Raw genomic sequence first — 56262 nt, forward strand, 5'->3', positions numbered from 1 at the left:
GCCACCCACCGCGGCCCGCACCATCCAGCCCGTCCGGCGATTGAGGACGACGCCGTTCAGGCCGATGCTGGGGTCCAGGGCCCCAGCCCCCGGCGGGGGCTGGGGCAGAGCCCCAGAGGGATGGGACGGGTAGGGGCGGCGGGGGCGAGGGACTCAGGTGCGGGACACGTTGCGTTCGTAGACCAGGCGCAGACCGATCAGCGTGAGCCACGGCTCGTGCTCGTCGATGACGGAGGACTCGCCGAGAACCATCGGCGCCAGCCCACCCGTGGCGATGACGGTGACGTCGTCAGGGTCCTCCGCCAGCTCGCGCACCATCCGGTTGACGACGCCGTCGACCTGCCCCGCGAACCCGTAGATGATCCCGGACTGCATCGCCTCGACGGTGTTCTTGCCGATGACCGCCCGAGGCCGAGCCACCTCGATCTTGCGCAGCTGAGCCCCCTTGACGCCGAGCGCGTCCACGGAGATCTCGATACCGGGCGAGATGACACCGCCGACGTACTCACCGCGCGCACTCACCGCGTCGAACGTGGTCGCCGTACCGAAGTCGACGACGATCGCCGGCCCTCCGTAGAGCTCGACGGCGGCGACCGAGTTGATGATGCGGTCCGCGCCGACCTCCTTGGGGTTGTCGGTGAGGATCGGCACGCCGGTCTTGACGCCGGGCTCGACCAGCACGGCGGGCACGTCGCCGTAGTAGCGGCGGGTCACCTCGCGCAGTTCGTGCAGCACGGACGGGACGGTGGCGCAGATCGCGATGCCGTCGATGCCGTCGCCCAGTTCCTCGCCGAGCAGCGGATGCATGCCCATCAGGCCCTGGAGGAGCACGGCGAGCTCGTCGGCGGTGCGGCGGGCGTCCGTGGAGATGCGCCAGTGCTCGACGATCTCCTCGCCGTCGAAGAGACCGAGGACGGTGTGCGTGTTGCCGACATCGATGGTGAGCAGCATGGGTCCTACTCCGCCTCGTCCGTCGAGGCCTGGTCCGACGCTTCGTCCGTCGACGCCTCGCGCAGGTCGAGGCCGATGTCCAGGATCGGCGAGGAGTGGGTCAGCGCGCCCACGGCCAGGAAGTCGACGCCGGTCTTCGCGTACACCCCGGCGTTGGCCAGCGTGAGCCGCCCCGAGGCTTCGAGGAGCGCCCGGCCCTCCACGATGGCCACCGCCTCCTCGCACTCGACGGGCGTGAAGTTGTCGAGAAGGATCAGGTCGGCGCCCGCGTCCACGACCTCGCGCAGCTGGTGCAGCGTGTCGACCTCGACCTCGATCGGCACCTCCGGGAAGGCCTCGCGGACGGCCTCGAAGGCCTGGGCGACGCCGCCGGCGGCGACCACGTGGTTGTCCTTGACCAGCGCCGCGTCCGACAACGACATGCGGTGGTTGACGCCGCCGCCCATGCGCACCGCGAACTTCTCCAGGGCGCGCAGGCCCGGCGTCGTCTTGCGGGTGTCGCGCACGCGGGTGCTGGTGCCCTCCAGGGCGTCAGCCCACGCGCGTGTGGCGGTCGCGATGCCGGACAGCCGGCACAGCAGGTTCAGCGCGCTGCGCTCGGCGGTGAGGAGGTCGCGGGTGCGGGTGGTGACGCTGAGGAGCTTCTGGCCCTCCTCGACCCGGTCGCCGTCCTCGACGTGCCGCTCCACCTCGAACTCGTCGGTGCAGACCACGGAGATGACCGCCTCGGCCACCCGCAGGCCCGCGACGACGCCCGCGTCACGGGCGACGAAGTCGGCGGTGGAGACGGCGTCCTCGGGGATGGTCGCGACGGTCGTCACGTCCACCCCGTGGTCGAGGTCCTCCTGCATGGCGACGTTCGCGATGTCCTCGACCTCCAGGGGGTCGAGCCCGGCGTCGGCGAGGAGCTGGGCGAGCGCGGGGTCGAGGCCGCACTCCATGTACGTGTCGTCGTCCGCTTCGGCGCCGCAGCCGCAGCCGTCGCCGCAGCCGCCGCTCTGGGCGAGGGGAAGGTCGGGGGTGCTCACTGCTGTCACTGCTCCTGAAGGCGCTGGGGCACGGGGGTCCCCCCTGGTCGGGGGGAGCCGGAGGTTTGCGGGAGGGTCGGAGGGAAGTCTGCGGTGTCCGTGGTGTGTACGGCCAGCGAGCGGTCGGGATTCAGCCGTACGACGATGTGGCGGCGCCAGTCGGTGTCGTCGCGGTCGGCGTGGTCCTCGCGCCAGTGGCAGCCACGAGTCTCCTCGCGCAGGCGCGCGGCCGCGACCAGGACCCTGGCCACGCACAGGAGGTTGGTGGCCTCCCAGGTGTCGACGCCGGGCTCGGAGGTCTTGCCGTTCTCGTCGAGGGCGTCGCGGGCGTCGGTGTGGAGCTGCTGGAGCCGGCCGGTGGCGGTCGCGAGGGACTCGGCGGAGCGCAGCACACCGGCGCCCTCCGTCATGATCCGCTGGATCGTGAACCGTGCCTCGGGGGCGAGCAGGGGGTGGGCGGGCTTCTCGGGGTGCGGGACCGGTACGGGCACGCGTGCGTGGAGGCCGTTTTCCGAGCGGCTCCGCGCGATGTCCGCGGCGATGCGCTCGGCGTAGACGAGGCCTTCCAGGAGGGAGTTGGAGGCGAGCCGGTTGGCGCCGTGGACCCCGGTGCAGGCGACCTCGCCGCACGCGTAGAGGCCGGGCACCGTGGTGCGGCCGCGGGCGTCCGTGCGGACGCCTCCGGAGGCGTAGTGGGCGGCCGGGGCGACCGGGACGGGCTCGGTGACCGGGTCGATGCCGTGGGCGCGGCAGGCGGCGAGGATGGTCGGGAAGCGGTGCTCCCACATGTCGGCGCCGAAGTGCCGGGCGTCGAGGTACATGTGCTCGGCGTCCTGCTCCTGCATGCGCCGCATGATGCCCTTGGCGACGATGTCCCGTGGCGCCAGTTCGGCCAGCTCGTGCCGGCCGACCATGAAGCGCACGCCGTCCGCGTCGACCAGGTGGGCGCCTTCGCCGCGCACCGCCTCCGACACCAGCGGCTGCTGGCCCTCGGCGTCCGGGCCGAGGAAGAGCACGGTCGGGTGGAACTGGACGAATTCGAGGTCGGAGACCTCGGCGCCCGCGCGCAGGGCGAGCGCCACGCCGTCGCCCGTGGAGACCGACGGGTTCGTCGTCGCGGAGAAGACCTGGCCCATGCCGCCGGTGGCGAGGACCACAGTGGGGGCGTGGACGGCTCCCACGCCGTCGTGCTGGCCCTCTCCCATGACATGGAGGGTCACACCCGCGGTGCGGCCCTCGGAGTCCGTGAGGAGGTCCAGGACGAGCGCGTTCTCGACCGTGCGCAGGCCACGCGCGCGTACCGCCTCGACGAGTGCCCGGGAGATCTCGGCGCCCGTCGCGTCGCCGCCCGCGTGCGCGATGCGGCGGCGGTGGTGGCCGCCCTCACGGGTGAGTGCCAGCTCGCCTTCGGTGGACTCGTCGAAGTGGGCGCCGGTCTCGATCAGGCGGCGTACGGCGTCGGGGCCCTCGGTGACGAGGATGCGCACGGCGTCCTCGTCGCACAGGCCCGCGCCCGCGACGAGGGTGTCGTCGAGGTGCTGTTCGGGGGTGTCCCCGTCGCCGAGGGCCGCGGCGATGCCGCCCTGCGCCCAGCGCGTGGAGCCGTCGTCGAGGCGGGCCTTGGTGACGACGACGGTCCTCAGGCCCGCGGCCTCGCAGCGCAGTGCCGCGGTGAGGCCCGCGACGCCGGAGCCGACGACCACCACGTCCGCGGTGAGGGCCCAGCCGGGGGCGGGTGCGTGCAGTCGTATGCCAGTACCCGTAGGTGTACCTGTGCCTGTGGCGGTCACGAGGCGGCTCCGAAGGTGAGGGGGAGGTTGTCGATCAGGCGGGTCGTGCCGACCCGGGCGGCGACGGCGAGGACCGCCTCGCCGGTGAAGTCGTCCTCGATGTCGGTGAAGTCGGACGGGTCGACCAGCGCCAGGTAGTCCAGGACCAGCGGCGGCTGGAGGCGGGCGGCCTCGTCCAGGACGAGGCGGGCGGCGGCGCGGACGGCGGCGGGACCGCCGGGTACGGCCTTGGCGACCGCGTGCGCGTCGGCGGCGGCGCGGGATTCGCCGATCGCGCTGAGCGCCTCGGCACGCGCGCGTGTGGCGGGCACTTCGCGGGCCCGGGCGCGCAGGGCCTCCTGGGCGGCGTGCCGGTCGCGGCCCGCGAAGAGTGCCTGGGAGAGGGCGAGGGCGGTGCGCCGCTCCTCGGGCGAGAGGTAGCGGTTGCGGCTGGAGAGGGCGAGCCCGTCCTCCTCGCGCACGGTGGGCACGCCGACGATCTCCACGCCGAAGTTCAGGTCGCGCACCATGCGGCGGATCAGGGCGAGCTGCTGGGCGTCCTTCTGCCCGAACACCGCCGCGTCGGGCCGGGTGAGGTGCAGCAGCTTGGCGACGACGGTGAGCATGCCGTCGAAGTGGCCGGGGCGCACGGCACCCTCCAGGCGCTCGCCCATGGGGCCCGCGGAGAGGCGGACCTGGGGGTCGCCGCCGGGGTAGACCTCGTCCACGAAGGGGGCGAACACGGCGTCCGCGCCCGCCTCCTCGGCGATCTTGAGGTCGGCGTCGAGGGTGCGCGGGTAGCGGTCGAGGTCCTCGCCCGCGCCGAACTGGAGCGGGTTCACGAAGACCGTGACGACGACTTCGCCCTCGGGCCCGGCGATCTCGCGGGCGGCGCGGATCAGCGTGGCGTGGCCCTCGTGCAGGGCGCCCATGGTCATCACGACGGCCCGGCTGCCGCGGCGTACACGCGCGTGCAGCTCGTCGGCGGTGCGCAGCAGGGTGGTGGTCATCGGTCGCTCCCGTCGTCAGGCAGGGTCGCGCCGTCGGCGAGTACCCCGAGGAGGTCCTCGGCGAGTTCCGGCTTCAGCAGTCCGTGGGCCAGCGCCCGGTCGGCGGTCGCGCGGGCCATGGCGAGATAGCCGGCGACGGTCCCCGGGGCGTGCTTGCGCAGTTCGGCGACGTGCGCGGCGACCGTGCCGGCGTCCCCGCGCGCGACGGGCCCGGTGAGGGCGGCGTCGCCCGACCTGAGGGCGTTGTCGAGGGCGGCGCCGAGCAGCGGGCCGAGCATCCGGTCCGGGGCCTCCACGCCGGCGGTGCGCAGCAGTTCCATGGACTCGGCCACCAGGGTCACCAGGTGGTTGGCGCCGAGCGCGAGGGCCGCGTGGTAGAGCGGGCGGGACTCCTCGGCGATCCACTCGGGCTCGCCGCCCATCTCGATCACCAGGGCCTCGGCGGCCAGGCGCAGCTGTTCGGGCGCGGTGACTCCGAAGGAGCATCCGGCGAGCCGCTGCACGTCCACGGGGGTGCCGGTGAACGTCATGGCGGGGTGCAGCGCGAGCGGCAGGGCGCCCGCCCTGAGCGCCGGGTCGAGCACCCGCGCGCCGTACCGCCCGGAGGTGTGCACGAGCAGCTGTCCGGGCCGGATGGCGCCCGTCTCTGCGAGCCCCTCGACGAGCCCGGGCAGCGCGTCGTCCGGGACGGTCAGCAGGACCAGGTCGGAGCGCTCCAGGACCTGCGCCGGGGAGAGCAGCGGCACGTCGGGCAGGAGCAGCGCGGCGCGCCGCCTGGAGGCGTCGGAGACCCCGGAGACGGCCACCGGGCGGTGTCCGGCGAGCTGGAGCGCCGCGGCGAGGGCGGGGCCGACCCGGCCCGCGCCGACAACGCCGACGGTGAGCCGCGCGGGGCGGTCCTTGGGGTCTGGCTGGGGGAATGTACTCACTCGACGGCGGCCTTCCGTTCCAGTCCGCTCGGGGTACCGGACGATTTCTCGTCATGTTAACGCGATTGGTTCGAGCGCCGTTTTCGTTGTCCACAGGCTGTGGGTTTCCGCAGGTCGCGAGGGGTGCGGAAAACGAGGATGCCGAGGCGGGGCTGTGCGCGACATCATCCGGGGATGAGCGATACGGCGGAAGCGACGGCGGGACAGGACCCGGAGACGGCGGGGCAGGACCCGGAGAGTGCGGGCCAGGATCCGGAGAGTGCGGGCCAGGATCCGGAAGAGGCAGCCGAGCGGCTGCGGGAGCGGCGGCGTGCCGCACTGCGGGCGGCCCGGCGCGTGCTGTGGCGGCCCAGCCACCAGCACACGGTCCGGGAACGGCTGGCCTGGCTGCACGACGGCGCCGAGGGCGTGTACGACCTCGACCGGCCCGTCGACATGTACGGCGGCCAGATCGTCGAGACCCTGGAGGAGCGCGTCGCGGGCCTGCTCGGCAAGGAGGCGGCCGCCTTCTTCCCCACCGGCACCATGGCCCAGCAGGTCGCCCTGCGCTGCTGGGCGGGCCGTACCGGGAACCCGACCGTCGCGCTCCATGCGCTCGGCCACCCCGAGGTCCATGAACGGCAGGCGTTCAGCCAGGTCAGCGGCTTGCGCCCGGTGCGGGTGACCGACGAGCCCCGGCTGCCCACGGCACAGGAGATACGGGACTTCGAGGAGCCCTTCGGGGCGCTGCTGCTCGAACTGCCGCTCAGGGACGCCGGTTTTGTGCTGCCCTCCTGGGAGGAACTCTCCGAGGTCGTGGAGGCCGCCCGGGATCGTGACGCGGTGGTCCACTTCGACGGGGCCCGCCTGTGGGAGTGCACCTCGCACTTCGGCCGCCCGCTGGACGAGATCGCGGGCCTCGCGGACAGCGTCTACGTGTCGTTCTACAAGTCGCTCGAAGGCTTCGGCGGGGCGGCGATCGCGGGCCCGAAGACGCTGATCGACGAGGCGAAGACCTGGCGGCACCGGTACGGCGGCATGATCCTCCAGCAGTTCCCCACGGTGCTCGCCGCGCTCATCGGCCTGGACCGGGAGCTGCCCCGGCTGCCGGAGTACGTCGACCACGCGCGCGGGGTCGCCGCCGCCCTGCGCAAGGGTTTCACGGAGGCCCAGGTCCCCTGGGCGCGCGTCCACCCGGAAGAACCGCACACCCACCAGTTCCAGGTCTGGCTGCCGTACGACCCCGACGTCCTCACGGACGCGGCGCTGCGGCAGACCGAGGAGACGAAGACCTCGCTCTTCTCCCAGAGCTGGATGCGGGGCGGTCCGGGGCTCGCGCTCACCGAGGTCACGGTGGCGGCGCCCGGTCTGGAGTGGACGGCGCAGGACGTACGGGCGGCCGTCCGGGAATTCGTCGAGCGACTGCCCGGCTGACCGCACACTGAGTCCTGCGCCCGGCCGACCCCGCACGGACGCCGACGGTCGGCCACCCCGCACGGAGGTCAGCGGCCCGGGTACGGCCGCCGTCCGCGCAGCCACCGGCCCAGGGCCTGGCGTATCCGCCCGTGGGCCGGGCGGCCCGCCACGACGGCCCGGAACCGCCGGAGGTCGCGCAGCTCACGGGCGACCTGCCAGTCGTGCGCGCCGGGCGCCGGAGGGGCCGGCTCGCCGTGCCGGCGGGCCCGGTAGCTGTCGAGCTGGTACTGCTGGGTGATGCTCATGGCTCATCGCCTCTCGGGACGGAAACGCACGACGGGAGGGGGATCCGAAGGCCCGCGGTTGCCCCGGTCGTCCCAGATTGCGCCCGTCCTCGGTGGCTGTCGCCTCGATTGACGGTCGCCGTCAATCGAGGACTGCGTTGTCAGTGGCGGGGTGCACCATGAGGTCATGAGCGTGCACATCGACGTCACCGGGCTGCGGCAGGAGCGGATCTCCGTCGTGCCGTCGCCCCTGGCCGAGCTCTGCATGGCGCTGCACGCGCTGTCCGAGCCGGGTCACCACCCCGGGCTGCAGGGCTGGGCGACCGGTGTGACGGCCCGGCTCGACTCGCATCTCGCGGACCGGATGTGCGAGGCCGACTTCCTGTGGCGGACGACGTTCTCGGACCTGTTCCTGCCGTACGCGGGGATTCCCGGCAGGACCACGCTCCCGGGCGCCACGCTCGCCGAGGAGCTGGACCTGCTCGACAAGCTGACCGACGAGCAGTTCGTGGACGCCGCCCTGGAGTTCACCTGCGCGCTTCCGTACGCGGCGCCGGGCCGGGACACGCTCTCCGACCCGGAGTTGCAGCAGCGCGCGCTGGAGCTGGCCGCCGCGCGCGGACCCCAGCAGGTGCGGTTCAGCAAGCGGCTGCTGGACGATCCGCCGCAGATCCGGGCATGGCTGCGGCAGTTCCTGGAGGACTGCGACGAGGCCTTCTTCGCCGAGACCTGGTCCCGGCTGCGCCACCAGCTCGCGGCGGACGCCCGCCACAAGACGGACCTCCTGCGGCACAAGGGCCTGGCCGAGGCCATGGCCTCGGTGTCCCCGGCGGTGACGCTCGACGAGACCGGCCGGACGATCACGGTCGACAAGCTGGGCCAGGGCCAGACGGCCACCGGGGAGGGCGGGCTCCTCCTCGTGCCGACCAGTCTCGGCTGGCCGCACCTGATGGTGCTGCACCGCTACGGCTGGCAGCCGGTGCTGCACTACCCGGTCGGTTCCCCGGAGCTCACGGCACCGTTCTCGCTGGAGCAGCTGACCCTGCGGATGACCGCCCTGTCCCATCCGGTCCGGATGCGGATCTGCCGCAGCCTGGCCCGCAGCGCGTTCACCACAGGCGAGCTGGCACAGGTGAACGGGATGACGGCCCCGGAGATATCACGGCACCTGGGCGTGCTGAAGAAGGCGGGCCTGATCACCACGAGGCGCCGCGGGCGGTACGTGCTGCACCAGCTCGACGTCAGCGTCGTGGCCCGGCTGGGCAGCGACTTCCTTGAGGGCATCCTGCGCTGAGCCCTGCGGACCCACGTCGGGCTCGTCGGCTCCACGTCGAGCCCGGCAGCCCGCGTCGAGCCCAGCAGACCGCGTCGAGCCCAGCAGACCGCGTCGAGCCCGGCAGACCCATGTCAGCCGCTCCGGAGGCTCAGTCGAACCGGATGTGCTTGGCGCCGGTCCACGCCCGCCGCAGCCGCCCCCGCACCACCCCGTCCTTGTTCGGCGTCAGCGTCAGCCCCGCGAGCACGGCGATCCGGTCTGCCGTCTTGGCGACCGTCGTGTGATCGGTCCACAGGTGCTCCGCGAACTCCGGCTCGCGCAGCCGCTCCAGGCAGTCGTCGAGCTGCCGCACGGCCCAGCTCTCGTGCCGCAGCGGGGCGTCCTTCCCGGCGACGTACTGCAGGAGGTGTCCGAAGCCGCGCTCGCGCAGCCGCTTCAGTACGGTCTCGCGCTCGGCGAGGAGCGCGAAGTGCCGTACGTCGTGGCCCAGTTCGGTAAGCCGCCCGACCGTCTCCTCGAAATAGCGGGCGTTGGTGACCGTCATGGGGGCGATGACCACGCCGTCGTGTTTGCCGAGAGCGAGGTCGAGCACCTCGACCACACCCTGTCGCCAGGACGCCAAGTCCTGGAAGTCCCCGCGCAGTTCGGGCGGCAGCATGCGGCGCAGCCCGAAGCCGGCGTGTTCCGGGTCGCAGACGACGCTGCCGGGCAGCCGCCGCTGGATCTCGTGTGCGGTCTGTGTCTTGCCGCCCCCGAAGGGGCCGTTGATCCACAGGAGCATGCGCAGACCCTAGTGGGCCCCGGTCACGCCCCGGTCACGCACCCACGATCGCCCCGTCGGCCCGGATCAGCGGTGCCCGTCCCGGATCAACGCTGCCCGCCCGCCCGTACGAGCCCCGTCTCGTAGGCGAGGACCACCACCTGCACCCGGTCCCGCAGCCCCAGCTTGGTCAGGATGCGCCCCACATGCGTCTTCACGGTGGCCTCGGACAGCACGAGACGGGCCGCGATCTCGCCGTTCGACAGACCCTGCGCGACCAGCACCATCACCTCGCGCTCGCGGTCGGTGAGCCGCTCCAGCTCCTTGTGCTGGGGCTCCTTGCCGACGTGGGGCAGCATCGGCGCGAACCGGTCGAGCAGGCGCCGGGTGGTGGAGGGCGCGACCACGGCGTCACCGCTGTGCACGGAGCGGATGGCGGTGAGCAGCTCGCCGGGCGGCACGTCCTTGAGCATGAAGCCGGAGGCGCCCGCCTTCAGCCCGGAGAAGGCGTACTCGTCGAGGTCGAAGGTGGTGAGGATCAGCACCTTCGGCGGGTTGGGATCCGAGCAGATGCGACGGGTGGTCTCCACACCGTCCAGCTTCGGCATGCGTACGTCCATCAGCACCACGTCGACCGCGGTCGACCGCAGGACCTGGAGGGCCTCGACGCCGTCGCCCGCCTCGGCCACGACCTCCATGTCCGGCTGGGCATCGAGCACCATCCGGAAGCCGGTGCGCAGCAGCACCTGGTCGTCGACGAGCATCACGCGGATCGCCATCGGGGTCTCTTCCCTCTCCATCAACGGTCAAAAAGCTTTGGAACTGGCCAAAAGGTGTCGTTACAGGTGTCAGTGAGCCGACTTGAGCGGCAGCAGGGCACTGATGCGGAAGCCTCCACCGGGGCGCGGCCCCGCGTCCAGAGTGCCGCCGACCATACCGACACGCTCGCGCATCCCGATCAGGCCGTGCCCCTGGCCGTCGGCGCCGCCCTCCTCGTACAGCTCGTGGGGCGCGCCCTTGCCGTCGTCCTCGACCAGCAGTCCGAGCCCGTCGTCGAAGTAGACCAGGCGCACGCTCGCGCCCGCGTTCGGGCCACCGTGCTTGCGTGTGTTGGTGAGCGCCTCCTGGACGATCCGGTACGCCGTGAGCTCCACCCCGCTGGGCAGCGGGCGCGGGGTGCCCTCGACCTTGAAGTCGACGGGCAGGCCCGAGGTGCGGCACTGCTCGATGAGGTCGTCGAGCTGCTCGACGTCGGGCTGCGGCACGTACTCACCGCTCTCCTGGTGCTCGCCGGTGCGCAGCACGCCGAGCAGACGGCGCATCTCGGCGAGGGCCTGGCGGCCGGTCCCGGAGATGGTCTCGAGGGCCTTCCTGGCCTGCTCGGGGGCGGCGTCCATGACATACGCGGCACCGTCCGCCTGGACCACCATCACCGAGACGTTGTGCGCGACCACGTCGTGCAGTTCTCGGGCGATCCGGGCGCGCTCGGCGGCGACGGCCACCTTGGCCTGCGCCTCGCGCTCCTTCTCCAGGCGGGCGGCGCGCTCCTCCAGCTGGGCGAGGTAGGCCCGGCGGGTGCGGATGGAGTCACCGAGGACCCAGGCGAGCGCGAACGGAACCGTCTGGAAGATCACTATCAGGACGGCGCCCAGCGGGCCCTGATCCCTCAGGGGCCAGCGGAGCTGCCCGACGGTCGCCGCGCACAGGCCGCCGATCAGCCCGAGGCGCGAAGCCCAGCGGGCACCGTCCGCGGCGACGGTGTAGATGATCACCAGCATCGCGAAGTCCGCGGGCGCCGGCGGGACGTCCAGGACCACCTGTGCGACACCTACCACTGCGGCCAGGACCAGCATCTTCTCGGGCATGAGGCGGCGCAGCGCGACGACCGCACTCAGTACGACGGCGATCGGGAGCGCCGCGGCGAGCGACCCGCGCTGGTCGGAGGCGCCGTTGACATTGGTCAGGCTCACGCCGGAGATCCCGAGCAGGACGACGGCCCAGAAGCTGTCGACCCACGTCGGGTGCCTGCGGAGGAAGTCATAGAGGCGCTGCACGTAACCCAGCGTAGGGAAGCATGCAGTGTGCAGGGGTCAACCGGAGGGTCGATCCGCAAGAGGCGCTCGTACTCCCCAAGGTGGATGCTCCCCCGCCCGGGACGGCTAGGGCCCGTCTTTCAGGTGGGCCTAGCCTGGTGCAGTGAGACGTGTGGTGACAGGTACGTGGCGAGGTTGGCGCGAGGCCACGGAGGAGGCCCTGTACGGGCCCTCCGGCTTCTATCGCGGGCCCGAGGGGCCGGCCGGGCACTTCCGTACGTCGGTGCACGCGTCCCCGCTGTTCGCCGCGGCCGTCGCCCGGCTGCTGTGCCGGGTCGACGAGGCCCTCGGCCGCCCTGCCGAGCTCGCCTTCGTGGACATGGCGGCGGGCCGCGGTGAGCTGGTGACCGGTGTCCTCGCCGCGCTCCCCGCCGAAGTGGCCTCCCGCGTGCGCGGGTACGCCGTCGAGCGCGCCGACCGCCCCGCCGGTCTCGATCACCGGATCGAGTGGCTCACCCGGCCCCCAAAGAAAATCACCGGGCTGCTGTTCGCCAACGAGTGGCTGGACAACGTGCCGGTGGACGTGGCGGAGGTGGACGCGACGGGCGTACCCCGGCTGGTTCTCGTACGGGATGACGACGGGGCCGAGCGCCTGGGTGAGCCCGTGACCGGGCCGGCGGCGGAGTGGCTGCGGAGGTGGTGGCCGCTGCCCCCCGAAGAGGCGCCTTTCCCGGGGACGCCCCCCGAAGAGGCGCCTTTCCCGGGGACGCCCCCCGAAGAGGCGCCTTTCCCGGGGACGCCCTCCGAAGAGGCGCCCTTCGAGGGGGCCCGCGCCGAGATCGGCCTCCCTAGAGATGCCTCTTGGGCCAGTGCGGTCGCCTCCGTGGACCGGGGTCTCGCCGTCGCCGTCGACTACGCGCACTTCGCCGCCGCGCGACCGCCTTTCGGGACACTCACCGGCTTCCGCGAGGGCCGGGAGACGGTGCCCGTGCCGGACGGCTCGTGCGACATCACGGCGCATGTGGCGCTGGACGCGTGCGCGCTGGCCGGAGGACGCGTGGTGACCCAGCGGGCGGCCCTGCGCGCGCTCGGCGTGAGCGGCGCCCGGCCGGCGCTCTCGCTCGCCGCCACGGACCCCACCGCCTACGTACGCGCTCTGGCGGACGCAGGGGAAGCCGCCGAACTCACCGCGACCGGCGGCCTGGGTGACTTCGGCTGGCTGCTCCAGCCGGTTGGAATTCCAAACCCGATGATCGGCGGCCTGCCTGCCGACGATCCGCTGGCCGACGGCCTGCTTGTCGACGGCCTACTTGTCGATGTCCCCGACCACGAAGAACAGTGACCCCAGGATCGCCACCATGTCCGCGACCAGCGTCCCGGGCAGCAGCTCCACCAGCGCCTGGATGTTGTTGAACGAGGCCGAGCGCAGCTTCAGCCGGTACGGGGTCTTCTCGCCCTTGCTGACCAGGTAGTAACCGTTGATCCCGAGGGGGTTCTCGGTCCAGGCGTAGGTGTGTCCCTCGGGCGCCTTCAGGACCTTCGGGAGGCGCTGGTTGATCGGCCCGGGCGGAAGGTCCGCGAGCCGGTCGAGACAGGCGTCCGCGAGGTCGAGCGCGTTGTGCGTCTGCCCGAGGAGGCACTCGAAGCGGGCCAGGCAGTCACCCTCCTGGCGGGTGACGACCTTCAGGGTGTCCTGGAGCTCCCCGTAGGCGAGGTACGGCTCGTCCCGGCGCAGGTCGAAGTCGACGCCCGAGGCGCGCGCGATCGGCCCGCTCACTCCGTAGGCGTGCACGGTCTCCGGCACGAGGGCGCCCACGCCCCGCGTACGTCCCCGGAAGATCTCGTTGCCGAGCACCAGGTCGTCGTACACGCCCATCCGCGAGCGCAGGGCCGTGACGGCGCCGCGCGCGCGGGTCGTCCAGCCGGCCGGAAGGTCCTCCTTGAGACCGCCGACGCGGTTGAACATGTAGTGCATGCGGCCGCCGGAGATCTCCTCCATGACGTGCTGGAGTTCCTCGCGCTCCGTGAAGGCGTAGAAGATCGGGGTGATCCCGCCCAGCTCCAAGGGGTACGAGCCCAGGAACATCAAGTGGTTCAGGACCCGGTTGAGCTCCGCCAGGAGTGTGCGCATCCACACAGCGCGCTCGGGGACCTCCATGCCGAGCATCCGCTCCACGGCGAGGACCACGCCCAGCTCGTTCGAGAAGGCGGAGAGCCAGTCGTGGCGGTTGGCGAGCATGACGATCTGGCGGTAGTCACGGGCCTCGAAGAGCTTCTCCGCGCCGCGGTGCATATAGCCGATCACCGGCTCCGCGTGCTGGATCCGCTCACCGTCCAGGACCAGCTTCAGCCGCAGCACACCGTGCGTGGACGGGTGCTGGGGTCCGATGTTGAGCACCATGTCGGTGCTCTCCGCGGCGCCGCCGATACCGACCATGGTCTCCGTCGTAGGAGTCATGGGGACAGTCTGTCGTACGTACCCTTGCGGCATGGATACGGGGAGCGCGGAGACCGCGGGAAACACCGTGGGAAGCACGGCGGCGGAGCCGGTCTGGACCGGGCTGCCGCCGGGGCTGCTGCGGATGCGCCGGCTGCTGCTGGTGGTGTGGCTGGGACTGCTGACGATCGTCCTTGGGCTGCTTCTCGCGGTGTTCGCGGGCGCCGTCTGGGCGGCCTTCGCGCTGCTGCCGTTGGCCATGCTGGTGTGGGGCTGGGGAATGCTGGGGCGCAACTGGCGCTCCTGGCGGTACGCCGAGCGCGCGGACGACCTGCTGATCAGCCGGGGTGTGCTGTTCCGCGAGGAGACCGTGGTGCCGTACGGGCGGATGCAGCTGGTCGAGGTGACCTCCGGCCCCGTGGAGCGGCACTTCGGGCTGGCGAGTGTGCAGCTGCACACGGCGGCCGCCGCGACCGACGCGTGCATCCCGGGCCTGGACCCGGCCGAGGCCGAGCGGCTGCGTGACCGGCTGACCGAGCTGGGCGAGGCCCGATCGGCGGGGCTGTGAACACGCCGGCGCCCGGCACGGAGGACGCCATACCGGAGGAGAAGCCGCTGCTGGAGCGGCGGCTGCACCCCGTGACACCGTTCCGGCGCGCCTGGGCGCCGGTCGCCGTGGTCGCCGGATGGGCCGTGCACGACCCCAACCAGGCGCAGGAGCAGCTGACCAGGCTGACGACGACCGCGCTGCTCATCGGGCTCGCCGTCGTCGTCCCGGCGGCCGCCCTCTACGGCTTTCTGAGCTGGTGGTTCACGCACTTCGCGGTGACCGAGACCGAACTGCGCATCCGTACCGGCCTGTTGTTCCGGCGCACCGCGCACATCCGGCTCGACCGGCTGCAGGCCGTCGACGTCACCCAGCCGCTGCTGGCCCGCGTCGCGGGCGTCACCAAGCTCAAACTCGACGTCATAGGAACGGACAAGAAGGACGAACTCGCCTTCCTCGGCGAGGACGAGGCCCGTGCCCTGCGCGCCGAACTCCTCGCCCGCGCCGCCGGTTTCGCCCCCGAGACGGCTCACGAGGTCGGCGAGGCGCCGGTGCGGCAGCTGCTGCACGTGCCTGCGGGCTTCCTCGCCGTCTCGCTCGTCCTCACCGGCGCCACCTGGGGTTCCCTGGCCGCCGCGCTCGTCGTACCCCCGTTCCTGTGGTTCACCACCCACAGCGTGTGGACGGTCCTCGCCACCGGGGTGCCACTGCTCGGCGCCGCGGGCGCGAGCAGCGTGGGACGGTTCGTCGGCGAGTACGACTGGACGGTGGGCGAGTCGCCGGACGGGCTGCGCATCGATCACGGCCTCCTCGACCGTACGCACGAGACGGTGCCGCCCGGACGTGTGCAGACCGTACGGATCGTCGAACCGCTGCTGTGGCGGCGTCGCGGCTGGGTACGGGTGGAACTCGACGTGGCGGGGTCCTCGAACTCCGTCCTCGTGCCCGTCGCTCCGCGCGAGGTCGCCGAGTCGGTGATCGCGCGGGTGCTGCCAGGGGTGACGGTGCCGTCCGGCCTGTCCCGGCCGCCGCGCCGGGCCTGGTGGTGCGCGCCGCTGTGGTGGCGGGGGTACGGGCTCGCCGTCACCGACACCGTCTTCGCGGCGCGTCACGGGCTGCTGCGCCGCCGCCTCTCGCTCGTACCGCACGCGAAGGTGCAGAGCGTACGGCTGGCACAGGGGCCCTGGGAGCGCTTCAGGGGCGTCGCCGACGTCCATGTGGACACGGGGGCCAACCAGACGGTGACGGCGCGGCTGCGGGACGCCTCGGAGGCCGCGGAGCTTCTTCAGGCGCAGGCCGACCGGTCACGGACGGGTCGGCGCGAGGCCCGGCCGGACCGGTGGATGGCGTGAGACCGCGGGAGACCGCGTGACATGACGTAAGCCGATGTGAATCGGCGTGAATCGGGGTGCGGCCCGAGATCGCGTGAGGGCAGTGGCCCGAGCCACTGCCCTCATGTGAGTGAGTCACAGGCGGCCTCAGGAAGCCGCGGTCCGCAGCTCCGTCAGGTCGATGTGTTCGGTCTCGTCGTGCGCGGTCAGGTCGATGACCTGGCCGACACCGCGGGACCCCTCGTCGACGGGCTTGAAACCGGACTCGGCCTCGGCCTTGTGCAGGGCGAGCGCCTCCTGTCCGACCACGTCCGCGAGGTCCTCGTTCTGCATGGCCTCCATGGCGGCCGAGGACGTCCCCTTCTGCGTACCGAAGAAGTCGAACCCGCCCTCGACCGAGGGGCGCCGCACGGGCGCGGCCGGGGCGACGGCCACCGCGGTCGGAACGGTGAAGTGCCCGGAGGCACGGGCGGGCTTCGTAGGCTTCACCGGGTGGGCCGCCGGGGCGGCCGGCTCCGCCTCGATGGACGCCGCGCGTGCGGCGGGAACGTGCAGCGCCGCCGTCTTGGCGTCGGTCAGGGGGCGGTTGCCCTTCGGAGGACCGTCCGTCGGGGGTTCTCCGTCTTCGGACCCTCCTTTGGCGGGCTCTCCCTCGGCGAGCTCTCCCTTGGCGGACTCGCGCTCGTCGGAGGCGGGGGCATCGGCATCAGCCCCGGAATCCGAGGCGGCCGCGGTTTCGGCCCCGGCCTCGGTGTCGCCTTCGGCTTCGGTGCCGGGCTTCGCATCGTCGTCCGGATCGGTGTCCGGGTCGGTGTCCGCGTCTTCTGTGTCCGCGTCGGAGACGTCGGTCGCCGCATCGCCGGTCGTGATCCGGCTCAGCGCGGCGTCGGCACGCAGGAAGAGCGACGACCCGGCCGGGGAGAAGACCTGTGGAGACACGGGCACGTCCGCCGCCTCCTCGGCGGCGTCCTCCGCCTCTACGGTGGTCACGTCTTCGCCGGTGACACCGCCCTCGGTGTCCTCCCGCGTGCCTTCGCCCGCGACCTCGTTCATGTCCTCGTCCGTAGCAGCCACGCCCTCGGGAGCCTCCGGCTCCGCCGAGTCCACGGCGTCCACGGATTCCGCGGACTCCACGGTCTCCGCCGCGGCGGGCAGCGCGCGAGCGGGGGCCACCGTCTCTATCTCGAGCAGCCGGCGACCCTCCAGGGCGCTCGCGCGCTCCGTCTCCGCCGTGGCGTACCGCCGCAGCAGCGCCGCGTGTTCGTTGCGCAGGCCGGCCAGCTCCGCCCGCTTCGCGCGCAGCTTGTGCTCGAGCTTGGTGCGCAGCTCGCGCGACTCGTCGAGGTCGGTCTCGAGCTCGGCGACGCGCTCCTCGTGACGCCACTCGTCACTCGCACGCGCGCGCGTGAGGTCCGCGACACGCTTGCCCGCCGCCGTGTCCCAGCGGCGCATGACGACGCCGCCCACGACGGCGGTCACCGCGGCGGCCGCGGCCAAGGCGCGGAGCACCGTTGGTTCCGTGAACAGCCAGGGCCCCACGGCGCAGACGAGCGAGACGCCTGCGATCGCCGAAGGAGGCAGCAGCCGGTGCAGAGGTGGGGAATGGCGGTGACGTCCACGTGGCATGGCCAGAAACTTACCGCGCGTAGGCGAATCTTGGAGCCCCGCCCGGTAAAAACACGGCCACCCCAGGGGCTTCACACCGCCTCAGCCGCCTATAAGGGCAACTCCTTGTCCCACAAGGGCTCCCGCTTGCCCCGCAATGCGGCTGCTTGTTGATCAATTCCCTTGAGTTCGCGTCATTCGAGAGATTCGAGGGACTCCAGGAATTCCAGGAGGCTCGGCGCGTATCACGAGGGCCCCCACGTATTCGGGGACGCCGGTCAGCGGTCGCTCAGCCGCCCGCTGAGCCACTGAAGCGTCGCCGGGATCTCCCGCCGCCACGTGTTGAAGTTGTGGCCGCCGCTGTCGAGGATTATCGACGCGATCCGGGTGCGGTGCTTGGACTGCACGAGGCTGATGAACTTGAGGGTCTCCTTGTAGTTGTGCTCGCCCACCTTGCTGCTGGTGACCAGCAGCGATGTGTCGGGGGCGGGCTTGTGCTGCATGAACCAGCGCAGGTCCGCGCTGTTGCGCAGCTCCTTGTTCCCGTGGAAGAGGTCGCCCGTCGTGGGGTCGATCGGTGCCTTGTAGTACGGCGACAGACCCGCCGCGGCGGCGTACGCCTCGGGGTGGTGCAGCGCCAGCTTCAGCGCGCAGTAGCCGCCCGTGGAGTCGCCGACGATGCCCCAGCTTCCGGGCTTTTTGCCCACCCTGTAGTGAGCCGACACGGCATCGGGGAGGTCTTTGGCGAAGAACTTCTCGGTCTGCGGACCGCCCGGGATGTCCACGCACTCCGTGTCCCGCGGGGGCGCGACCGTCGGCCTCATCATGACGAGGATCATCGGCTGCATCTGCCCGTTCTTGGACAACTCGTGGGCCGTCTGCGGATAGTGCAGACCCTTGATGAGCGCCGCGGCGGTGCCCGGGTAGCCGGTGAGGATCGTGACCGCCGGGAAAGTGCGGGTGCGGTAACGCGACTGGAAGTACTCGGGGGGAAGGTAGACGAACGCGGGCGTGGCGATGTGCGTCGTACGGCCGACGATGTCGACCTTCTGGATCTGGCCGCCGATCTGCGGCCGGGTCCCGCCCGCCACGTTCACCGGCTGGGTGTCGACCACTTGGAGAGGCCCCCCACCGGAACCGCCCCGGCCGCCGTGGTAGACGACCACGCCCTGGCCGCTCTCCTGACCGAAGAGGTCCGCCCAGCTCGCGTAGAACCCGAACGCCTGGTTGGCGTACAGACCGATCGAAGCGAAGATCGTCACCTGGGTGACCAGAAGCAGTCCGACCCGTCCGCTGACGGCCCGCCAGTTGCGTCGCGCCAGCCGCGGCCACCACCACACCGTGCCGACGAACAGCAGCACGGCGAACAGAACCGCCAGCACCAGCACCTTGTTGCTCGTGAGACCCATGAGCTGTCCTGCCTGCGCTTTCCGTCCCGGGCCGCCCCGCTCCTTCGCGGGGCCTTGCCCTGGACTTTCCTTGCCTTTTGAACCGGCTTTCCGCTGGGGAGTGAACCTGACTCCCCAAGACACCGTCCTAGAGGGCGCAATGTCGCCGGATGCCGGAATGGCGCCGGATTCAAGGTCTCTCGCAGAACTACGGGATGCGATGTCTGTCAGGATAGATGGGGAAATGTCGAGCGAGGTTCCAGACCGCACGGGCAGGACGCGACGCATACTCCGTGGTCCGCGCCCAGAGGTCGTTCCCGCCCTCGTCGCCAGGGCCTGCACCCTCGTAGGGGTGCTGGACATCGCCGCGGGGGTCTTCCCGCGCTTCCGGCGCAGCCGTATGCACGCCATGGCCGAGGTGCTGCCGGGCTCGTTCGGCCCCTTCGCCGCGGCGCTGTCGCTCAGCGCGGGCGTACTCCTGCTGCTGCTCGCTCATGGACTGCGGCGCCGCAAGCGCCGGGCGTGGCGGGCCGCCGTGGTCCTGCTGCCGGCGGGTGCCGTCGCCCAGTTCGCGTACCGCCATTCGATCATCGGCGTCGTCCTCTCCGTGGCGCTGCTCGCGCCGCTGCTGCGCCACCGGAGCGAGTTCGCCGCCCTGCCCGACCCGCGCAGCCGCTGGCGCGCGCTCGCCAACTTCGTCCTCATGGGCGCCGGTTCCCTCGCCCTCGGACTGGTCATCGTCAGCGCCCACCAGAACCGGATGGTCGGCGACCCGAGCCTGGCCGACCGCATCACGCACGTCCTGTACGGCCTGGTCGGCTTCGAAGGCCCCGTCGACTACGCCGGGTCCACATCCTGGACGGTCGCCTTCTCGCTCGGCGCGCTCGGCTGGCTGACCGCCGTCACGACGATCTACCTGGCCTTCCGGCCCGAACACCCCGCCGCCCGCCTCACGGAGGACGACGAGACCCGGCTGCGGGCCCTGCTGGACAAGCACGGCGGCCGTGACTCGCTCGGCCACTTCGCGCTCCGCCGCGACAAGGCCGTCGTCTTCTCCCCCAGCGGCAAGGCGGCCGTCACCTACCGCGTCGTCTCCGGCGTGATGCTCGCCAGCGGCGACCCCATCGGTGACGTCGAGGCCTGGCCCGGCGCCATCGAACGCTTCATGGACGAGGCCAAGGCCCACTCCTGGACCCCCGCCGTCATGGGCTGTTCGGAGACGGGCGGCGAGGTGTGGACCCGCGAGACCGGCCTCGACGCCCTCGAACTCGGCGACGAGGCGGTGGTGGACGTCGCGGATTTCTCCCTGTCCGGACGCGCGATGCGCAACGTGCGTCAAATGGTGAAGCGCATCGAACGGGCTGGCTACGAGACCCGGGTGCGGCGCATCCGTGACCTCAGCGAGGGCGAGCTGGAGCGGATACGGCGTGCGGCCGAGGCCTGGCGCGGCACGGACACCGAGCGCGGCTTCTCCATGGCGCTCGGCCGCATCGGCGACCCGTCCGACGGCGACTGCCTGATCGCCACCGCCCACAAGGCGGACGACGCGCTCGGCCCGTACGGCGACCTGAAGGCCGTCCTGCACTTCGTCCCCTGGGGCACGGACGGGGCCTCCCTCGACCTCATGCGCCGCGACCGCTCGGCCGACCCCGGCATGAACGAGCTCCTCATCGTGGCGGCGCTCGAGGCGTCCCCGCGTCTGGACATCAAGCGGATCTCGCTCAACTTCGCGATGTTCCGCTCGGCGCTGGCACGCGGCGAGAAGATCGGCGCGGGGCCGGTGCTGCGGGCCTGGCGAGGCCTGCTCGTCTTCCTCTCGCGCTGGTTCCAGATCGAGTCCCTGTACAAGTTCAACGCGAAGTTCCGCCCCCGCTGGGAGCCCCGCTTCGTCGTCTACGGCTCCTCCCGCGACCTCCCGCGCATCGGCTTCGCCGCCATGCAGGCCGAGGGCTTCGTGAACCTGGCCCTCCCGAGCCTGCTGCGCCGCCGCGCACGGGCTCCGCGCCCCTGCGCCCACGGCGTGGCGGAACGCGGGGTCAGGGCGGCGTAGCCCCGGTCAGGGCGGCGTAGCCCCCTTGAACAGGCCCGAGCGAGGGCCCCTACCCCAGCCCTGGGGACCCTCGCTCGGGCCGTGGCCTCTCCTGGGCCCGATATCAAGACGTCCGCCCTTTTCAAGGCGACTGCTCACCCGAACGAGACCCCACCCCGAAGGCGCTCCTCACCCTCCCGAGACCACACCCCGACGGGACTGCCTGGCCGACCGCGTCAGGTGGGTGCGCGGGAAACAGGCCGCGAAGCGGCCGAAAGACCCGGACCGGAGCGAACCCGCAGACGATTCGGCCCTCCGCCGGAGGCCTAGGCTGGACGTATGAACTCCGAGCGCCGCCGCGGCCACGTCGCGGGACTGCCGACCTGGGACCGCTGCGCGGTCATGGGGGTCGTCAACGTGACCCCCGATTCCTTCTCCGACGGCGGCCGCTGGTTCGACACGACGGCCGCCGTCAAACACGGCCTCGACCTGGTCACCGAGGGCGCCGACCTGGTGGACGTCGGCGGTGAGTCCACCCGCCCCGGCGCGACCCGCGTCGACGAGGCGGAAGAGCTCAAGCGCGTCATCCCGGTCGTCCGCGGCCTCGCCTCCGAGGGCGTCACCGTCTCCGTCGACACCATGCGCGCATCCGTCGCCGAGCAGTCGCTCGCCGCGGGCGCCGCCCTCGTCAACGACGTGAGCGGCGGTCTCGCCGACCCCGCGATGATCCCCGCCGTCGCCGCGGCCGGCGCACCCTTCGTGGTCATGCACTGGCGCGGCTTCCTCGAGGGCGGCAACGTGAGGGGGACATACGCGGACGTCGTCTCCGAAGTCGCCGACGAGCTGCACGCACGTGTGGAGGCCGTTCTGGCGGGCGGCATCGCCCCCGACCGCATCGTCGTCGACCCGGGCCTCGGCTTCTCCAAGGACTCCGAGCACGACCTGTCGCTGCTCGCCCACCTCGACCGGCTGAGCGAACTCGGCCACCCCCTGCTCGTCGCCGCCTCCCGCAAGCGGTTCCTGGGCCGCGTACTGGCGGGCCCTGAGGGCGCCCCGCCGCCGGCCCGCGAACGGGACGCCGCCACCGCCGCCGTCTCCGCGCTCGCCGCCCACCAGGGTGCCTGGGCGGTTCGCGTCCACGAGGTACGGGCCACCGCCGACGCCGTACGAGTCGCCCGGGCCGTAGAGGGAGCCCAGTGAGCGCACCCCGCACCGACATCGAGCAGGTCGAACTCGCCAACACCGCCTTCTACGAGGCACTCGAGCGAGGTGACTTCGAAGGACTGTCGTCGCTGTGGCTGGCCCCCCTGGACACCGCCGACGACGACATCGAGGGCGACGGCGCGGTGATCTCCTGCGTCCACCCCGGCTGGCCGGTCCTCAACGGCCGTGGCGAGGTCCTGCGCTCGTACGCGTTGATCATGGCGAACACGGAGTACATCCAGTTCTTCCTCACGGACGTGCACGTCTCCGTCACGGGCGACACCGCGCTGGTGACCTGCACCGAGAACATCCTCAGCGGCGGCCCCGCCCCCGACGACAGCGACGAGCTCGGCCCGCTCGTCGGCCAGCTGGTCGTCGCCACGAACGTGTTCCGCCGCACGGCCGACGGCTGGAAGCTCTGGTCGCACCACGCCTCACCCGTACTCGCCGAATCGGGCGAGGACGAGGACGAGGACACCCCCGGCTGAGGACGAGAACACCCCAGCTGAGCCCCCGGACACCCCCGGTCGGGTGGGCGGGCGGTCCACGGGCACCAAGGAGTGGTTGGAATCACGAACCGCTGGGTAGGGGCGGCTACCAACCCGTGAGCCGCCGTGTTCCCCAGGGGAAACGCCCGATGAAGCCTCATGACCATCATGTGGGCGCGCGTACCCGCGGGCGAGCTCTGTCAGTGCCCGCAGGTAGATTCGTTTGAGGCCGGTGCGCCGACCGCACTCGGTGGACATCGGCCGCTACCGACGATTGCAGGAGTGATTCGCGTGGATCGTGTCGCGCTGCGCGGCCTCAAGGCCCGCGGGCACCACGGTGTCTTCCAGAAGGAACGCGAGGAAGGCCAGACCTTCATCGTGGACCTGAAGCTGGGCCTGGACACCCGACCGGCCGCGGCCGAGGACGACCTGTCGAAGACCGTGCACTACGGCATCGTGGCGGAGGAGGTCGTGGCCGTCGTCGAGGGCGAGCCCGTCGACCTCATCGAGACCCTCGCCGAGCGCATCGCCCAGACCTGCCTGAAGCACGACGGGGTCCAGGAGGTCGAGGTCTGCGTGCACAAACCGGACGCGCCGATCACGGTCCCCTTCGACGACGTGACCGTCACGATCACCCGGAGCCGAGTATGACCGCCTACTTCACCGAGGGTCAGAGCGACCCGACCGTACAGCCGGTGCCCGCCTCCGTGGTCGAGCGGGTGGACGCCGCCGACACGACCCTGCAGAACCCGAAACGGGCGGTGCTCTCCCTCGGCTCGAACCTGGGCAACCGCCTGGAGACCCTTCAGGGCGCCGTCGACGCCCTGGAGGACACCCCTGGCCTCCGCGTCAAGGCGGTCTCCCCCGTCTACGAGACGGAACCCTGGGGCGTCGAACCGGGCAGCCAGCCGACGTACTTCAACGCGGTGGTGGTCCTCAAGACCACCCTCCCGCCGTCCTCGCTCCTGGAGCGGGCACACGCGATCGAGGAGGCCTTCCACCGCGTACGGGACGAGCGCTGGGGCCCGCGCACGATCGACGTGGACATCGTGGCGTACGCCGATGTCGTCTCCGGCGACCCGGTCCTGACCCTCCCTCACCCGCACGCCCACGAACGGGCCTTCGTACTGGCTCCCTGGCACGACGTGGAGCCCGAGGCCCAGCTGCCCGACCGCGGCCCCGTGGCCCACCTGCTCACCGCCGTCACCCGGGAAGGTGTCCTGCCCCGGCCCGACCTGGAACTCCGGCTGCCCGAGTAGTCGTTAAGGTCAGGACGACCAAGACGGGCTTACAAGAGGGGCAAAGGGACAACAACGTGAAACAGCTGCGCATCAGGACGCTGGCAGCCGTGTTCGTCGTGGCCGGTGTGCTGTCCTGGGCGGGCGCACGCCTGTGGAGCGCGGTGGGGACCCTCCCGCGGGTCCCGCTGGCCGCCCCCATCGTCCTGGCCCTGATCGCCGTCGTCCTGCTGTCCACGGCCCTCTCGCTGCGCGCCCGCCTCAAGGCCCAGCGTGAACGCCGCCCCGGCGCCAAGGGCGTCGACCCTCTGATGGCGGCCCGCGCGGTCGTCTTCGGCCAGGCGAGCGCCCTGGTCGCGGCCCTGGTGTCGGGCATGTACGGCGGTACGGGCGCGTTCCTGCTCGAGTCCCTGGACATCCCCGCCCGTCGCGACCAGGCCATCTACGCCGGTTTCTCGGTCCTCGCCGGCATCGCCGTGATAGCGGCCGCCTTCTTCCTGGAGCGTGTATGCAAGCTCCCGGAGGACGACGACAACGAACACGGGGGCGCGGCCCCCGTCGCCTGACGGACGGGGCGCGCAGCGGGCGTGCGGGCCGGGGCGCTAACGCGCCATGATCAGGCTCATCGCCTCGTTGCGGGTGGCGGAATCGCGCAGCTGGCCGCGCACGGCCGAGGTGATGGTCTTCGCGCCGGGCTTGCGCACCCCGCGCATCGACATGCACATGTGCTCGCACTCCACGACGACGATCACACCGCGCGGCTCCAGGATCTCCATCAGGGAGTCGGCGATCTGCGTGGTGAGCCGTTCCTGGACCTGCGGCCGCCGGGCGTAGACGTCCACGAGCCGGGCCAGCTTCGACAGACCCGTGATCTTGCCGTCCGTGGACGGGATGTAGCCGACATGGGCCACGCCCACGAACGGCACCAGGTGGTGCTCACAGCTGCTGAGGACCTCGATGTCCTTCACGAGCACCATCTCGTCGTGTCCGAGGTCGAAGGTGGTCGTCAGCACGTCCTCGGGCTTCTGCCACAGCCCCGCGAATATCTCCCTGTACGCCCTGGCGACCCGGCCGGGCGTCTCGCGCAGTCCCTCGCGGTCCGGGTCCTCGCCGACCGCGATGAGAAGTTCCCGTACGGCGTTCTCGGCGCGCTTCTCGTCGAACTCGCCGATCACACCTTCGCCGTCCAGCGTCACGGGGTCGGTCATGTGGTCCTCGTTCCTGTGGATCTTGCGCGTGCTGGTCGACGCGTCCAAAACGTGCGGTCGTGCGAAAATGCCGCGCCCCCCAGGCTAGAACCTGGGGGGCGCGGCATCCATTCCGGGCCTGGTGGGGCCGCCGGGAGCCGGATCAGCTCTCGGAGCGGTCCTCCGGAGCCACTTCCTTCGCCGGGACGGACTCCGTCACATTGGCGATGGCCGACGTCGAGCCGTTCGCCCCGTTCGTCAGTGACAGCTCCTTGGGGGAGAGCACCGGCGGGCGGGTGGACGGGGTGCGCCGGGAGGAGCCGGTCCACGCGGGGCGGGCCGGGCGCTTGTGGATCGGAGCGAAGATCTCGGCGATCTGCTCCTTGCTCAGCGTCTCCTTCTCCAGCAGCTGGAGCACCAGCTGGTCGAGGACGTCGCGGTTCTCGACCAGGATTTCCCAGGCCTCGTTGTGCGCGTTCTCGATGAGCTTCTTGACCTCTTCGTCGACGAGCGCGGCGACCTCTTCCGAGTAGTCGCGCGGGTGCGACATCTCCCGGCCCAGGAAGGGCTCGGTGTTGTCGCCGCCGAACTTGATCGCGCCCAGACGCTCGGTCATGCCGTACTGCGTGACCATCGCGCGGGCCGTTGCGGTGGCCTTCTCGATGTCGTTCGCAGCGCCCGTGGTGGGGTCGTGGAAGACGAGCTCCTCGGCCGCGCGGCCGCCCAGCATGTAAGCCAGCTGGTCCAGCATCTCGTTGCGCGTCGTGGAGTACTTGTCCTCGTCCGGCAGGACCATCGTGTAGCCGAGGGCACGGCCACGCGACAGGATCGTGATCTTGTGGACCGGGTCGGAGTTCGGAGACGCCGCCGCGACCAGGGCGTGGCCGCCCTCGTGGTACGCGGTGATCTTCTTCTCCTTGTCCGACATGATCCGGGTCCGCTTCTGCGGGCCCGCGACCACGCGGTCGATCGCCTCGTCCAGCATGGAGTTGTCGATCAGCTTCATGTCGCTGCGGGCCGTCAGAAGCGCGGCCTCGTTCAACACGTTGGCGAGATCGGCACCCGTGAAGCCGGGGGTGCGGCGGGCGACGGCCGAGAGGTCGACGTCCTGCGCGACCGGCTTGCCCTTCTGGTGAACCTTGAGGATCTCCAGACGGCCCTGCATGTCCGGGCGGTCGACCGCGATCTGGCGGTCGAAGCGGCCGGGACGCAGCAGCGCCGGGTCGAGGATGTCGGGCCGGTTCGTGGCGGCGATGAGGATCACACCGCCCTTCACGTCGAAGCCGTCCATCTCGACGAGCAGCTGGTTCAGCGTCTGCTCGCGCTCGTCGTGACCACCGCCGAGGCCGGCGCCGCGATGGCGGCCGACCGCGTCGATCTCGTCGACGAAGACGATCGCCGGAGCGTTCGCCTTGGCCTGCTCGAACAGGTCACGGACTCGGGAAGCACCGACACCGACGAACATCTCGACGAAGTCGGAACCCGAGATCGAGTAGAAGGGGACGCCTGCCTCGCCCGCGACAGCGCGTGCGAGCAGCGTCTTACCGGTTCCAGGAGGCCCGTACAGGAGCACGCCCTTGGGGATCTTCGCCCCGACGGCCTGGAACTTCGCCGGCTCCTGGAGGAACTCCTTGATCTCCTGGAGCTCCTCGACCGCCTCGTCCGAGCCCGCGACGTCCGAGAACGTCGTCTTCGGGGTGTCCTTGGTGATGAGCTTCGCCTTGGACTTCCCGAAGTTCATGACCCGGGAGCCGCCACCCTGCATCTGGTTCATCAGGAACAGGAAGACGACGACGATGAGGACGAAGGGAAGCAGAGACAGCAGGATGCCGAGGAACGGGTTCTGCTTGGACGGCGAGACCGTGTAGCCGTCCGGAATCTGCTTGTTCTGGAACTTGTCCTGGAGTGTGTTGGCGAGGTTGACGCCCTGGTCACCGATGTAGCTCGCCTGGATCTTGGAGCTGCCGGAGACCTTCTGGCCATCCTTGAGCTGCACCTTGATGACCTGCTCGTCACCGGTGGTCAGCTTGGCCTCTTGGACCTTGTTGTCATTGATCGCCTGGACGACCTGGCCGGTGTCCACTGTCTTGTAGCCGCCGGACGAGCCGACGACCTGCATCAACACGACCACGGCAAGGACGGCCAGCACGATCCACATGACCGGCCCACGGAAGTATCGCTTCACGTCCATCCATACGGAGCGGTGCCGCCCCGTCCCTCCTGCCATAGTGAGTTTGATAAAGACTTATAAAGACTGTTCTTCGGACGGTACCCCAGCATTGTCACCCGAAGCTGCAGGGGACGACTGGCAATCCCGCCCACGCATGCTCCAACGGCGCGAAACCCGCTGGGGTTCCCGATCGTCTTACGAGGACTGGGACCCGGGGGTTCAGCCGCCGTAGACGTGAGGCGCGAGCGTACCGACGAACGGGAGGTTGCGGTACTTCTCCGCGTAGTCGAGGCCGTAACCGATCACGAACTCGTTCGGGATGTCGAAGCCGACCCACTCCACGTCGATCGCGACCTTCGCCGCCTCCGGCTTGCGCAGCAGCGTGCACACCTTGAGGGAGGCAGGCTCGCGGGAACCGAGGTTGGAGATGAGCCAGGACAGGGTCAGCCCGGAGTCGATGATGTCCTCGACGATCACGACGTGCTTGCCCTTGATGTCGGTGTCGAGGTCCTTGAGGATCCGCACCACACCCGAGGACTGGGTGCCCGCGCCGTACGACGACACCGCCATCCAGTCCATGGTGACGGGGGTGGACAGCGCACGCGCGAGGTCCGCCATGACCATGACGGCGCCCTTGAGAACACCGACGATCAGCAGGTCCTTGCCCGCGTACTCCGCGTCGATCTTCGCGGCCAGCTCAGCCAGCTTGGCGTCGATCTCTTCCTTGGTGATGAGCACCGACTTGAGGTCGGTGCCCATGTCTTTCGCGTCCACCCGCATCACTTTCGGTCGTCCGGTCCCACTTTTCCTGGGCGGCCACCCGGACCGCCCGTGACCCGAGTGAGGGGTCCCGGAGAGCCGCGTGAGCGGTCCCGATGGAGGGTCCGGTTTCAGCCTTGCCGAATCACCAGTCTGCCACCCTGCCGCTGAGCGACGACTTTGCCCGGGAGATTGATGGCTCCCTGACCGCGCCAGCCGGTGATCAGCCGGTCGACTTCTTCGATGTGGCGGGCGAACAGCGAACCGGCCGGGGCGCCCGCCTCGATGGCGGCGCGGCGCAGGATGCGGCGGCGAACGGCGGGCGGCAGGGCGTAGAGCTTCGCGCACTCCAGGAGGCCCGCCGTGTCGCGTACGGAGGCCTCGGCCTGGCGGGCCCAGGCGTCGAGGGCGTCGGCGTCGTCGCGGGACAGCTGTGCCGTCCTGGCGAGGGCCTCGACGACTCCCTTGCCGAGCGCCTTCTCCAGGGCGGGCAGGCCCTCGTGGCGCAGCCGGGAGCGGGTGTAGGCCGGGTCGGCGTTGTGCGGGTCGTCCCAGACGGGCAGCGACTGGACCATGCAGGCCTTGCGGGCGGTCTGCCGGTCCAGGTGCAGGAACGGCCGGCGGTAACGGCCGCCGGCCCCCGAGACCGCGGCCATGCCGGACAGGGAGCGGATGCCGGAGCCGCGGGCGAGGCCCAGCAGCACCGTCTCGGCCTGGTCGTCACGGGTGTGGCCGAGCAGGACGGCGGAGGCGCCGTGGCGCGCGGCGGCGGCGTCCAGGGCGGCGTACCGGGCGTCGCGGGCGGCGGCCTCGGGGCCGCCGTCGCGGCCCACGGTGACGGCGAGGGACTCGACGGGGGTCATGCCGAGCTCGACGAGGCGGGAGACGACGTCGTCGGCGCGCAGATCGGAGCCGGGCTGCAGACCGTGATCCACGGTGATGCCACCGGCGCGGATGCCGAGTTTGGGGGCTTCGAAGGCGAGAGCGGAGGCGAGCGCCATGGAGTCGGCGCCGCCGGAGCAGGCGACGAGGACGAGCGGGGAGGACTCGCCTGGGGGACGGGTGTGGTCGGTGAGGATGTCGTGGAGTACGCGGCGGACCGCCAGGCGTATCGCCGCGACCGCAGGATGGGGACCCATGTCCGGTTCCCTTCATGAAGTTTTCGGGGGGTGAGCCCGAGTCTGGTCACACAGAGTGTGTAGATGGTGACAGAAACGGGCCGTTCCCCGAGCATTGCACGCCTACCGTTGGCTCACGGTCCCTCGGACGGGTGATTGGAGGGGCGTTCACCTGCCGTCGGCCGAATTCGTTTCACGACCTTGCCGTAGGGTTCACGACCCCGCCTTGCGGTGCACCCGCGCGACCCAGTCCGCCGGTTTGGCGATCTCCGTCTTGGTCGGGAGGGTGTTCGGGGAAGTCCACACACGGTTGAAGCCGTCCATGCCCACCTGGTCGACGACCGCGCGCACGAAACGCTCACCGTCCCTGTACTGCCTCAGTTTGGCGTCCAAACCGAGCAGCTTGCGCAGGGCGAGGTCCAGCCGCGAGGCCCCCTTGGCCCGACGCTGCTGGAACTTCTCGCGGATCTCGCCCACGGACGGGACCACGTCCGGGCCCACACCGTCCATCACGAAGTCCGCGTGGCCCTCCAGGAGGGACATCACGGCGGTGAGGCGGCCGAGGATCTCCCGCTGGGCAGGCGTCTGCACGATCTCGACCAGAGACCGGGCCCCGTCGTCCTCCTCACCCTCGGGACGGCCGCCCGCGAGTGACTGGGCGGCCTCCCTGATGCGCTCCAGGACCGTCATGGGGTCGACCTCGGTCTCGCCCAAGAAAGACTGGATTTCGCCCTCCAGGTGGTCGCGCAGCCAGGGCACGGCCGTGAACTGCGTACGGTGCGTCTCCTCGTGCAGGCACACCCACAGGCGGAAGTCGTGGGGCTCCACGTCGAGTTCGCGCTCCACGTGGACGATGTTCGGCGCGACGAGGAGGAGCCTGCCGCCGCCGGTCTCACCCGCCGGGAGTTCCCTGGTCGCCGGGGCGAAGGTCTCGTACTGCCCGAGGACGCGCGACGACAGGAACGACAGCAGCATGCCCAGCTCCACGCCGGTGACCTTGCCGCCGACGGCGCCTAGGACTGCTCCGCCCGGGGTGGTCCCCCGCCGCTCCTGCATCTTGTCCAGCAGGGGTTTCAGGAGCTCCCGGAACCCCGCGACGTTCGCCCGTACCCAGCCCGGGCGGTCCACCACGAGGATGGGGGTGTCGTGGATGTCCTCCGTGCCCATACGAGTGAAGCCCCGGACGTGCTCCTCCGAGGCTTTCGCATGCCGGCGCAGCTCCGCGACGACCTCTCGGGCCTCGTCGCGGCTCACCTCGGGGCCAGGCCGCACAAGCCGTGTCGCGGTCGCCACCGCGAGATTCCAGTCGACCATCTCGGCACCACCGATGCTCGTCATGCGTCAACCGTACGTGAGCGGGCCCAAGTGCGGTGAGGGGTACGGCGCCGGATGCGTCCGTGCTCCGGGGCGCACGGGGCTCGTGGTACGGGCCTTGCCCAGGACCCGGCCGGGCCGGTCCTAACGGCAGCCGCAGCCCGCCAGTGCCGAGGCGGTGCGGTCCAGGGCCGACTGCGCCGCCGACGGGTCGGTCGTGTCGGAGGCCAGGAAGGCGAAGGCCAGCAGGCGGCCGTCGGCGTCGACGACCGTGCCCGCCAGGGTGTTCACCCCGGTCAGCGTGCCGGTCTTGGCGCGCACGAGACCGGTGCCGGACGAGTCGTCGGCGTAGCGGTCGCTGAGGGTGCCCGTGAAGCCCGCGACCGGCAGGCCGGTCAGGATGGGCCGGAGTTCGGGATGGGCGGGGTCACCGGCCTTGACCAGGAGGGCCGTGAGCAGGTCCGCGGTCAGCCTGTCGTCCCGGTTCAGACCGCTGCCGTCCGTGAAGTGCGCGCCGGCCAGCGGGAGTCCGAGCTTCTTCAGCTCGGCGTCGATCGCCGCCGCGCCGCCTTCGAAATCGGCCGGTCGGCCGGTGGCGAGGGCGACTTGGCGGGCCATGGCCTCCGCGATGTCGTTGTCGCTGTTCGTCAGCATCCGCTCGATGAGGGCGGACAGTGGCGGCGAGGAGACCGAGGCGAGGGACTGCGAGCGGTTCGTCGCCCTGGAGGGGCCGGGGGTCGCCGTCTTGATGCCCTTGGCCTCCAGCAGCTGCGCGAACTTCCCGGCCGCGTCCGCCGCCGGGTCCGCGGCGCGGGTGACCGGGCCGCTGGCCGAGTCGTCGGTGCGGGCCTCGTCGACCATCAGGGCGCTGACCGGCGCGAGGTTGGGGTTGGTGCCGATGGGATGCAGGGCGGGACCGGTGTAGAGCGAGGTGTCGTACGAGAGCGTCACCTCGGTCAGATGACGGGCCTTCAGGGCGGTCGCCGTCTCGTCGGCCAGGGTGCGCAGGCTCGCCAGGCCCGCCGCCTCCTTGCGCGCGGTCAGCGTGGGGTCGCCACCGCCGACGAGCACGACCTCCTTGGTGCCGGGCTCCAGGACCGCGCGGGTCTCGATGCGGTGGTCGGCGCCCGCCGCGGAGAGCACGGCGACCGCGGTGGCGATCTTCGTGGTGGAGGCCGGGGTCTGCGCGTCGCCGGCGCCCTTGCCGTACAGCCGCTTGCCGGTCGCCACGTCGACGACCACTGCTGTGCGTCGCCCGCCGAGCGCGGGGTCGCCCAGAAGCCGGTCGAGGGTGTTCGTGAGAGCCTTCTGGGCGGGTGCGGGCACCGAGACGGTGGAGCCGCCGAGACCGATCAGCACGGAGGCGGCGCTGGGCGCGGGCTTCGGCGCCGCGGGGGACGTATCGGAACTACGTCCGTGATCTGCGCCACCCTCCCCTTCTCGCGATGCGGCCCAGTCACGCTCGGCCGTACGCTGACCGGAGGAGTCCCAGGGGCCGACCAAGGCCACCGCCCCGGCCGCGAGTGCCAGGCCCGCGGTGGCGGCGACGGCTGTGAGCTGCGGGGTCGTGAACTTCACGGAACGCGGCCGCACGGCTTGAGCAGCCCGCACCACATGCGGTCGCACGGACTGCGCAGCTCTCGTCACACGCGGCTGCACGGCCTGCGCGACCCGCGTCACGTGCGGCTGCACGGTCCGCTTGATCCGCACCACATGCGGTCTCGCGGCCCGCCAAGCCCTCAGCTCTGGCACGACCACCAGCCCCTTTCGCGATCACACACCTGCGTGAGGGACACTTAATCACCAGAACTATGTGTTGATCATGGAGGAGCCACCGGTGGAGTTCGACGTCACGATCGAGATTCCGAAGGGTTCGCGGAACAAGTACGAGGTGGACCACGAGACCGGTCGGATCCGCTTGGACCGTCGACTCTTCACCTCGACCAGCTACCCGGCCGACTACGGCTTCGTCGAGAACACCCTCGGCGAGGACGGCGACCCGCTGGACGCGCTGGTCATCCTGGACGAGCCGACCTTCCCTGGCTGCCTCATCCAGTGCCGCGCGATCGGCATGTTCCGTATGACGGACGAGGCCGGCGGCGACGACAAGCTGCTGTGCGTCCCGGCGCACGACCCGCGCGTGGAGCACCTGCGGGACATCCACCACGTGTCGGAGTTCGACCGCCTGGAGATCCAGCACTTCTTCGAGGTCTACAAGGACCTCGAGCCCGGCAAGTCCGTCGAGGGCGCCAACTGGGTCGGCCGCGCGGAGGCCGAGGCCGAGATCGAGCGTTCCTACAAGCGCTTGAAGGAGCAGGGCGGTCACTGATCTCTCCTGAGCCCCGCGGGCCGCGTGACCCCTCCTGGGGTGGCGCGGCCCGTTCGCGTATCCGTGCGCATACTGGGGCGTACGGGAGGTGCACGGTCGGCAACAGCGGGAGTGGTGGGTGACGGAGGCGGAGGACCGCAAACCGCAGTCGGACGAGGCGAGGAGTGCCTTCGCACAGCCGGACGGCGTGGCACCGGCGGTCGAGGACGAATCGGGGACCACGTCGGAGTTCGCGGTCCCCAAGGGGCTCGTGCCGCCCGAGGCGGCCGGGACCGAGTCCGAGGGGTCGGCGTTCAGCACCCCGCGCACCTACAGCGCGAAGCACGCCCCGCCCGCCTTCACACCGGCGACCGGCGTCCCCGTGGTCAGTCTGACCAAGGACGTGCCCTGGCAGGACCGGATGCGCACGATGCTGCGCATGCCGGTGGCCGAGCGTCCGGCACCCGAACTGCTGCACAAGGAGGACGAGGCAGGCCCGGCCGTCCCCCGCGTGCTCGACCTGACGCTGCGCATCGGCGAGTTGCTGCTCGCGGGCGGTGAGGGCGCCGAGGACGTGGAGACGGCGATGTTCGCCGTCTGCCGCTCGTTCGGCCTGGACCGCTGCGAGCCGAACGTCACCTTCACGCTGCTGTCTATCTCGCACCAGCCGTCCCTGGTGGACGATCCCGTGACGGCCTCCCGGACCGTACGCCGCCGGGGCACCGACTACACGCGGCTCGCGGCCGTCTACCGGCTCGTCGACGACCTCAGCCACCCGGAGACCACGTTCTCCCTGGAGGAGGCCTACCGGCGCCTCGCGGAGATGCGGCGCAACCGGCACCCGTATCCCGGCTGGGTGCTGACCGGCTGCAGCGGACTGCTGGCGGGTGCGGCCTCGGTGCTCGTGGGCGGTGACGCGATCGTGTTCGTCGCCGCGGCGCTCGGCGCGATGCTGGGCGACCGGCTGGCCTGGCTCTGCGCGGGGCGCGGGCTGCCGGAGTTCTACCAGTTCACGGTGGCCGCGATGCCGCCGGCCGCGATAGGGGTCGCACTCCAGCTCGCGCACGTCGACGCGAACTCGTCCGCGGTGATCACCGGTGGACTGTTCGCGCTGCTGCCCGGGCGAGCGCTCGTCGCGGGCGTCCAGGACGGACTGACCGGCTTCTACATCACCGCGTCCGCGCGCCTCCTGGAGGTCATGTACCTCTTCGTGGGCATCATCGTCGGCGTCCTCATCGTGCTCTATTTCGGCGTGAAGTTCGGCGCCGCGCTCAATCCGGACCAGGCGCTCAGCATCTCCGAGCGGCCCCTGGTGCAGATCGCCGCCGCCATGCTGCTGTCGCTGACCTTCGCGGTCCTGCTTCAGCAGGAACGATCCACCGTGCTCGCGGTGACCCTCAACGGAGGCGTCGCCTGGTCTGTGTACGGGGCGATGCACTACCCGGGCGGTATCTCGCCGGTCGCCTCCACGGCCGTCGCGGCGGGCCTGGTGGGCCTCTTCGGGCAGCTGCTGTCCCGCTACCGGTTCGCGTCCGCGCTGCCGTACACGACCGCCGCGATAGGGCCCCTGCTCCCAGGGTCGGCCACTTACTTCGGGCTGCTGTCGATCGCCCAGAGCAACGTCGACAAGGGGCTGGTTTCGCTCTCCAAGGCCGCGGCGCTCGCCATGGCCATCGCCATCGGTGTGAACCTGGGGTCGGAGATCTCGCGGCTGTTCCTGCGAGTGCCCGGGGGCTCCACCGAGGGACGAAGGGCTGCCAAGCGGACGCGGGGCTTCTGAGCGCCGGGCCTACGAACTCGGTGCGTTGTGCCGGGTGGCGACTGCGGGTCGTGGCTTGTCGCGCCCACGCGGCGGAGCCGCACATGCCACAGCACCGCGCCCCCTTCGGGGCGCGGCTTCCTGGCTCAGTTCCGGGGGTAACCCTGGTTGTACGGGTTCGGCTGCGTGCCGTACGGCTGCTGCGGGTAGCCCTGCGGCTGCTGCTGGGGCGGGTAACCCTGGCCCTGGTCGTAGTTCGGGTCATAGTTCGGGTCGTAGTTCTGACCGTAATTCTGGTCGTAGCCCTGACCTTGGCCCTGGTAGTAACCCTGGTCCTGGTTGCCGTACGGCTGCTGGGGCTGCTGCTGCGGGTAGCCCTGGGCGTACTGGTCCTGCTGGTGCCGGTCCTGCTGGTACGGGTCCTGCTGGTACGGGTCCTGGCTCTGCTGCGGCTGGTGCATGCGCAGCGGGCGCGTCGCGTCGTCCATGACGGGGGCCGTGGGCTGCTGCTGGTAGGCGGCCGGGCCCTGCGGGGCCTCCGGCTCCGGCGGGTTCTTCTTGGCCTTGGAGCGCGCCCGCAGGAACTCGATGGCGATCGGGACCACCGAGACGAGGACGATCAGGATCAGGATCGCCTCGATGTTGTTCTTGACGAAGTCGATCTTGCCGAGCCAGGAGCCGAGCAGCGTGACGCCGGCGCCCCACAGGACACCACCGATGATGTTGAAGGTGATGAAGGAGCGGTACTTCATGCCGCTGACACCCGCGATGATCGGCGTGAAGGTGCGCACGATGGGCACGAAGCGGGCGAGGACCAGGGACTTGGGCCCGTACTTCTCGAAGAACTCGTGGGCCTTGACCACGTTCTCCTGCTTGAAGAGGCGGGAGTCCGGGCGGGTGAAGAGCGAGGGGCCGACCTTCTTGCCGAACAGGTAACCCGCCTGGTCGCCGAGGACCGCGGCGACGCAGATCAGGGCGACGGCCGCCCACAGCGGGAAGTCGAGCTGGTTCGACGTGATCAGCAGACCGCAGGTGAACAGCAGCGAGTCACCCGGCAGGAAGAAACCGATCAGCAGGCCGGACTCGGCGAAGACGACGAGCAGCAGGCCCCAGATGCCGTAGCTGTCCAGGAGCGTGTTCGGATCCAGCCAGCTTGGACCAAGGGCAAGCGTCGTCACGGTTCCGGGCTCCTGAGGGGTGAAGGAAGAGGACGGCGGTCCTGGGACGGCCGTACGGCAGCACATCAGTACTGTCGGCCAAAGCTATCAACGCACAGTGTCCGTGCCAGGTTCCACCAGTGCCCCCAGGATGCACTGTGTGCCCACTGGGACAAAGCTGTGGACCATGGGCATCGAGGAATACGGAGGCGGCCAGGGACCCCGGTCGGACGTCCTGGTCGTGACGACGAACGACGCACCCGGATACCGCGTCCAGCAGGTCATCGGCGAGGTCTTCGGCCTCACCGTGCGCTCCCGGCATCTGGGCAGCCAGATCGGCGCGGGGCTGAAGTCGATGATCGGCGGTGAGCTCAAGGGGCTCACCAAGACCCTCGTGGAGACCCGCAACCAGGCCATGGAACGGCTCGTCGAGCAGGCACGCGTGCGGGGGGCGAACGGCGTGCTGATGATGCGGTTCGACGTGACCGAGGCGGCGGACGTGGGCACGGAGGTGTGCGCCTACGGCACCGCGGTGGTCCTGGTGAAGGAGTAGGGCGCGACCGGCCGCAGAACCGGGATCCGGTGAGGGGCACCCGCCGTGGCGGGTGCCCCTCACCGCCCTACCGTTCAGGCTTCCTGGGAGTGCCGGGCCGCGTTCGCCGTGATCGCGTCCCTGAGGTGCTCGGCGAGTCCCGGGCGCATGGAGTCGTAGTAGGCCTTGAAGCGTTCGTCGGACACGTACATCGCGCCGAGACAGCCGTGGAGCTCGTACGAGCAGTCGTAGAACCACTTGACGATGTGCTGCCTGTGTTCCTCGGCCATGTCCATGGCCCGCTCGCCGGTCGCGGGTTCACCCGCTTCCATGAGGGCGTCGTAGCGCTCGCTCCAGGAGGCGACCTCGGCCTGCACGCGCTGCCAGTCGTCCTTGGTGTAGCGGGCGGCGCGGCGCTGTGACTCGGCGTACTCCGCCGTGCCGCCCCACCGCCGTTCGGCCTCCTCCGCGTGCTCCTCGGGATCCTTGTTCCCGAAGACCTCGAACTTCTCCTCGGGCGTGAGGTTGATGCCCATCGTGCGTGCCTCCATGGCGTGCTCCACGGCCGCGGCCATCTTCTGCAGCTTCTCGATCCGGGCGGTCAGCAGCTCATGCCGACGGCGCAGGTGCGCGCGCGGGTCCGCCTGCGGGTCGTCGAGCAGGACCGCGACCTCGTCGAGCGGGAAGCCCAGCTCCCGGTAGAACAGGATCTGTTGCAGCCGGTCGAGGTCGGCGTCGCTGTAACGCCGGTGCCCCGCGTGGCTGCGCTCGCTCGGCACGAGCAGGCCGATCTCGTCGTAGTGGTGCAGGGTGCGCACCGTGACTCCGGCGAAACCGGCGACCTGGCCCACTGAGTAGCCCACTTCCGCTCCTTCCTCGGTACGCGTCCCACCCTCAGCCCTCACGCCACGTGAGGTGCAAGCCGGAATTCCCGGGGTACCGAAGCACACCATTCGGGATGTTGTGCGCCTTTTGCCCGCTTAGGGTGTGGCCGTGAGCACCGATGCGTCCACGGCGACCCCCTTACGGCGTCTGCTGCCGTTGATCGTGCCCTCCATGGTGGTCGGTGTGGCCGCGGCGCTCGTCCTGCTGGGTGTCAGCCTGCTCGCCGACCGGTTCAAGGACGTCCTGTGGGAGACCCTCCCGGACGCACTGGGCGTGGGCCGCTACTCCGTGCTGTGGATGGTCGTGATGCTCACGGCGACCGGCATCGCGGTGGGTCTGGTGGTGTGGAAGGTGCCGGGGCACGCGGGGCCGGATCCGGCGACCACGGGCCTGGTCGACGTTCCCCTGCCGCCCCGCGTTCTGCCCGGGCTGCTCGCCGCCACCGTCCTGACGCTGGCGGGCGGGGTGAGCCTGGGCCCCGAGAACCCGATCACGGCCGTCAACGTGGCCCTCGCCTACTGGCTCGGCACCCGCGTGATCCCGGGCTCCGCCGTGGGGCTGTGGGTGGGCCTGGCGGTCGCGGGCACGATCGGCGCCCTGTTCGGTACACCGGTGGCCGCCGCGCTGATCTTCTCCGAGGTGCTGGCCGGGCAGCCGGGGCCCGGCGCCCTCTGGGACCGGCTGCTGCCGCCGCTGCTCGCGGGCGGGACGGGCGCGCTGACCATGGTGCTGCTGGAGCACCCGAGCTTCGACCTCGCGCTGCCCGCCTACGGAGGCCCCCACTGGGGCGACCTGCTGAGCGCCCTGGTGGTCGCCTCGTTGGCCGCGGCGATCGGGATGACCGCGGTGTGCGCCCTCCCGTACGTCCACGGCGCCTTCTCCCGGCTCGGACACCCCATGGTGGCGATCTCTGTGGGCGGTCTCGTCCTGGGGCTGCTGGGGGCGCTGGGCGGGCCTCTGACGCTCTTCAAGGGCCTGGACGAGGTGAAGACCCTCGCGGCGAACCCGGAGGGCTGGTCGGCGGGACGGTTCGCGCTGATGTCCGCGGTGAAGCTGGCCGCGCTGCTGTTCGCCACCTCGTGCGGCTTCCGGGGCGGCCGGATCTTTCCCTCCGTGTTCGCCGGGGTAGCTCTCGGGCTGTGCGCGCACGCGTTGGTACCGCAGGTGAATCCCACCCTCGCCGTGGTGTGCGCGGTCCTGGGTGTGCTCCTGGCCGTCACCCGGCAGGGCTGGATCAGTCTGTTCACGGCGACCGTCCTGGTGGCCCAGCCTGCCATGCTGCCCGTGCTGGTGGTGGCCTCGGTACCGGCCTGGCTGATCGTCACCGGACGCCCGCAGATGCAGCTGCGCGCCGACGGGAGCGCGATCCGGTGAACCGACAGGCCCCTCCGATCCGATGAACCAGTAGGGCCCCGATCCGATCAACCAGTGGGACCGTCCGATCAACCAGCAGGACCGTCCGACCGCCGACTCGATGGGAGATCCCATGCCGCTCCACCAAGGTCCCGAGAAGCCCGACGAACGACCGGTGTCCGTCAACCCCTTCTTCGGGGAGGCGAATCCGGTCGGGGGCATGACCGAGGCCCCGCCAAAGCACCGGCTTCCGGACGGGCCGCTGCCGCCCAGCACCGCGTATCAGGTCGTCCACGACGACCTGATGCTGGACGGGAACGCGCGGCTGAACCTTGCCACCTTCGTCACCACCTGGATGGAACCGCAGGCCGGGGTGCTGATGGCCGAGTGCCGGGACAAGAACATGATCGACAAGGACGAGTACCCGCGCACCGCCGAGCTGGAGCGCCGCTGCGTGGCGATGCTCGCGGACTTGTGGAACGCACCGGATCCGGCGGCCACCGTCGGCTGTTCGACGACCGGATCGAGCGAGGCGTGCATGCTCGCCGGCATGGCGCTGAAGCGCCGCTGGATGCGGCGGAACGCGGACCGCTACCCCGGAGCGCGCCCCAATCTCGTGATGGGGGTGAACGTCCAGGTGTGCTGGGAGAAGTTCTGCAACTTCTGGGAGGTCGAGGCACGCCAGGTACCCATGGAGGGCGACCGGTTCCATCTCGACCCACAGGCCGCGGCCGAGCTGTGCGACGAGAACACCATCGGGGTCGTCGGCATCCTCGGCTCCACCTTCGACGGGTCTTACGAGCCGATCGCCGAGCTGTGCGCGGCCCTCGACCAGCTCCAGGAGCGTACGGGCCTGGACATCCCCGTCCATGTCGACGGCGCGTCCGGCGCGATGATCGCCCCCTTCCTCGACCCGGACCTGGTCTGGGACTTCAGGTTGCCGCGCGTGTCCTCGATCAACACCTCGGGCCACAAGTACGGGCTGGTCTACCCGGGCGTCGGCTGGGCGCTGTGGCGGACCGAGGCCGAGCTGCCCGAGGAACTCGTCTTCCGGGTCAACTACTTGGGCGGCAACATGCCGACCTTCGCCCTCAACTTCTCCCGCCCGGGCGCGCAGGTCGTGGCGCAGTACTACACGTTCCTACGGCTGGGCCGGGAGGGCTTCCGGGCCGTGCAGCAGACGACCAGAGACCTGGCCCGCGGGCTCGCCGAGCGGATCGAGGCGCTGGAGGACTTCCGACTCCTCACCCGCGGCGACGAGTTGCCCGTCTTCGCCTTCACCACGGCACCCCATGTGACCGCGTACGACGTCTTCGACGTGTCCCGGCGCATGCGGGAGAGCGGCTGGCTGGTGCCCGCGTACACCTTCCCGGCCAACCGGGAGGACCTGTCCGTCCTGCGTGTGGTGTGCCGCAACGGCTTCTCGGTGGATCTCGCCGACCTGTTCATCGAGGACCTGAGCCGGCTGGTGCCCCAGCTGCGCAGGCTGCCGCATCCGCTGACCCAGGACAAGGAGGCGGCGACCGGCTTCCACCACTAGGACCTGTCCGGCGGAGGGCGTGGCTACTCCTGGTCGCCGGGGTGCGGGGTGCCCGTCGCGTACGGGTTCTCCTCGCCGTCCACCAGGACGCCGACGAAGGGCCGGCCCTCCCCGGCGAAGGTGTACGCGCCGCCCCGGATGCGCTCGATCAGGCCCCGGGTCCACTGTGCGCCGGAGTCGGCGGAGTGGACCCAGAAGTTCATGATCTCGCCGATGTGGCCGAGCTGTCCGGGGCCGTCCTCGGGGGTGTAGTACCCGGTGACGGACTTGCGCCACTCCTCGATGGCGCGCACCCGCTCCTGGAGGAGTTCGAGAGTCTCCGCACGGCCGAGGTCGACCATGAAGCCGAGCGCGGCCGAGAGGATGTCCGGTTTCTGGTCGTACGCGGTCAGCGACCGGCGCAGCAGCGTGAAGTACTCCTCGGTGCCCTTGTCCGTGATCTCGTACTCGGTGCGCGGCGGGCCGCCCGCCGTGGACGGGGCGATCTCGTGGGCGCGCAGCAGTCCCTGTTTCGCCATCTGCTTGAGCGCGTGGTAGATCGAGCCGGGCTTGGCGTTGGACCACTCGTGCGCGCCCCAGTACTCGAGGTCGTTGCGCACCTGGTAGCCGTGGGCCCGCCCGTGCTGGCGGACGGCACCCAGCACCAGGAGACGGATCGCTGACATGCGGTCCAGGTTATGGGGGCAGATGAGGGCGCGGAGGTCAACCCTCCTGCGCCCGGGCGACCAGCCCGAAGGCGGTGGCGCCGTCCAGGGACTCGCGGACGATATCGGCGTGGCCGGCGTGCCGGGCCGTCTCGCGGATCAGGTGGAGCGCCACCCAGCGCATCGAGACCCGTTCCCGCGGGAACCAGGGGGCTTCGGGCAGTGCGAAGGTCTCGTCGAGGCTGGGCACCGAGCGGATGAACGCCTCCGTCTCGGCGGCGACCTTCTCCCAGTACGCGAGCTGCGACTCGACGGTCTCGTCGCCGACGAGCGCGAAGCACTCGTGCCAGGTCGACTCGTCCCGCTCGACGGCGGGCGGCTCGCCCTTGGCGCGGGCGATCCAGGCCTGCTCGGTCTCGGCGACGTGCTTGAGCAGTCCGGCCAGGGACAGTTCGCTCGCGCTCGGCCGGCTCGTGGCCTGTTCCGGCGTCAGACCGATCAGGGCCCGGCGGATCCCGCCGCGCTCGGCCTCCAGGAAGGAGAGCAGTGCTCCGCGCTCGTCACCGCGCGTCTCCGCCGAAACGTGAGTAACCATGATCGCCGCCTTTCATCGGTCCACCTGCCTGGCATCCACTGCCTGGCATCCCCTGCCTGGCGCCTACGAACGTACGGGCCCTTGCGGTCAGCTTCTGTCCGCAAGGACCCGGTGGCGGCAAAGAGACTCAGAACTGGCGGAGCCTCAGAACGGGCGACGTCCTGGAAAGGGGGCCTAGAAAGGGAAGAAGCTGCGTCCGTGCTGTACCGAGATCCACTTCTGGGTGGTGAAGGCGTCGACGGTCGTCTCGCCGTTGAGGCGGCCGATGCCGGAGTGCTTCTCGCCGCCGAAGGGGACCAGCGGCTCGTCGTGGACGGTGCCGTCGTTGACGTGAAACATGCCGGTGTCGATCTGCTTGGCGAAGGCGACACCGCGCTCGACGTCGGCGGTGTGCACGGCGCCGCTGAGCCCGTACGGGGTGTCGTTGACGATGCGTACGGCCTCCTCCTCGCCGTCGAAGGTGACGAGGAGCGCGACCGGGCCGAAGATCTCCTGCCGGAGGATGGCGGAGTCGGCGGGCAGGTCCGTCAGGACGGTCGGCTCGACGAGGTTGTCGGTGGTGGCGCCGCGCACCAGGGCCGTGGCGCCCTCGGCGATCGCCTGGTCGACCGCGCCCGTGAGCGAGTCCGCCTGGGAGGAGTTGATGACCGGGCCGATGATCGTCTGGGGGTCGCTCGGGTCGCCGACCTTCAGCGTCTTCACCTTGGCGACGAACTTCTCGGTGAACTCGTCCGCGATCGAGCGGTCCACGAGAACGCGGTTGGCGGCCATGCAGACCTGGCCCTGGTGGACGTACCGGCTGAAGACCGCCGCGTCGACGGCGTAGTCGATGTCCGCGTCGTCGAGGACCACCAGGGCGCTGTTGCCGCCGAGCTCCAGCACCGCGCTCTTGAACTGCGAGGCGCAGACGGTGGCGACGTGGCGGCCGACCTTGTCGGAGCCGGTGAAGGAGATGACCTTCGGGACGGGGTGCTCGATGAAGGCGTCGCCGATCTCGGCGATGTCGGTGATGACGACGTTGAGCAGTCCGCCGGGCAGGCCCGCGTCCTCGAAGATCTTCGCCACCAGGGAGCCACCGACGATCGGGGTGTTCTGGTGCGGCTTGAGGACCACGCCGTTGCCGAGCGCCAGGGCCGGCGCGACGGACTTCAGGGAGAGCAGGAAGGGGAAGTTGAAGGGGCTGATCACGCCCACGACGCCGACGGGGACGCGGTAGAGGCGGTTCTCCTTGCCGTCGATCGGCGACGGGAGGATCTTGCCCTCGGGACGCAGCGCCAGCTGGATCGACTCGCGCAGGAACTCCTTGGCGAGGTGGAGCTCGAAGCCCGCCTTAAGGTGGGTGCCGCCGAGCTCGGCGATGATCACCTCGGTGATCTCGGCCTCGCGCTCCTCGATGATGCGCAGGGCCTTCTCGAAGACGGCGCGACGGGTGTACGGGTTGGTCGCGGCCCATTCCTTCTGGGTGCGCCGGGCGGCGAGGTAGGCCTCGTCGACCTCGTCGACCGTGGCTATGGTGATCGACGCCAGCTTCTCGCCGTTGTACGGGTTGAAATCGATGATGTCCCAGGAGCCTGTGCCCTGGCGCCACTCGCCGTCGATGTACTGCTGGGCCAAGTCGGTGAAGTAGGACGACATGTGCTCCCTCAATCCCCTTGCTGCCGAGGCAGACATCCGAGTCTGAGTCAGCAGACACATCCGATCAACGTCTGATCAGACGTCATCGTACTTGCGTCCAAAGGGAGTTGGAGAGCACCTCCGAAGAGTCCACGAAGACTCACAGGCGAACAGACTGTGAAGACTCGCCGGAGGCGGTGGGGACGAGATCAGGAGAGCTGGAGCAGTCCCCGCAGCAGATCGCGGCTCTCGGAGGGCCCGGGGCTGTCCTGCTGCAACTGCTTGAGCGCGCCCTCGTACTGGGTGACGTCCTCGCGTTTGTCCAGGTAGAGCGCGCTGGTGAGCTGCTCCAGATAGACGACGTCCGACAGGTCGGACTCGGGGAAGCTCAGAATGGTGAAGGAACCGCTCTCGCCCGAGTGGCCGCCAAAGCTGAACGGCATGACCTGAAGTCGTACGTTGGGACGCTCCGACACCTCGATCAGATGCTGGAGTTGCCCCCGCATCACCTCGCGGTCGCCGTACGGGCGGCGCAGCGCGGCCTCGTCGAGGACGATGTGGAACTCCGGGGCCTTCTCGGAGACGAGGTACTTCTGCCGCTCCAGGCGCAGCGCGACGCGCCGCTCGATATCGGCGGGCGAGGCGCCCCGCATGCCGCGCGCGACGACCGCGTGGGCGTAGGCCTCCGTCTGCAACAGGCCGTGCACGAACTGGACTTCGTACGACCGGATCAGATGGGCCGCGCCCTCCAGGCCGACGTAGGTCGGGAACCAGCTGGGCAGCACGTCCGAGTAACTGTGCCACCAGCCCGCGACGTTGGCCTCCTTGGCGAGGGAGACGAGCGACGTGCGCTCGGCCTCGTCGGTGATGCCGTACAGCGTCAGCAGGTCCTCGACGTCGCGCGTCTTGAAGCTCACCCGTCCCAACTCCATGCGGCTGATCTTCGATTCGGAGGCACGGATCGAGTAACCGGCCGCTTCTCTGGTGATTGCGCGCGACTCCCGCAGGCGCCGCAGATGTGACCCCAGCAGCATGCGCCGCACCACCGAGCCGCTCGACTCACCAGCGCTCACGTTCGTCCGCCTCCCCAACCGTCTTCAAGGGCCGAAGTCTGCCACTAAAACACTTCAAGCAGTACTCGTTCAGTTACAGAAACGGAAAGACTCCAAAGGGGCCACACAGGAAAAGATCAGTAGAGGGTCAACAAGCGGGAAGAAGGTGACAGAAGAAATGGCCAAGAAAGGGTGGAGGAAGGTCCAATTCGGGCGCGTGCACGTGCATCTGCCCTTGCATCTGCTGTACGCATTCGGAACCATGGTCCTCGCGCCACCGCTGCATCGCAACGACCGCGAACACCCGGGAGTGCCTCGCATGGGGACGAATGGATCGACCATGCTCGAGCCCTTACGGCAGGGACTTCCGCCGCTCGACCCCGCGGCCGTGTCCAACGCCGCTTCCTGCGCCCTGCCGGCGCGCTACGAAGCGGTGCGCGAAGCTCGGCAGTTCACCCGCAGAACGCTGGACCAGTGGGACATCGGCGAGCGCTTCGACGACGTCTGTCTGGTGGTCTCCGAACTCGTGACCAACGCACTGCGGCACGCCTTGCCCTCGGACACACCCCGTTCGGACGACCAAGGCCCGCCCGTGCGGCTGCACTTGATGCGGTGGACCTCACGTCTCGTGTGCGCGGTGCGCGACCCCAGTCACGACAGCCCGGTCGCGGGCGACTCGGAGGACTTCTCGGCGGAGTCGGGCCGGGGCCTGTTCCTGGTCGACTCGTTCGCCGACAGCTGGGGCTGGCATCCGCTCGCGGGCACGCTCAGCGGCAAGGTCGTATGGGCGCTGTTCCGGCTTCCGCAGCCGGCCGTCGGCGGGGTTTCGACCGAATAGAGAACCGCGGCGCTTTTTGGCGCCGCGGTTCTACGCGCGTTACGCGCCGCGAGAAGGCGGTTGCGGTCAGTTATGCCGGTTGACCCACTCGAATGCGCGTCCAGGCGTGCGGCACCGACTCACGTCAGCCGGCGATCAGGTGGTCGAACTCGCCGTCCTTGATGCCCAGGAGCATGGCTTCGATCTCGGCGCGGGTGTAGACGAGCGCGGGCCCTTCCGGGAACCGCGAGTTCCGCACCGCCACGTCGCCACCGGGCAGCCTCGCGAACTCCACACAGGAGCCCTGCGAGTTGCTGTGCCTGCTCTTCTGCCAGGCCACCCCGGTCAGCTCGGTCGCAGCCATGCCGTTGTACACGTCATCCAGGTCATCCACGTCGTACACGTCGTGGTCCACAGGTCGCTCCCCGGTCGTGCAGTGGCCGATGTGGCCATTGATGCAGTGGCCAACTGCCCCGGATCATAGCTCTGTTCATGTGCAGATGCTTGGGCAGATGCACGTGCACGGGGGGTGGTCCCACGGTTACAGCTTTTACCGCCATTTGACTACGGCCTGTTGACCGCCCGACTACTGCCTGGTAATCGCCGGGCTACGTCTGGTCCAGCGTCTGCCCCGGAGAACGCATGACATGCGATCTCCAGCCCCCGTGCATGATCTTCCGCGCCATCATCCGTGCAGGGTCGTCCGGGTCGAATCCCTCATGCATTAAGAAGAGACGCGTACCGGGCCCTTCGAGTTTCAACGTTCACGTAATGGCCCAATCCGGAGGGGTCACCGGATCGGCGTCGCCCACCGGACGCACGGCATCCGTTCCGGCTCGTACGCGAGAACCCGCACGTCAACGGTGCCGGAGAGGCGAATCGCCCTCCGGAACGAAGGACAGGTCTCGGTCCGGCACAGGGTTCATGACTTGCCGCCGCCTGGTTCAGTCTCGGCCTCGGTCTGGACCCCGGCTTCGGTGTCCATGTGGTCGAGGAGTTCACCGAGGCCCTTGTGGCAGTCGTGCCAGAAGCGTTCGTACCGATGGAGCCGGTTTCGCTCGGGCGGCGCATGTCGAAGTGGTCGGCCACGGCCTGGACGGGCCGAGGTCCCCTCCTACGCATGAAACATGTCGGCCGGGTGGGGTCAGCGGCCGGTGCCGGAGGACGGCAACAGCGCCATCTCACGCGCGTTCTTGATCGCGCGGGCGGGCATCCGCTGCTGCTGCGCGGTCACCCGGGTGACCCGGCGGCTGCGGATCTTGCCGCGGTCGGAGATGAACTTCCGCAGCAGGTCGCTGTCCTTGTAGTCGATGTACGTGATCCCGTCGCGGTCCAGCGGGTTGGGGCGGGACTCGGTGGCGGGCTTGCGTTCCGGCTCACGGGCCATGAGTCAGACCTCCAGGAGGGAGTCGAAGGCGGGCGGGAGTCGCTTCCAGGCGGCGGGGCCCTCGGCGTACTGGACGTCGGTCAACAGGCAGGGCTCCAGGAGCGGTTCGAGCCCCTCGCGGTCGAGCCCCGGCGAGGTGCAGAAGCAGCGCCGGGTCGACGGCGGTGATCACGAAGGTCAGCCGGAGCCCGCCCGCCACGACGACCTCGACCATGGGCCTTGGGCTCGACCGAGTCCCACAGTTCGACGACGGCGAGGTTCGTCAGGCCCGCATCCGCGAGGCGCCACAGCTCCGGTACCAGATCCTCGCGCAGCGCGCAGCACGCGCAGTCGTCGACGAGCGGGGTCTCGCCCGCCGACACGATGCCGGTGGCGTCCCGGATCGTCGGACGACCGTGCCCGCCGTGGCCGTCGCCAGGTCGTGGTGAAGGGCGACGCCGCCGGGAACGCCGGCGAGCAGCCGTGCGTCGGCGGCCCGCCGCGCATCCGCGTGCAGGCCGCCGACGATCACGACGGAGAGGTGGGAGGACGGCGTCAGCCGGCACCGCCGCGCTTGCCGCCCGCCTTGCCGAGTGCCTGGACGCCCGCCTTGCCGAGCGCGTTACCGACCGCTCCGTACCGGCGCTCGAAACGCTCCACCCGGCCCGCGGTGTCCAGCACCCGCGCGTTGCCCGTGTAGAAGGGGTGGCTCACGTTCGAGATCTCGACGTCCACCACCGGGTAGGTGTGGCCGTCCTCCCATTCGATCGTCTTCTCCCCCGCCATGGCGGCGAGCGTCGAGCGGGTGAGAAAGGCGTGGTTCGCGGCGCGGTCGCGGAAGACGACGGGGCCGTACTCCGGGTGGGTTCCCTCGCGCATGACGGTCAGCGCTCCTCTCGGAAGTCGACGTGCCGGCCGGCGGCCGGATCGAACTTGCGCAGGGTCATCCGGTCCGGGTCGTTGCGCCGGTTCTTGCGGGTGACGTACGTGAAGCCGGTCCCGGCCGTGGACCGGAGCTTGATGACGGGACGGAGTTCGTTGCGTGCCATGACCGGCATACTAATGAAAATGACTCCCATTTTCAAGACGTCTCGGAGAGAGGTGCGTCACTCTTGTCCGCGCATTGCATGCTGACCGGCGCCACACCGGGCTTCGGCAACTCCGCCTCCCACTCCCGCCGGCGCACGTCCCGTCGCTTCGACCGGAACGTCCGGCGCAAGCGCTGCTGGCTGCCGAGCGAGGGCCGTCGCGTACGGCTGCGGCTGAGCGCGAAGGGCATCAAGACCGTCGACGCGATCGGCGCCGAGGCGGCCGTGGCGGCCGTGGCGGCCGTGGCCAGGATCCGGGCCCGCGGGGTGAGGGTCTGATGGCGAAGAAGAGCAAGATCGCGAAGAACGAACGGCGCCGGGAAGTCGTCGCCCGGTACGCGGCGCGGCGGGCCGAGCTGAAGGAGATCCTCCGCCGGCCGTCCTCGACCGAGGCCGAACGGGCCGCTGCGCGGGAGGAACCGCGCCGCCGGCCGCGCGACGCGAGCGGCACCCGCGTCCGTAACCGCGACAGCGTGGACGACCGCGACAGCGTGGACGGCCGCCCCCGCGGCCACCTGCGCACCTTCGGGCTGTCCCGGGTGAATCTGCGGGGCAGGCGCATGCGGGATTCCTGCCGGGCGTCCGCAAGTCATCCTGGTAGCGCGTCACGCCCGACGGCGCCGGCGAGGCACTCCCGATGCCTCGCCAACCCCCTCGGACGATGACCCGACGCCCCCTCGGAACCATGACCCGACGCCCCCTCGGAACCATGACCCGACGCCCCCTCGGAACCATGACCCAGCGACTCCCTCAGAAGATTCGTAAGTTCTCCCGATGTCACGCTCAGGGTGTTCGCGAGTGCGGCTGATAGCTTGCTGCGGTCGTTCCGGCGACCCCAGCGACACCATCACCCTTGGGGGCTTCAGTGACATCGGCGACTTCGGCGACCCTTCCGCGTCGGCGGACCCGGGGCGCGGCCATGGCCTTGGCCGCGGGTCTGGCGGGCACGCTCGCGCTGACCGGGTGCAGCAGCGACTCGGGGTCCGGCTCCGGGAACAGCTCCGCGAGTCCCGGCGCGTCCGCCTCGGGGACGGCCGGCACGGGCAGTGGCTCGGGCACTCCGTCGACGGCCACCAGCAAGTTGGAAGGCAGTTGGGTGGCCACGACCGGCGGCAAGGCCGTCGCGCTGGTGATCACCGGCAAGCAGGCCGGGCTCTTCACGACGGGCGGCACCGTGTGCACCGGGACCGCCGGCGACGAGGCGGGCATGCAGATGATCCACCTCAAGTGCACGGACGGGACCAAGGACCGCGCGACGGGCATGGTCGACTCCGTGAACAGCACGACGCTGAAGGTCACCTGGTCGGGGAAGCTCGGCAAGGAGTCGTACACGAAGGCCGAGGGCGGTCAGCTCCCGTCGGGACTGCCGACGGCGAGCCTGGGCTCCTGACCGGCCCGACCCCTTCCTGACCTGCTCCGACCTGTCCCGACCTGCTCCTGACCGCGGGCCGCGGAATCCCTGGGACTCCGCGGCCCGTTCGCGTGTCCGTCGCTCATTCCATCGGCGCAGGGCGGTCTTTCGGGCCGCATTCGGGACATATGCGGCACGGGAGAGGCGCGCGACAGGGGGGCCGCGCAACGCGTGCCCACCGGTCTGCGTGATGATCCATGAGCACCTTCACGAACCCAGGGGGAAACCCATGCGCGCCCTTCCGATCGCCGTCGTCGCCGCCGCGGCGGCACTCACCTTGACCGCCTGCGACAGCGGCGGCAGCAGCAGCGACAGTGACGGCGGCAAGAAGGCCTCGACCGCCTCCTCCTCCGCCGCCTCCACGGCCTGCAAGATCGACCAGATCGGCATCCAGGTCGGCCCCGCCAACGCCGCCCCGGCCGCCGGCGACACCGGCAACGTGCCCGTCACGCTCACCAACAAGGGCGCCGAGTGCACCCTCCAGGGCTTCCCCACCGTCAAGGTGCAGGGCGGGGGCACGAGTACGGACGTACCCGAGGAGAAGTCCGCGACTCCGCCGAAGCAGACGCTGGCGGCGAGCGGCACCGCCTCCTTCACGATCACCTACGTACGGGGCACGGCGGGCGACGGGAAGAGCCTCGCCGCGACCACGCTCAAGATCGGCCTGCCCGGTGCCGCCACCACCCAGAGCTTCAAGTGGTCGTACGGCCCCCTCGCGGGCAAGACCGGCCCGACCGACCCGAACGCCTCCGTGAGCTCGTTCCAGCCCGCGGGCGACTGAGCGTCTCCCGGCGCAAGCGCGGAGACGCTCGGCCGTCCGGCGGAAGCGGGAAGGCGCTCAGCCGACCAGCCCAAACCGGAAGGCGCGCAGCCGACCAGCCCAAACCGGGAGACGCTCAGCCGACCGGCCGAAGCCGGAAGGCGCTCAGCCGACCAGCCCAAACCGGAAGGCGCGCAGCCGACCAGCCGAAGCCGGAAGGCGCTCAGCCGACCGGCCGAAGCCGGCAGGCGCTCAGCCGACCAGCCCAAGCCAGGCGTCAGCGAAGCGGCGGGCGCGCCCTGACCTGGGCGCGGTCCGCCGCCGCGGCCCCTTCCTGCCACCCGGCCGCGTCGTTGACCCCGCGCAGCCGGGTGGTGACGGTGTCCGGGAACATCCGCTCCATGTGGTCGTTGACCGCCACGTCACGGGCGGCCAGGACGGGCAGCAGCTCCCCCGCCGGGGCCTCCGACGCGACCTCCCCTTCGGCCCCCTCGACGGCGGTCGCCAGCCGGTCGCCGATCCGGTGCGCGTACGCGGCCAGGAACGACTGCCGGAAGCTCTTCGTACGCTTCCTTCCCCCGGCCCGCTGGGCCGCCTCCGCCTTCGTCATCGCGGCCGTGGCCTGCACGAGCAGCGAGGTGTAGAGGAGTTCGACGGCCTCCAGGTCGGGTTCGAAGCCGACGACGGTCGAGAATCCGAGCGACTCGTTCCACACGGCGCGACAGCGGTTCGTGTCCGCCACCGCGTCCAGCAGTACCGCCTTGGCCGTCTCGTACGGCGGCTCGACACCGATGCGGCAGGCGCCGGGCGCGTCCTTGGCGTGCGTACGGGCGGCGAGCAGCGCCTCGTCGATGCTGTGCCGGGCCATCAGCTCCTGGGCCTTGGCACTCAGCGCCTCAGCCTCCTCCGGGAATCCGGTCGCCTCGGCCTTGGCAAGCAGCGCGCGGATACGGGTGAGCATGCGGGAGTCCTGCGGGGCGGCCGGGTGCCGCGTCGTGCCGTGCGCCCCCTGCGCGTCCAGGGGCTCGAGGGTGGGGAGGCGGAGCAGCAGCCGGTACAGCTCCAGCGCGGCGGTCGCGAGCGAGAAGCGGTCGGTGCGCGGGCCGCGGGCGTCGAGCTCTTCGAGCTGCGCCGCCCAGCGCGGGCCCCGGGGCCGCCGGTCCCGGCCGGCCTCCGCGCGCACCAGCTCCGACACCAGCTGCAGGTGTACGTCGTCCAGTTCGCGCCGCACGATCCGTACGACGTCGGCGGGCTGCCAGCCGCGACGCCAGGCCGCGGCGACGAACTCCTCGCCGCGGCGGGCGAGTTCGGCGTCGGAGGCGGGGTCGGCGGCGAGCAACGAGGCGCCCGTGTCGAGGGCCGCGTCGCTGTCGGCGTAGAGCGCGGCCTCGAAGGCGCGCTCCACGGTGCTGGGCGTACTGCTCATGCGTCGATCGTGTCACGCCCGCCGAACCGGACCGTCCACACCCTGTGGACAGGGAAGCGTGGACGGGGACACTGAGGATGTCAACTCCGGGTTGACACCCCTCACCTGTCAACCTAGGGTTGACACATGACGACGAACCCACCTGCCAAGGCATCCGTACGTCTCGACGACCTCATCGAGGCCATCAAGAAGGCCCACACCGACGCGCTCGAACAGCTCCAGGACGCGGTGATCGCGGCGGACCACCTCGGCGACGTGGCCGACCACCTGATCGGCCACTTCGTGGACCAGGCCCGGCGTTCGGGCGCGTCCTGGACGGACATCGGCAAGAGCATGGGGGTCACCCGGCAAGCGGCGCAGAAGCGCTTCGTCCCCAAGGCCGAGTCGGACCTCGACCCCAGCCAGGGCTTCGGCCGCTACACGCCCCGCGCCCGGAACGCGGTCATGGCCGCGCACAACGAGGCGAAGGCCGCGGGCAACACGGAGGGACTCACCGAGCACCTCGTCCTCGGCCTCCTCTCCGAGCCCGAGGGGCTCGCCGCGAAGGCGATCACCGCGCAGGGCGTGACCCTGGACGCCGTCCGCGAGGCCGCGACCGCGGCGCTCCCGCCGGCGGCCGACGAGGTCCCGGAGCTCATCCCGTACGGCCCCGCCGCCAAGAAGGCCCTGGAACTCACCTTCCGCGAGGCCCTCCGCCTCGGCCACAACTACATCGGCACCGAACACATCCTCCTGGCCCTCCTGGAGTACGAGCACGGCAACGGCGTCCTCAGCGACCTCGGCATCGACAAGACAGCGGCGGAGGCGTACCTCGCGCGCGTGCTGGAGCTCATCACGGTGGCGGAACAGCAGAAGGACCACTCGGATCAGCAGGACCAGCAGGACCAGCAGCATCAGAAGGACGAGCCGGATCAGAAGGACCAGCCGGATCAATAGGACCAGCCGGATCGGTAGGACCAGCCGGATCGGTAGGACGCCGCGTCCGCGGCCGTTGTCAGACCCCCCTGCGAGACTCGGAACCATGAGCGACCGGTGGGCTGTCGGGCCGGCCGAGGACGGTGGTGCGCAGGTCGCCCCCCTCGGCCCCGACGGGCTGCCCGCGGGACCGGTGCGCAGGGAGGCGGATCTGGTCGAGGCCGTGCGGGGGCGACCCGACGTGGTCCGGTGGGTCTGGCGGTCCACGGCCGAGGTCTATCCGCGTCTGCTCGCCGCGGGGGTGCGAGTGGAGCGGTGTTACGACATCGAGGCCGCCGAGACACTGCTGCTGGGCCACGAGGGCCGGCTCGGCGAACCCCGGTCGGCGGCCGCCGCGCTGGCAAGGCTGCGCGGCGGCCCCGTGCCGCCGGATCCCCCGCAGCGCTCCGCCGAGCCCGGCTCGCAGTCGTCCCTCTTCGAGCCGCGCCCGGTCCATGTACCGCTGGAAGACCTCCTGGCGGTGTACGCCGATCAGCGCCGCCGGCACGACACGACCGCGCACCCGGAGCGCATGCACCTGCTGACGACGGCCGAGTCCGCGGGCATGCTGGTGGCGGCCGAGATGAACCGCACCGGGCTGCCGTGGCGCGCGGACGTCCACCGCGAGGTGCTGCACGAACTGCTCGGCGAGCGGTACGTGGGCGGCGGCGAGCCCAGACGCCTCGCCGAGCTCACGGACGAGGTGTCGGCCGCCTTCGGCAGACGCGTCCGCCCCGACCTGCCAGCCGACGTCATCAAGGCCTTCGCCCAGGCCGGGATCAAGATCAAGTCCACCCGGCGGTGGGAGATCGAGACCATCGAGCATCCTGCCGTGAAGCCGCTGCTCGAGTACAAGAAGCTGTACCGGATCTGGGTGGCGCACGGCTGGTCCTGGCTCCAGGACTGGGTACGCGACGGGCGCTTCCGGCCCGAGTATCTGCCCGGCGGGACCGTCACCGGCCGCTGGGTGACCAACGGCGGGGGCGCACTGCAGATCCCCAAGGTGATCCGGCGTGCCGTCGTCGCCGACCCGGGCTGGCGGCTCGTGGTGGCCGACGCCGACCAGATGGAGCCGCGGGTGCTGGCCGCGATCTCGCGCGACCCCGGCCTGATGGAGGTCGCGGGCCGGGAGAGCGACCTGTACCAGTCGGTGTCGGACCGGGCGTTCGCCGGCGACCGGGCACAGGCCAAACTCGCCGTTCTCGGCGCGGTGTACGGGCAGACGTCCGGCGACGGCCTGAAGAACCTGGCCGCGCTGAGAAGACGCTTCCCCCGCGCCGTCGCCTACGTGGACGACGCGGCGCGGGCCGGCGAGGAGGGCCGGCTCGTACGGACGTGGCTGGGGCGGACGTGTCCCCCGGCGGCCGGCGCGTCCGACGCCTCGTCGGAGGAGGCGGGCATCCCGCAGGACGAACCCGCCGAGCCCCTCGGGGACCAGGGCTGGGTGCCGGGCTACGCCTCCTCCAACTCCCGTGCCCGGGGCCGCTTCGCACGCAACTTCGTCGTCCAGGGCAGCGCCGCCGACTGGGCGCTGCTGCTGCTCGCCGCCCTCCGGCGCACCTGCGCGGACCTCGCCGCCGAGCTGGTCTTCTTCCAGCACGACGAGGTGATGGTGCACTGTCCGGCCGAGGAGGCGGAAGCGGTCGTGGCCGCGATCCGGGAGGCCGCGGAGCTGGCGGGACGGCTGACGTTCGGCGAGACCCCGGTCCGCTTCCCGTTCACGACGGCGGTGGTGGAGTGCTACGCGGACGCGAAGTGACCAGGACGGTGGCCCGCCCCTCCGCCAGGTGACCCGACTCCTGCGCCAGGTGACCTCCTCGGACGGGCGACCGGCTCCTCCGGGCCGGCCTACTCCTCCTCCAGGAGTTCCTTCAGCGCTCCCACCACCGAGCTGTCCGTCCCGTCCAGCGCCGCGAGCGCCGACTTCCACAGCTCGTACGCCCCTCCGGCATCCCCCTGCGCGTGCAGCAGCAGCCCCAGCTGATGCCGGGCGAGCCCACCGGTGTACCGGTCGGCGCGCTGGTCGGCGCGGCACAGCAGCAGATCGCACTCGCGCGCGGCCCGTTCGACATGCCCCACCCCGCGCAGCGCGCGCACCAGCCCGAGCCGCGTCTGCGACTCCCCGTGCCAGTCGTCGTGACCGCCGAGGATGCGCAGGCTCTCCTCGAAGTGCGGTACGGCGGCGGCCGGTTCGCCGAGCGTCAGGTGGGCGTAGCCGATATTGCAGTGCGCGGAGTGCCGGATGATCACGTCGTCCATCGCGTCGCCGATCGCCAGGCTGCGCTTGTGGTGCTCGATGGCGGCGCGGGCATCCGTGTGCTCGTACAGATTGCCGAGGTGGCTGTAGGTGATGGCCTCGGTGTGCGGGTCGCCCAGCTCCCGGGAGAGCTCGAGGCTCTGCAGCAGCGCCTCGCTGGACTCGGCGTGACGGCCCAGCCCCTCGAGGAGCATGCCGCGGTTGTTCAGACCGCGCCTGATCCACGACAGCACCCCGAGCCGCCGCCAGATCGCCAGCGCCTCGTCGTTCAACGTGAGCGCCTCGCTCGCGCGGCCGGTCATGAAGTGCAGCCCCGCGAGGTCGCCGAGCGCGTACGCCTGCGCGGCCTCGTCCCCGAGCCGCCGGGCCGCGCCCAGCGCGGCCCGCAGGAGCACCTCCGACTCCGGGACCCGGCCGCTGCGCTGGAGGTAGGGATTGAGCAGCCGCACCAGCACGGGAACGTACGCGGATGTGTCCGCGTACCGCTCCACCAGCGCCACCACGTTCTCCAGTTCCAGGTCGCCCCAGGCGAAGGCGTCCCTGGCGGTGCAGAACGGCGGCGTGGCCGCGGCGTCCACCGTGTGCGCGGCCGGCTGCGCGGCGGTCGGCCGGCTGCGGTCCTCGCGGTCGAGGCCCGGCTCGACGATCGCTTCGAGAGAGCGGGCGGCGACACCGGCGTACCAGCGCAACGCCCGCTCGGACACGCAGATGCCGGCGCCCCCGTCTCCGGGTTCCCCTTCCGTCGCGCCCGCGATCTCCCGGGCGAAGTCGCGGACGAGGTCGTGGGGTGCGTAGCGGCCGTACGCCGTCTCCTCCAGGAGCGCGACGTCGACGAGGCGGTCGAGGGCGGCCTCGGCACGGAACTCGGCGATGCCGGAGAGCCGGGCGAGCAGGGGCGCCCCGTACACGGGGAGGTCGAGCGCGCCGATGCCGCTCAGCACGAGCGCCGCGTCCTGGTCGGCCTCCCGCTCCGAGGCACGCAGCGCGTCGAGCGCGACGGCCAGGGATCTGCGGACGCTCAGGTCGTCGTACTCCAGATGATGCAACCGGCCTTCGGTGGCGGTCAGTTGACCGGCGAGGACGTCCGGCGTGAGCGCGCGGCGCGCGGCGAGACGGGCCGCGACCACGCGCAGGGCGAGCGGGAGCCGGCCGGTGAGTTCGACGAGGGGGTGCGCGCCGTCGAGGCCGTCCACCCGTCCGGAGACCGCGCGCAGCAGCGCCGCGCTGTCCTCGACCGAGAGCGGCGCGAGCGGGAAACGCCGCACGCCGTCCAGCGCGGTGAGCGGCGAACGGCTCGTCACGATCACCGCGCACCCTGCGCCCGCGGGCAGCAGCGGCCGTACCTGCGCGGCGTGCGCGGCGTCGTCGAGCACCATCAGGGTGCGCGTCGGAGCCAGCATCGAGCGGAGCAACGCGGCGGCGGCGTCCGGGTGTTCGGGGATACGGCGCGGCTCGGCACCGAGGTCGCGCAGCAGCGCGGCGAGCGCCTGGCCAGGAGTGAGGGGGGTCATTCCGGGCGTGGCCCCGTGCAGGTTGATGTACAGCTGACCGTCAGGGAAACGTTCCCGCAGGCCGTGTGCCACATGCAGCGCCAAGGCGCTCTTACCGACTCCGGCCATCCCGCTGATGACGGCGACGGCCGGAGCGGGAGGCGTGGGATGCCGGGCCGTGTCGAGGGCCACGTTCAGTTCCCGGCGTACGTCGGTGCGGCCGGTGAAGTGTCCGGGCGGGGGCGGGAGTTGGGCAGGCCGGGGCGGGGCCGGTTCGGCCGGGGCGGCCCGCTCCGTACGGTTTCCGTCCTCGAACCCGTTCCCGTTCGGGCCGTGTGCGGACTCGTCGCGCTCCCCCGCCCGCTCACGCAGGATCTCCAGATGCGCCGCGCGCACCGCGGGTCCGGGCTCGACACCGAGTTCCTCGACGAGGCGGGTCCGTAGATCGCGGTGGACGGCCAGGGCCTCGGCCTGACGTCCGGTGCGGTGCAGTACGAGCATCAGCAGGCGATGAAAGGCCTCGCGCAGGGGGTACTCGGCGACAAGTGCGGACAACTCGGGTGCAAGGGCGGCGAGTCGGGTGGTGCCGGGGGCGCTGGAGGTGTTGGAGGCGCTGAAGGTGTTGGGGGCACCAGTGGCTTCCGTTGCTTTTGCGTCGGCGGAGACCCCGGCATCCCCGGCGGCCTCGATGTCCCCGATGTCCCCGAAGACCCAGCCGACCCCGGCACCCTCGGCTCGCCCGACTCCACCGGTACCCTCGCCCGCACCGCCGGTAACTGCACCCCCGGCGCCCTTGCCCGCTCCGCCGACACCGGCCCCTCCGGCCCCCGGCCCCGCAAGCCGCAGCTCGGCCTCGTACCGCCACTCCAGGACGAGCAGCCGTGCCTCCTCCAGGCGCTGGACGAGCGCGTGTCCGCCGAGTTCGGGCGGGACCCCGCCGAGCGGTGTGCCGCGCCACAGCGCGAGCGCCGCCAGGGCCTCGCGCAGCGCCCGCTCCCAGTCGCG

Annotated in this window: 52 protein-coding genes and 2 pseudogenes (1 of these 54 only partly in view); 23 read left to right on the top strand and 31 right to left on the bottom strand. The window is 70.9% G+C overall.

Annotated features, from left to right (window positions below):
* Nucleotides 1–153: 153 nt before the first annotated feature.
* The 5 genes from ABZ656_RS03930 to ABZ656_RS03950 are packed head-to-tail and all read right to left on the bottom strand — an operon-like array spanning nucleotide 154 to nucleotide 5687.
* Nucleotides 154–951, bottom strand: coding sequence for a type III pantothenate kinase (locus tag ABZ656_RS03930; protein ID WP_101399912.1), 798 nt, complete (start codon nucleotides 949–951; stop codon nucleotides 154–156).
* 5 nt (nucleotides 952–956) lie between these two features.
* On the bottom strand, nucleotides 957–1979 hold the full coding sequence (gene nadC, locus ABZ656_RS03935; RefSeq protein ID WP_360264194.1) for a carboxylating nicotinate-nucleotide diphosphorylase: 1023 nt from the start codon (nucleotides 1977–1979) through the stop codon (nucleotides 957–959).
* A gap of 5 nt (nucleotides 1980–1984) precedes the next feature.
* Nucleotides 1985–3769: an L-aspartate oxidase gene (locus ABZ656_RS03940; protein WP_101399910.1), complete on the bottom strand. Its 1785-nt coding sequence runs from the start codon at nucleotides 3767–3769 to the stop codon at nucleotides 1985–1987.
* The gene (gene panC, locus ABZ656_RS03945; protein WP_101399909.1) at nucleotides 3766–4758 is read right to left on the bottom strand and encodes a pantoate--beta-alanine ligase; all 993 of its coding nucleotides are present in this window, start codon (nucleotides 4756–4758) and stop codon (nucleotides 3766–3768) included. Before panC ends, ABZ656_RS03940 begins: the two co-directional genes overlap by 4 nt.
* Entirely contained in the window at nucleotides 4755–5687 is a 933-nt protein-coding gene (locus tag ABZ656_RS03950; protein ID WP_075032433.1) for a DUF2520 domain-containing protein, read from the bottom strand. The genes panC and ABZ656_RS03950 overlap by 4 nt, the downstream gene beginning before the upstream one ends.
* A 174-nt stretch (nucleotides 5688–5861) precedes the next feature.
* Between ABZ656_RS03950 and ABZ656_RS03955 the strand changes: the two genes are divergently transcribed.
* Complete coding sequence (locus ABZ656_RS03955) at nucleotides 5862–7100, top strand: beta-eliminating lyase-related protein (protein ID WP_360264199.1); 1239 nt, start codon at nucleotides 5862–5864, stop codon at nucleotides 7098–7100.
* A 68-nt stretch (nucleotides 7101–7168) separates the two neighbouring features.
* Here the strand turns inward: ABZ656_RS03955 and ABZ656_RS03960 are convergent, their stop codons facing one another.
* Nucleotides 7169–7387 (bottom strand): hypothetical protein, encoded by a 219-nt coding sequence (locus tag ABZ656_RS03960; protein WP_101399906.1) that lies wholly within the window; start codon nucleotides 7385–7387, stop codon nucleotides 7169–7171.
* A 166-nt stretch (nucleotides 7388–7553) separates the two neighbouring features.
* On the opposite strand from ABZ656_RS03960, the gene ABZ656_RS03965 reads away from it, so the two are divergent.
* Nucleotides 7554–8660: a DUF5937 family protein gene (locus ABZ656_RS03965; protein ID WP_360264203.1), complete on the top strand. Its 1107-nt coding sequence runs from the start codon at nucleotides 7554–7556 to the stop codon at nucleotides 8658–8660.
* Nucleotides 8661–8790: 130 nt separating this feature from the next.
* On the opposite strand, the gene ABZ656_RS03970 is transcribed toward ABZ656_RS03965, so the two are convergent.
* The 3 genes from ABZ656_RS03970 to ABZ656_RS03980 all read right to left on the bottom strand — a co-directional run bounded on the left by ABZ656_RS03970 (nucleotide 8791) and on the right by ABZ656_RS03980 (nucleotide 11456).
* Nucleotides 8791–9423 (bottom strand): AAA family ATPase, encoded by a 633-nt coding sequence (locus ABZ656_RS03970; RefSeq protein ID WP_168494249.1) that lies wholly within the window; start codon nucleotides 9421–9423, stop codon nucleotides 8791–8793.
* Between the two features lie 86 nt (nucleotides 9424–9509).
* Nucleotides 9510–10181 carry a response regulator transcription factor gene (locus tag ABZ656_RS03975; protein WP_101399904.1) on the bottom strand — a complete coding sequence of 224 codons (672 nt, stop codon included), beginning with the start codon at nucleotides 10179–10181 and terminating at the stop codon, nucleotides 9510–9512.
* 69 nt (nucleotides 10182–10250) lie between these two features.
* Nucleotides 10251–11456, bottom strand: coding sequence for a sensor histidine kinase (locus ABZ656_RS03980; RefSeq protein WP_101399903.1), 1206 nt, complete (start codon nucleotides 11454–11456; stop codon nucleotides 10251–10253).
* A 151-nt stretch (nucleotides 11457–11607) separates the two neighbouring features.
* Between ABZ656_RS03980 and ABZ656_RS03985 the strand changes: the two genes are divergently transcribed.
* Nucleotides 11608–12777, top strand: a complete 1170-nt coding sequence (locus ABZ656_RS03985) for an SAM-dependent methyltransferase (protein ID WP_360264208.1) — start codon at nucleotides 11608–11610, stop codon at nucleotides 12775–12777.
* Here the strand turns inward: ABZ656_RS03985 and ABZ656_RS03990 are convergent.
* Nucleotides 12742–13893, bottom strand: a complete 1152-nt coding sequence (locus ABZ656_RS03990) for an NADH-quinone oxidoreductase subunit D (protein ID WP_101399901.1) — start codon at nucleotides 13891–13893, stop codon at nucleotides 12742–12744. The two genes, ABZ656_RS03985 and ABZ656_RS03990, sit on opposite strands and share 36 nt — an antisense overlap.
* A 31-nt stretch (nucleotides 13894–13924) precedes the next feature.
* On the opposite strand from ABZ656_RS03990, the gene ABZ656_RS03995 reads away from it, so the two are divergent.
* Both ABZ656_RS03995 and ABZ656_RS04000 read left to right on the top strand, forming a co-directional pair.
* Complete coding sequence (locus tag ABZ656_RS03995) at nucleotides 13925–14440, top strand: PH domain-containing protein (RefSeq protein ID WP_101399900.1); 516 nt, start codon at nucleotides 13925–13927, stop codon at nucleotides 14438–14440.
* Nucleotides 14437–15771 (top strand): PH domain-containing protein, encoded by a 1335-nt coding sequence (locus ABZ656_RS04000; protein ID WP_360264213.1) that lies wholly within the window; start codon nucleotides 14437–14439, stop codon nucleotides 15769–15771. Before ABZ656_RS03995 ends, ABZ656_RS04000 begins: the two co-directional genes overlap by 4 nt.
* Before the next feature lie 126 nt (nucleotides 15772–15897).
* On the opposite strand, the gene ABZ656_RS04005 is transcribed toward ABZ656_RS04000, so the two are convergent.
* The gene (locus tag ABZ656_RS04005) at nucleotides 15898–17376 is read right to left on the bottom strand and encodes a hypothetical protein (RefSeq protein ID WP_360264216.1); all 1479 of its coding nucleotides are present in this window, start codon (nucleotides 17374–17376) and stop codon (nucleotides 15898–15900) included.
* 257 nt (nucleotides 17377–17633) lie between these two features.
* Entirely contained in the window at nucleotides 17634–18764 is a 1131-nt protein-coding gene (locus tag ABZ656_RS04010; protein ID WP_101399897.1) for an alpha/beta hydrolase-fold protein, read from the bottom strand.
* Nucleotides 18765–18987: 223 nt separating this feature from the next.
* Here ABZ656_RS04010 and ABZ656_RS04015 point away from each other — a divergent pair, with 223 nt between their 5' ends.
* From ABZ656_RS04015 to ABZ656_RS04040, 6 genes are all read left to right on the top strand, one after another.
* A complete protein-coding gene (locus ABZ656_RS04015; RefSeq protein ID WP_101399896.1) occupies nucleotides 18988–20793 on the top strand; it encodes a phosphatidylglycerol lysyltransferase domain-containing protein in 1806 nt (601 codons plus the stop codon).
* 318 nt (nucleotides 20794–21111) lie between these two features.
* Nucleotides 21112–21972, top strand: a complete 861-nt coding sequence (gene folP / locus ABZ656_RS04020) for a dihydropteroate synthase (RefSeq protein ID WP_101399895.1) — start codon at nucleotides 21112–21114, stop codon at nucleotides 21970–21972.
* Nucleotides 21969–22463, top strand: a complete 495-nt coding sequence (locus ABZ656_RS04025; protein ID WP_360264221.1) for a nuclear transport factor 2 family protein — start codon at nucleotides 21969–21971, stop codon at nucleotides 22461–22463. The genes folP and ABZ656_RS04025 overlap by 4 nt, the downstream gene beginning before the upstream one ends.
* Before the next feature lie 291 nt (nucleotides 22464–22754).
* Nucleotides 22755–23114 carry a dihydroneopterin aldolase gene (folB, locus tag ABZ656_RS04030; protein WP_101399893.1) on the top strand — a complete coding sequence of 120 codons (360 nt, stop codon included), beginning with the start codon at nucleotides 22755–22757 and terminating at the stop codon, nucleotides 23112–23114.
* Nucleotides 23111–23722, top strand: a complete 612-nt coding sequence (gene folK, locus ABZ656_RS04035; protein ID WP_101399892.1) for a 2-amino-4-hydroxy-6-hydroxymethyldihydropteridine diphosphokinase — start codon at nucleotides 23111–23113, stop codon at nucleotides 23720–23722. Before folB ends, folK begins: the two co-directional genes overlap by 4 nt.
* A gap of 56 nt (nucleotides 23723–23778) precedes the next feature.
* A complete protein-coding gene (locus ABZ656_RS04040; protein ID WP_101399891.1) occupies nucleotides 23779–24267 on the top strand; it encodes a DUF3180 domain-containing protein in 489 nt (162 codons plus the stop codon).
* Nucleotides 24268–24303: 36 nt separating this feature from the next.
* Here ABZ656_RS04040 and folE read toward each other — a convergent pair whose 3' ends face one another.
* From folE to dacB, 6 genes are all read right to left on the bottom strand, one after another.
* Complete coding sequence (gene folE / locus ABZ656_RS04045) at nucleotides 24304–24909, bottom strand: GTP cyclohydrolase I FolE (protein ID WP_101403642.1); 606 nt, start codon at nucleotides 24907–24909, stop codon at nucleotides 24304–24306.
* A gap of 142 nt (nucleotides 24910–25051) precedes the next feature.
* A complete protein-coding gene (ftsH, locus tag ABZ656_RS04050) occupies nucleotides 25052–27079 on the bottom strand; it encodes an ATP-dependent zinc metalloprotease FtsH (RefSeq protein ID WP_101399890.1) in 2028 nt (675 codons plus the stop codon).
* 198 nt (nucleotides 27080–27277) lie between these two features.
* Entirely contained in the window at nucleotides 27278–27838 is a 561-nt protein-coding gene (gene hpt, locus ABZ656_RS04055; RefSeq protein WP_101399889.1) for a hypoxanthine phosphoribosyltransferase, read from the bottom strand.
* A gap of 110 nt (nucleotides 27839–27948) precedes the next feature.
* Nucleotides 27949–28956 (bottom strand): tRNA lysidine(34) synthetase TilS, encoded by a 1008-nt coding sequence (gene tilS, locus ABZ656_RS04060; protein ID WP_101399888.1) that lies wholly within the window; start codon nucleotides 28954–28956, stop codon nucleotides 27949–27951.
* Nucleotides 28957–29148: 192 nt separating this feature from the next.
* Entirely contained in the window at nucleotides 29149–30273 is a 1125-nt protein-coding gene (locus tag ABZ656_RS04065; RefSeq protein ID WP_101399887.1) for a zinc-dependent metalloprotease, read from the bottom strand.
* A gap of 120 nt (nucleotides 30274–30393) precedes the next feature.
* The gene (gene dacB, locus ABZ656_RS04070; protein WP_101399886.1) at nucleotides 30394–32007 is read right to left on the bottom strand and encodes a D-alanyl-D-alanine carboxypeptidase/D-alanyl-D-alanine-endopeptidase; all 1614 of its coding nucleotides are present in this window, start codon (nucleotides 32005–32007) and stop codon (nucleotides 30394–30396) included.
* A gap of 79 nt (nucleotides 32008–32086) precedes the next feature.
* Here dacB and ABZ656_RS04075 point away from each other — a divergent pair, with 79 nt between their 5' ends.
* Both ABZ656_RS04075 and ABZ656_RS04080 read left to right on the top strand, forming a co-directional pair.
* Nucleotides 32087–32578 (top strand): inorganic diphosphatase, encoded by a 492-nt coding sequence (locus ABZ656_RS04075; protein WP_054237475.1) that lies wholly within the window; start codon nucleotides 32087–32089, stop codon nucleotides 32576–32578.
* A 118-nt stretch (nucleotides 32579–32696) separates the two neighbouring features.
* Entirely contained in the window at nucleotides 32697–34337 is a 1641-nt protein-coding gene (locus ABZ656_RS04080) for a threonine/serine exporter family protein (protein ID WP_101399885.1), read from the top strand.
* A gap of 125 nt (nucleotides 34338–34462) precedes the next feature.
* On the opposite strand, the gene ABZ656_RS04085 is transcribed toward ABZ656_RS04080, so the two are convergent.
* Nucleotides 34463–35494, bottom strand: coding sequence for a VTT domain-containing protein (locus ABZ656_RS04085; RefSeq protein ID WP_360264230.1), 1032 nt, complete (start codon nucleotides 35492–35494; stop codon nucleotides 34463–34465).
* 166 nt (nucleotides 35495–35660) lie between these two features.
* Here ABZ656_RS04085 and ABZ656_RS04090 point away from each other — a divergent pair, with 166 nt between their 5' ends.
* The gene (locus ABZ656_RS04090; protein WP_101399883.1) at nucleotides 35661–36026 is read left to right on the top strand and encodes a YbjQ family protein; all 366 of its coding nucleotides are present in this window, start codon (nucleotides 35661–35663) and stop codon (nucleotides 36024–36026) included.
* Nucleotides 36027–36100: 74 nt separating this feature from the next.
* On the opposite strand, the gene ABZ656_RS04095 is transcribed toward ABZ656_RS04090, so the two are convergent.
* A complete protein-coding gene (locus ABZ656_RS04095; protein WP_101399882.1) occupies nucleotides 36101–36868 on the bottom strand; it encodes a MerR family transcriptional regulator in 768 nt (255 codons plus the stop codon).
* Between the two features lie 130 nt (nucleotides 36869–36998).
* Between ABZ656_RS04095 and ABZ656_RS04100 the strand changes: the two genes are divergently transcribed.
* Nucleotides 36999–38264: an ion channel protein gene (locus ABZ656_RS04100; protein WP_360264233.1), complete on the top strand. Its 1266-nt coding sequence runs from the start codon at nucleotides 36999–37001 to the stop codon at nucleotides 38262–38264.
* Nucleotides 38265–38376: 112 nt separating this feature from the next.
* Nucleotides 38377–39783 (top strand): glutamate decarboxylase, encoded by a 1407-nt coding sequence (locus ABZ656_RS04105; protein WP_101399880.1) that lies wholly within the window; start codon nucleotides 38377–38379, stop codon nucleotides 39781–39783.
* A 23-nt stretch (nucleotides 39784–39806) separates the two neighbouring features.
* On the opposite strand, the gene ABZ656_RS04110 is transcribed toward ABZ656_RS04105, so the two are convergent.
* From ABZ656_RS04110 to ABZ656_RS04125, 4 genes are all read right to left on the bottom strand, one after another.
* The gene (locus ABZ656_RS04110; protein ID WP_101399879.1) at nucleotides 39807–40448 is read right to left on the bottom strand and encodes a PadR family transcriptional regulator; all 642 of its coding nucleotides are present in this window, start codon (nucleotides 40446–40448) and stop codon (nucleotides 39807–39809) included.
* A 37-nt stretch (nucleotides 40449–40485) separates the two neighbouring features.
* Nucleotides 40486–41022 carry a DinB family protein gene (locus tag ABZ656_RS04115; RefSeq protein WP_101399878.1) on the bottom strand — a complete coding sequence of 179 codons (537 nt, stop codon included), beginning with the start codon at nucleotides 41020–41022 and terminating at the stop codon, nucleotides 40486–40488.
* 174 nt (nucleotides 41023–41196) lie between these two features.
* Nucleotides 41197–42657, bottom strand: coding sequence for an aldehyde dehydrogenase family protein (locus ABZ656_RS04120; protein ID WP_101399877.1), 1461 nt, complete (start codon nucleotides 42655–42657; stop codon nucleotides 41197–41199).
* Nucleotides 42658–42845: 188 nt separating this feature from the next.
* Nucleotides 42846–43670, bottom strand: a complete 825-nt coding sequence (locus ABZ656_RS04125) for a helix-turn-helix transcriptional regulator (RefSeq protein ID WP_101399876.1) — start codon at nucleotides 43668–43670, stop codon at nucleotides 42846–42848.
* A gap of 358 nt (nucleotides 43671–44028) precedes the next feature.
* On the opposite strand from ABZ656_RS04125, the gene ABZ656_RS04130 reads away from it, so the two are divergent.
* Nucleotides 44029–44526: an ATP-binding protein gene (locus ABZ656_RS04130; protein ID WP_101399875.1), complete on the top strand. Its 498-nt coding sequence runs from the start codon at nucleotides 44029–44031 to the stop codon at nucleotides 44524–44526.
* A gap of 124 nt (nucleotides 44527–44650) precedes the next feature.
* On the opposite strand, the gene ABZ656_RS04135 is transcribed toward ABZ656_RS04130, so the two are convergent.
* The 5 genes and pseudogenes from ABZ656_RS04135 to rpmG all read right to left on the bottom strand — a co-directional run bounded on the left by ABZ656_RS04135 (nucleotide 44651) and on the right by rpmG (nucleotide 46920).
* Nucleotides 44651–44920, bottom strand: coding sequence for a DUF397 domain-containing protein (locus tag ABZ656_RS04135; RefSeq protein ID WP_060896084.1), 270 nt, complete (start codon nucleotides 44918–44920; stop codon nucleotides 44651–44653).
* A 729-nt stretch (nucleotides 44921–45649) separates the two neighbouring features.
* Entirely contained in the window at nucleotides 45650–45892 is a 243-nt protein-coding gene (gene rpsR / locus ABZ656_RS04140) for a 30S ribosomal protein S18 (protein ID WP_101399874.1), read from the bottom strand.
* Nucleotides 45893–46031: 139 nt separating this feature from the next.
* Nucleotides 46032–46430, bottom strand: a pseudogene (locus ABZ656_RS04145) (cobalamin biosynthesis protein CobW); the annotation flags it as partial.
* Nucleotides 46427–46750 carry a type B 50S ribosomal protein L31 gene (locus tag ABZ656_RS04150; protein ID WP_360264241.1) on the bottom strand — a complete coding sequence of 108 codons (324 nt, stop codon included), beginning with the start codon at nucleotides 46748–46750 and terminating at the stop codon, nucleotides 46427–46429. The pseudogene ABZ656_RS04145 and the gene ABZ656_RS04150, both read right to left, overlap by 4 nt.
* A 5-nt stretch (nucleotides 46751–46755) precedes the next feature.
* Complete coding sequence (gene rpmG / locus ABZ656_RS04155; protein ID WP_101403641.1) at nucleotides 46756–46920, bottom strand: 50S ribosomal protein L33; 165 nt, start codon at nucleotides 46918–46920, stop codon at nucleotides 46756–46758.
* Nucleotides 46921–46983: 63 nt separating this feature from the next.
* Here rpmG and rpmB point away from each other — a divergent pair, with 63 nt between their 5' ends.
* The 4 genes and pseudogenes from rpmB (at nucleotide 46984) to ABZ656_RS04175 (ending at nucleotide 49151) form a co-directional block, all read left to right on the top strand.
* The gene (gene rpmB / locus ABZ656_RS04160) at nucleotides 46984–47238 is read left to right on the top strand and encodes a 50S ribosomal protein L28 (protein WP_360264244.1); all 255 of its coding nucleotides are present in this window, start codon (nucleotides 46984–46986) and stop codon (nucleotides 47236–47238) included.
* Nucleotides 47238–47560, top strand: a pseudogene (gene rpsN / locus ABZ656_RS04165) (30S ribosomal protein S14). Before rpmB ends, rpsN begins: the two are co-directional and overlap by 1 nt.
* 318 nt (nucleotides 47561–47878) lie before the next feature.
* A complete protein-coding gene (locus ABZ656_RS04170) occupies nucleotides 47879–48349 on the top strand; it encodes a hypothetical protein (protein WP_360264247.1) in 471 nt (156 codons plus the stop codon).
* Between the two features lie 250 nt (nucleotides 48350–48599).
* Nucleotides 48600–49151: a DUF4232 domain-containing protein gene (locus ABZ656_RS04175; RefSeq protein ID WP_360264250.1), complete on the top strand. Its 552-nt coding sequence runs from the start codon at nucleotides 48600–48602 to the stop codon at nucleotides 49149–49151.
* Between the two features lie 256 nt (nucleotides 49152–49407).
* Here ABZ656_RS04175 and ABZ656_RS04180 read toward each other — a convergent pair whose 3' ends face one another.
* Nucleotides 49408–50556, bottom strand: a complete 1149-nt coding sequence (locus ABZ656_RS04180; protein ID WP_101399869.1) for a DUF2786 domain-containing protein — start codon at nucleotides 50554–50556, stop codon at nucleotides 49408–49410.
* 126 nt (nucleotides 50557–50682) lie between these two features.
* Between ABZ656_RS04180 and ABZ656_RS04185 the strand changes: the two genes are divergently transcribed.
* Together ABZ656_RS04185 and ABZ656_RS04190 are read left to right on the top strand one after the other, a co-directional pair.
* Nucleotides 50683–51492 (top strand): Clp protease N-terminal domain-containing protein, encoded by an 810-nt coding sequence (locus tag ABZ656_RS04185; protein WP_360264254.1) that lies wholly within the window; start codon nucleotides 50683–50685, stop codon nucleotides 51490–51492.
* An 85-nt stretch (nucleotides 51493–51577) separates the two neighbouring features.
* Nucleotides 51578–53269, top strand: a complete 1692-nt coding sequence (locus tag ABZ656_RS04190; protein ID WP_360264257.1) for a bifunctional 3'-5' exonuclease/DNA polymerase — start codon at nucleotides 51578–51580, stop codon at nucleotides 53267–53269.
* Between the two features lie 89 nt (nucleotides 53270–53358).
* On the opposite strand, the gene ABZ656_RS04195 is transcribed toward ABZ656_RS04190, so the two are convergent.
* Nucleotides 53359–56262 carry the 3' portion of a BTAD domain-containing putative transcriptional regulator gene (locus tag ABZ656_RS04195; protein ID WP_360264260.1) on the bottom strand. Its footprint extends 354 nt past the window's final position, so the window shows 2904 of its 3258 coding nt (coding positions 355–3258); its start codon lies off the right edge, out of view; the stop codon is at nucleotides 53359–53361.

It is taken from the genome of Streptomyces sp. NPDC007095 (assembly GCF_040634475.1).
GTDB lineage: Bacteria > Actinomycetota > Actinomycetes > Streptomycetales > Streptomycetaceae > Streptomyces.

Coding starts and splice junctions, on each gene's coding strand:
- ABZ656_RS03930 (WP_101399912.1), bottom strand. CDS start 951: ATGCTGCTCACCATCGATGTCGGCAACACGCACACCGTCCTCGGTCTC.
- panC (WP_101399909.1), bottom strand. CDS start 4,758: ATGACCACCACCCTGCTGCGCACCGCCGACGAGCTGCACGCGCGTGTA.
- ABZ656_RS03955 (WP_360264199.1), top strand. CDS start 5,862: ATGAGCGATACGGCGGAAGCGACGGCGGGACAGGACCCGGAGACGGCG.
- ABZ656_RS03960 (WP_101399906.1), bottom strand. CDS start 7,387: ATGAGCATCACCCAGCAGTACCAGCTCGACAGCTACCGGGCCCGCCGG.
- ABZ656_RS03965 (WP_360264203.1), top strand. CDS start 7,554: ATGAGCGTGCACATCGACGTCACCGGGCTGCGGCAGGAGCGGATCTCC.
- ABZ656_RS03970 (WP_168494249.1), bottom strand. CDS start 9,423: ATGCTCCTGTGGATCAACGGCCCCTTCGGGGGCGGCAAGACACAGACC.
- ABZ656_RS03975 (WP_101399904.1), bottom strand. CDS start 10,181: ATGGCGATCCGCGTGATGCTCGTCGACGACCAGGTGCTGCTGCGCACC.
- ABZ656_RS03990 (WP_101399901.1), bottom strand. CDS start 13,893: ATGACTCCTACGACGGAGACCATGGTCGGTATCGGCGGCGCCGCGGAG.
- ABZ656_RS03995 (WP_101399900.1), top strand. CDS start 13,925: ATGGATACGGGGAGCGCGGAGACCGCGGGAAACACCGTGGGAAGCACG.
- ABZ656_RS04005 (WP_360264216.1), bottom strand. CDS start 17,376: ATGCCACGTGGACGTCACCGCCATTCCCCACCTCTGCACCGGCTGCTG.
- ABZ656_RS04010 (WP_101399897.1), bottom strand. CDS start 18,764: ATGGGTCTCACGAGCAACAAGGTGCTGGTGCTGGCGGTTCTGTTCGCC.
- ABZ656_RS04015 (WP_101399896.1), top strand. CDS start 18,988: ATGTCGAGCGAGGTTCCAGACCGCACGGGCAGGACGCGACGCATACTC.
- folP (WP_101399895.1), top strand. CDS start 21,112: ATGAACTCCGAGCGCCGCCGCGGCCACGTCGCGGGACTGCCGACCTGG.
- folK (WP_101399892.1), top strand. CDS start 23,111: ATGACCGCCTACTTCACCGAGGGTCAGAGCGACCCGACCGTACAGCCG.
- folE (WP_101403642.1), bottom strand. CDS start 24,909: ATGACCGACCCCGTGACGCTGGACGGCGAAGGTGTGATCGGCGAGTTC.
- ftsH (WP_101399890.1), bottom strand. CDS start 27,079: ATGGACGTGAAGCGATACTTCCGTGGGCCGGTCATGTGGATCGTGCTG.
- hpt (WP_101399889.1), bottom strand. CDS start 27,838: ATGCGGGTGGACGCGAAAGACATGGGCACCGACCTCAAGTCGGTGCTC.
- tilS (WP_101399888.1), bottom strand. CDS start 28,956: ATGGGTCCCCATCCTGCGGTCGCGGCGATACGCCTGGCGGTCCGCCGC.
- ABZ656_RS04065 (WP_101399887.1), bottom strand. CDS start 30,273: ATGACGAGCATCGGTGGTGCCGAGATGGTCGACTGGAATCTCGCGGTG.
- ABZ656_RS04090 (WP_101399883.1), top strand. CDS start 35,661: ATGGGCATCGAGGAATACGGAGGCGGCCAGGGACCCCGGTCGGACGTC.
- ABZ656_RS04105 (WP_101399880.1), top strand. CDS start 38,377: ATGCCGCTCCACCAAGGTCCCGAGAAGCCCGACGAACGACCGGTGTCC.
- ABZ656_RS04110 (WP_101399879.1), bottom strand. CDS start 40,448: ATGTCAGCGATCCGTCTCCTGGTGCTGGGTGCCGTCCGCCAGCACGGG.
- ABZ656_RS04115 (WP_101399878.1), bottom strand. CDS start 41,022: ATGGTTACTCACGTTTCGGCGGAGACGCGCGGTGACGAGCGCGGAGCA.
- ABZ656_RS04120 (WP_101399877.1), bottom strand. CDS start 42,657: ATGTCGTCCTACTTCACCGACTTGGCCCAGCAGTACATCGACGGCGAG.
- ABZ656_RS04125 (WP_101399876.1), bottom strand. CDS start 43,670: ATGCTGCTGGGGTCACATCTGCGGCGCCTGCGGGAGTCGCGCGCAATC.
- ABZ656_RS04130 (WP_101399875.1), top strand. CDS start 44,029: ATGCTCGAGCCCTTACGGCAGGGACTTCCGCCGCTCGACCCCGCGGCC.
- rpsR (WP_101399874.1), bottom strand. CDS start 45,892: ATGGCCCGTGAGCCGGAACGCAAGCCCGCCACCGAGTCCCGCCCCAAC.
- ABZ656_RS04150 (WP_360264241.1), bottom strand. CDS start 46,750: ATGCGCGAGGGAACCCACCCGGAGTACGGCCCCGTCGTCTTCCGCGAC.
- rpmG (WP_101403641.1), bottom strand. CDS start 46,920: ATGGCACGCAACGAACTCCGTCCCGTCATCAAGCTCCGGTCCACGGCC.
- ABZ656_RS04170 (WP_360264247.1), top strand. CDS start 47,879: ATGGCCTTGGCCGCGGGTCTGGCGGGCACGCTCGCGCTGACCGGGTGC.
- ABZ656_RS04175 (WP_360264250.1), top strand. CDS start 48,600: ATGCGCGCCCTTCCGATCGCCGTCGTCGCCGCCGCGGCGGCACTCACC.
- ABZ656_RS04180 (WP_101399869.1), bottom strand. CDS start 50,556: ATGAGCAGTACGCCCAGCACCGTGGAGCGCGCCTTCGAGGCCGCGCTC.
- ABZ656_RS04185 (WP_360264254.1), top strand. CDS start 50,683: ATGACGACGAACCCACCTGCCAAGGCATCCGTACGTCTCGACGACCTC.
- ABZ656_RS04190 (WP_360264257.1), top strand. CDS start 51,578: ATGAGCGACCGGTGGGCTGTCGGGCCGGCCGAGGACGGTGGTGCGCAG.